This window comes from Cobetia sp. D5, from assembly GCF_035666195.1.
In the GTDB taxonomy this organism is placed as follows: Bacteria; Pseudomonadota; Gammaproteobacteria; order Pseudomonadales; family Halomonadaceae; genus Cobetia; species Cobetia amphilecti.
This window is the reverse complement of record NZ_CP142020.1, coordinates 114,335-172,005: the sequence shown is the minus strand read 5'-3', so window position 1 is coordinate 172,005 and position 57,671 is coordinate 114,335. Positions and strand designations below refer to the sequence as shown.

General features: G+C 63.7%; 49 protein-coding genes, 2 tRNA genes, 1 other RNA gene and 1 pseudogene (2 of these 53 running past the window's edge). 17 read left to right on the top strand and 36 right to left on the bottom strand.

What is annotated here, in order from left to right; translation table 11 throughout:
- Together panD and U0O11_RS00775 are read left to right on the top strand one after the other, a co-directional pair.
- Positions 1 to 215: the 3' portion of an aspartate 1-decarboxylase gene (gene panD / locus U0O11_RS00780; RefSeq protein WP_043333409.1), read on the top strand. The gene continues 166 nt to the left of window position 1, outside the view; only the last 215 of its 381 coding nucleotides appear in the window; the start codon falls outside the window, past its left edge; the stop codon is at positions 213 to 215.
- Positions 216 to 520: 305 nt separating this feature from the next.
- Entirely contained in the window at positions 521 to 1,702 is a 1,182-nt protein-coding gene (locus U0O11_RS00775; RefSeq protein ID WP_284893083.1) for an acetyl-CoA C-acetyltransferase, read from the top strand.
- A gap of 172 nt (positions 1,703 to 1,874) precedes the next feature.
- Here U0O11_RS00775 and pnp read toward each other — a convergent pair whose 3' ends face one another.
- The 15 genes from pnp to rlmE form a co-directional block, all read right to left on the bottom strand.
- On the bottom strand, positions 1,875 to 4,016 hold the full coding sequence (gene pnp / locus U0O11_RS00770) for a polyribonucleotide nucleotidyltransferase (RefSeq protein ID WP_317292496.1): 2,142 nt from the start codon (positions 4,014 to 4,016) through the stop codon (positions 1,875 to 1,877).
- A 248-nt stretch (positions 4,017 to 4,264) separates the two neighbouring features.
- Positions 4,265 to 4,534 (bottom strand): 30S ribosomal protein S15, encoded by a 270-nt coding sequence (rpsO, locus tag U0O11_RS00765; protein ID WP_024952154.1) that lies wholly within the window; start codon positions 4,532 to 4,534, stop codon positions 4,265 to 4,267.
- 98 nt (positions 4,535 to 4,632) lie between these two features.
- Positions 4,633 to 5,562 carry a tRNA pseudouridine(55) synthase TruB gene (truB, locus tag U0O11_RS00760; protein WP_054556446.1) on the bottom strand — a complete coding sequence of 310 codons (930 nt, stop codon included), beginning with the start codon at positions 5,560 to 5,562 and terminating at the stop codon, positions 4,633 to 4,635.
- A complete protein-coding gene (rbfA, locus tag U0O11_RS00755; protein WP_043333400.1) occupies positions 5,562 to 5,987 on the bottom strand; it encodes a 30S ribosome-binding factor RbfA in 426 nt (141 codons plus the stop codon). The genes truB and rbfA overlap by 1 nt, the downstream gene beginning before the upstream one ends.
- Positions 5,988 to 6,014: 27 nt before the next feature.
- Complete coding sequence (gene infB, locus U0O11_RS00750) at positions 6,015 to 8,459, bottom strand: translation initiation factor IF-2 (protein ID WP_043333398.1); 2,445 nt, start codon at positions 8,457 to 8,459, stop codon at positions 6,015 to 6,017.
- A gap of 28 nt (positions 8,460 to 8,487) precedes the next feature.
- Complete coding sequence (gene nusA / locus U0O11_RS00745; RefSeq protein ID WP_054556444.1) at positions 8,488 to 9,981, bottom strand: transcription termination factor NusA; 1,494 nt, start codon at positions 9,979 to 9,981, stop codon at positions 8,488 to 8,490.
- A gap of 76 nt (positions 9,982 to 10,057) precedes the next feature.
- Complete coding sequence (rimP, locus tag U0O11_RS00740; RefSeq protein ID WP_043333393.1) at positions 10,058 to 10,516, bottom strand: ribosome maturation factor RimP; 459 nt, start codon at positions 10,514 to 10,516, stop codon at positions 10,058 to 10,060.
- A gap of 123 nt (positions 10,517 to 10,639) precedes the next feature.
- Positions 10,640 to 10,716 (bottom strand) — tRNA-Met (locus tag U0O11_RS00735).
- 103 nt (positions 10,717 to 10,819) lie between these two features.
- Positions 10,820 to 10,906 (bottom strand) — tRNA-Leu (locus tag U0O11_RS00730).
- 62 nt (positions 10,907 to 10,968) lie between these two features.
- The gene (gene secG, locus U0O11_RS00725) at positions 10,969 to 11,355 is read right to left on the bottom strand and encodes a preprotein translocase subunit SecG (RefSeq protein WP_043333391.1); all 387 of its coding nucleotides are present in this window, start codon (positions 11,353 to 11,355) and stop codon (positions 10,969 to 10,971) included.
- A gap of 5 nt (positions 11,356 to 11,360) precedes the next feature.
- Positions 11,361 to 12,107 (bottom strand): triose-phosphate isomerase, encoded by a 747-nt coding sequence (gene tpiA, locus U0O11_RS00720; RefSeq protein ID WP_107335694.1) that lies wholly within the window; start codon positions 12,105 to 12,107, stop codon positions 11,361 to 11,363.
- A 215-nt stretch (positions 12,108 to 12,322) separates the two neighbouring features.
- On the bottom strand, positions 12,323 to 13,672 hold the full coding sequence (gene glmM, locus U0O11_RS00715) for a phosphoglucosamine mutase (RefSeq protein WP_043333386.1): 1,350 nt from the start codon (positions 13,670 to 13,672) through the stop codon (positions 12,323 to 12,325).
- Positions 13,669 to 14,511 carry a dihydropteroate synthase gene (gene folP, locus U0O11_RS00710; protein WP_240548772.1) on the bottom strand — a complete coding sequence of 281 codons (843 nt, stop codon included), beginning with the start codon at positions 14,509 to 14,511 and terminating at the stop codon, positions 13,669 to 13,671. Before folP ends, glmM begins: the two co-directional genes overlap by 4 nt.
- Positions 14,512 to 14,998: 487 nt before the next feature.
- Positions 14,999 to 16,999, bottom strand: a complete 2,001-nt coding sequence (gene ftsH / locus U0O11_RS00705) for an ATP-dependent zinc metalloprotease FtsH (protein ID WP_215823701.1) — start codon at positions 16,997 to 16,999, stop codon at positions 14,999 to 15,001.
- A gap of 481 nt (positions 17,000 to 17,480) precedes the next feature.
- Positions 17,481 to 18,104, bottom strand: coding sequence for a 23S rRNA (uridine(2552)-2'-O)-methyltransferase RlmE (gene rlmE, locus U0O11_RS00700; RefSeq protein WP_225347478.1), 624 nt, complete (start codon positions 18,102 to 18,104; stop codon positions 17,481 to 17,483).
- Positions 18,105 to 18,383: 279 nt separating this feature from the next.
- Between rlmE and yhbY the strand changes: the two genes are divergently transcribed.
- Entirely contained in the window at positions 18,384 to 18,698 is a 315-nt protein-coding gene (yhbY, locus tag U0O11_RS00695) for a ribosome assembly RNA-binding protein YhbY (protein WP_043333380.1), read from the top strand.
- Positions 18,699 to 18,803: 105 nt separating this feature from the next.
- Here the strand turns inward: yhbY and U0O11_RS00690 are convergent, their stop codons facing one another.
- The 5 genes from U0O11_RS00690 to dapB all read right to left on the bottom strand — a co-directional run bounded on the left by U0O11_RS00690 (position 18,804) and on the right by dapB (position 25,695).
- Entirely contained in the window at positions 18,804 to 19,256 is a 453-nt protein-coding gene (locus U0O11_RS00690; RefSeq protein ID WP_324691087.1) for a hypothetical protein, read from the bottom strand.
- Positions 19,257 to 19,382: 126 nt separating this feature from the next.
- Positions 19,383 to 19,859: a transcription elongation factor GreA gene (gene greA, locus U0O11_RS00685; protein ID WP_043333374.1), complete on the bottom strand. Its 477-nt coding sequence runs from the start codon at positions 19,857 to 19,859 to the stop codon at positions 19,383 to 19,385.
- A complete protein-coding gene (carB, locus tag U0O11_RS00680; RefSeq protein WP_107335696.1) occupies positions 19,856 to 23,086 on the bottom strand; it encodes a carbamoyl-phosphate synthase large subunit in 3,231 nt (1,076 codons plus the stop codon). Before carB ends, greA begins: the two co-directional genes overlap by 4 nt.
- Before the next feature lie 67 nt (positions 23,087 to 23,153).
- Positions 23,154 to 24,299: a glutamine-hydrolyzing carbamoyl-phosphate synthase small subunit gene (carA, locus tag U0O11_RS00675; RefSeq protein ID WP_324691084.1), complete on the bottom strand. Its 1,146-nt coding sequence runs from the start codon at positions 24,297 to 24,299 to the stop codon at positions 23,154 to 23,156.
- 589 nt (positions 24,300 to 24,888) lie between these two features.
- Positions 24,889 to 25,695, bottom strand: coding sequence for a 4-hydroxy-tetrahydrodipicolinate reductase (gene dapB, locus U0O11_RS00670; protein ID WP_043333367.1), 807 nt, complete (start codon positions 25,693 to 25,695; stop codon positions 24,889 to 24,891).
- A 211-nt stretch (positions 25,696 to 25,906) separates the two neighbouring features.
- On the opposite strand from dapB, the gene U0O11_RS00665 reads away from it, so the two are divergent.
- The gene (locus U0O11_RS00665; protein ID WP_324691082.1) at positions 25,907 to 26,935 is read left to right on the top strand and encodes an esterase-like activity of phytase family protein; all 1,029 of its coding nucleotides are present in this window, start codon (positions 25,907 to 25,909) and stop codon (positions 26,933 to 26,935) included.
- 162 nt (positions 26,936 to 27,097) lie between these two features.
- Here U0O11_RS00665 and dnaJ read toward each other — a convergent pair whose 3' ends face one another.
- From dnaJ to grpE, 3 genes are all read right to left on the bottom strand, one after another.
- Complete coding sequence (gene dnaJ / locus U0O11_RS00660; RefSeq protein WP_043333362.1) at positions 27,098 to 28,249, bottom strand: molecular chaperone DnaJ; 1,152 nt, start codon at positions 28,247 to 28,249, stop codon at positions 27,098 to 27,100.
- A 169-nt stretch (positions 28,250 to 28,418) separates the two neighbouring features.
- A complete protein-coding gene (gene dnaK / locus U0O11_RS00655) occupies positions 28,419 to 30,341 on the bottom strand; it encodes a molecular chaperone DnaK (RefSeq protein WP_043333360.1) in 1,923 nt (640 codons plus the stop codon).
- Between the two features lie 203 nt (positions 30,342 to 30,544).
- Positions 30,545 to 31,168 carry a nucleotide exchange factor GrpE gene (gene grpE, locus U0O11_RS00650; RefSeq protein ID WP_176675918.1) on the bottom strand — a complete coding sequence of 208 codons (624 nt, stop codon included), beginning with the start codon at positions 31,166 to 31,168 and terminating at the stop codon, positions 30,545 to 30,547.
- 376 nt (positions 31,169 to 31,544) lie between these two features.
- Here grpE and recN point away from each other — a divergent pair, with 376 nt between their 5' ends.
- Entirely contained in the window at positions 31,545 to 33,215 is a 1,671-nt protein-coding gene (recN, locus tag U0O11_RS00645; protein ID WP_215823700.1) for a DNA repair protein RecN, read from the top strand.
- Positions 33,216 to 33,411: 196 nt separating this feature from the next.
- Here recN and fur read toward each other — a convergent pair whose 3' ends face one another.
- Positions 33,412 to 33,834 (bottom strand): ferric iron uptake transcriptional regulator, encoded by a 423-nt coding sequence (fur, locus tag U0O11_RS00640; RefSeq protein ID WP_043333352.1) that lies wholly within the window; start codon positions 33,832 to 33,834, stop codon positions 33,412 to 33,414.
- 78 nt (positions 33,835 to 33,912) lie between these two features.
- Here fur and U0O11_RS00635 point away from each other — a divergent pair, with 78 nt between their 5' ends.
- Positions 33,913 to 34,341: an outer membrane protein assembly factor BamE gene (locus U0O11_RS00635; protein ID WP_052384519.1), complete on the top strand. Its 429-nt coding sequence runs from the start codon at positions 33,913 to 33,915 to the stop codon at positions 34,339 to 34,341.
- Between the two features lie 92 nt (positions 34,342 to 34,433).
- On the opposite strand, the gene U0O11_RS00630 is transcribed toward U0O11_RS00635, so the two are convergent.
- The gene (locus tag U0O11_RS00630) at positions 34,434 to 34,745 is read right to left on the bottom strand and encodes an RnfH family protein (protein WP_043333350.1); all 312 of its coding nucleotides are present in this window, start codon (positions 34,743 to 34,745) and stop codon (positions 34,434 to 34,436) included.
- Positions 34,746 to 34,832: 87 nt separating this feature from the next.
- A complete protein-coding gene (locus U0O11_RS00625) occupies positions 34,833 to 35,270 on the bottom strand; it encodes a type II toxin-antitoxin system RatA family toxin (RefSeq protein ID WP_043333347.1) in 438 nt (145 codons plus the stop codon).
- A gap of 162 nt (positions 35,271 to 35,432) precedes the next feature.
- On the opposite strand from U0O11_RS00625, the gene smpB reads away from it, so the two are divergent.
- Together smpB and ssrA are read left to right on the top strand one after the other, a co-directional pair.
- Positions 35,433 to 35,909: an SsrA-binding protein SmpB gene (gene smpB, locus U0O11_RS00620; RefSeq protein WP_043333345.1), complete on the top strand. Its 477-nt coding sequence runs from the start codon at positions 35,433 to 35,435 to the stop codon at positions 35,907 to 35,909.
- 135 nt (positions 35,910 to 36,044) lie between these two features.
- Positions 36,045 to 36,399: a transfer-messenger RNA gene (ssrA, locus tag U0O11_RS00615) on the top strand.
- Between the two features lie 226 nt (positions 36,400 to 36,625).
- On the opposite strand, the gene U0O11_RS00610 is transcribed toward ssrA, so the two are convergent.
- From U0O11_RS00610 to U0O11_RS00595, 4 genes are all read right to left on the bottom strand, one after another.
- A complete protein-coding gene (locus U0O11_RS00610; protein WP_052384524.1) occupies positions 36,626 to 37,483 on the bottom strand; it encodes an ABC transporter ATP-binding protein in 858 nt (285 codons plus the stop codon).
- Positions 37,484 to 37,636: 153 nt separating this feature from the next.
- The gene (locus U0O11_RS00605; protein ID WP_324691076.1) at positions 37,637 to 38,695 is read right to left on the bottom strand and encodes a FecCD family ABC transporter permease; all 1,059 of its coding nucleotides are present in this window, start codon (positions 38,693 to 38,695) and stop codon (positions 37,637 to 37,639) included.
- A 138-nt stretch (positions 38,696 to 38,833) separates the two neighbouring features.
- Complete coding sequence (locus U0O11_RS00600; protein ID WP_324692478.1) at positions 38,834 to 39,802, bottom strand: FecCD family ABC transporter permease; 969 nt, start codon at positions 39,800 to 39,802, stop codon at positions 38,834 to 38,836.
- 176 nt (positions 39,803 to 39,978) lie between these two features.
- Positions 39,979 to 40,875: an ABC transporter substrate-binding protein gene (locus tag U0O11_RS00595; protein ID WP_209443791.1), complete on the bottom strand. Its 897-nt coding sequence runs from the start codon at positions 40,873 to 40,875 to the stop codon at positions 39,979 to 39,981.
- Positions 40,876 to 41,458: 583 nt separating this feature from the next.
- On the opposite strand from U0O11_RS00595, the gene U0O11_RS00590 reads away from it, so the two are divergent.
- The gene (locus tag U0O11_RS00590; protein WP_324691075.1) at positions 41,459 to 43,924 is read left to right on the top strand and encodes a mechanosensitive ion channel domain-containing protein; all 2,466 of its coding nucleotides are present in this window, start codon (positions 41,459 to 41,461) and stop codon (positions 43,922 to 43,924) included.
- Positions 43,925 to 44,077: 153 nt separating this feature from the next.
- Here the strand turns inward: U0O11_RS00590 and U0O11_RS00585 are convergent, their stop codons facing one another.
- The 5 genes from U0O11_RS00585 to hemC form a co-directional block, all read right to left on the bottom strand.
- On the bottom strand, positions 44,078 to 44,662 hold the full coding sequence (locus U0O11_RS00585) for a DUF2780 domain-containing protein (RefSeq protein ID WP_159055812.1): 585 nt from the start codon (positions 44,660 to 44,662) through the stop codon (positions 44,078 to 44,080).
- A gap of 519 nt (positions 44,663 to 45,181) precedes the next feature.
- On the bottom strand, positions 45,182 to 46,405 hold the full coding sequence (locus tag U0O11_RS00580; protein ID WP_043333341.1) for a heme biosynthesis HemY N-terminal domain-containing protein: 1,224 nt from the start codon (positions 46,403 to 46,405) through the stop codon (positions 45,182 to 45,184).
- Positions 46,402 to 47,958 (bottom strand): uroporphyrinogen-III C-methyltransferase, encoded by a 1,557-nt coding sequence (locus U0O11_RS00575; RefSeq protein ID WP_324691074.1) that lies wholly within the window; start codon positions 47,956 to 47,958, stop codon positions 46,402 to 46,404. Before U0O11_RS00575 ends, U0O11_RS00580 begins: the two co-directional genes overlap by 4 nt.
- Complete coding sequence (locus tag U0O11_RS00570; RefSeq protein ID WP_324691073.1) at positions 47,959 to 48,843, bottom strand: uroporphyrinogen-III synthase; 885 nt, start codon at positions 48,841 to 48,843, stop codon at positions 47,959 to 47,961.
- Positions 48,844 to 48,853: 10 nt separating this feature from the next.
- Positions 48,854 to 49,801 carry a hydroxymethylbilane synthase gene (gene hemC / locus U0O11_RS00565; protein WP_043333340.1) on the bottom strand — a complete coding sequence of 316 codons (948 nt, stop codon included), beginning with the start codon at positions 49,799 to 49,801 and terminating at the stop codon, positions 48,854 to 48,856.
- Between the two features lie 275 nt (positions 49,802 to 50,076).
- Between hemC and argH the strand changes: the two genes are divergently transcribed.
- The 8 genes and pseudogenes from argH to U0O11_RS00525 all read left to right on the top strand — a co-directional run bounded on the left by argH (position 50,077) and on the right by U0O11_RS00525 (position 57,277).
- Positions 50,077 to 51,471 (top strand): argininosuccinate lyase, encoded by a 1,395-nt coding sequence (gene argH / locus U0O11_RS00560; protein WP_043333338.1) that lies wholly within the window; start codon positions 50,077 to 50,079, stop codon positions 51,469 to 51,471.
- Between the two features lie 92 nt (positions 51,472 to 51,563).
- Positions 51,564 to 51,698: pseudogene (gene lptM / locus U0O11_RS17605) on the top strand (LPS translocon maturation chaperone LptM); the annotation flags it as partial.
- A gap of 135 nt (positions 51,699 to 51,833) precedes the next feature.
- The gene (gene lysA, locus U0O11_RS00550) at positions 51,834 to 53,105 is read left to right on the top strand and encodes a diaminopimelate decarboxylase (RefSeq protein WP_324691072.1); all 1,272 of its coding nucleotides are present in this window, start codon (positions 51,834 to 51,836) and stop codon (positions 53,103 to 53,105) included.
- Positions 53,105 to 53,935, top strand: a complete 831-nt coding sequence (dapF, locus tag U0O11_RS00545) for a diaminopimelate epimerase (RefSeq protein WP_324691071.1) — start codon at positions 53,105 to 53,107, stop codon at positions 53,933 to 53,935. The genes lysA and dapF overlap by 1 nt, the downstream gene beginning before the upstream one ends.
- 80 nt (positions 53,936 to 54,015) lie before the next feature.
- Entirely contained in the window at positions 54,016 to 54,807 is a 792-nt protein-coding gene (locus U0O11_RS00540; RefSeq protein WP_324691070.1) for a DUF484 family protein, read from the top strand.
- Positions 54,804 to 55,898 (top strand): tyrosine recombinase XerC, encoded by a 1,095-nt coding sequence (locus U0O11_RS00535; protein WP_324691069.1) that lies wholly within the window; start codon positions 54,804 to 54,806, stop codon positions 55,896 to 55,898. Before U0O11_RS00540 ends, U0O11_RS00535 begins: the two co-directional genes overlap by 4 nt.
- Entirely contained in the window at positions 55,895 to 56,614 is a 720-nt protein-coding gene (locus U0O11_RS00530; RefSeq protein WP_324691068.1) for an HAD family hydrolase, read from the top strand. Before U0O11_RS00535 ends, U0O11_RS00530 begins: the two co-directional genes overlap by 4 nt.
- 252 nt (positions 56,615 to 56,866) lie before the next feature.
- A complete protein-coding gene (locus U0O11_RS00525; protein WP_324691067.1) occupies positions 56,867 to 57,277 on the top strand; it encodes a hypothetical protein in 411 nt (136 codons plus the stop codon).
- A gap of 143 nt (positions 57,278 to 57,420) precedes the next feature.
- Here U0O11_RS00525 and yihA read toward each other — a convergent pair whose 3' ends face one another.
- A protein-coding gene (gene yihA, locus U0O11_RS00520) for a ribosome biogenesis GTP-binding protein YihA/YsxC (RefSeq protein WP_054556430.1) crosses the window boundary here: on the bottom strand, positions 57,421 to 57,671 show its 3' portion. The gene runs 439 nt beyond the window's last position; 251 of the gene's 690 nt are visible here — the last part of the coding sequence; its start codon lies off the right edge, out of view; it ends in the stop codon at positions 57,421 to 57,423.

The window sequence follows — 57,671 nt, the reverse complement described above, 5'->3', positions numbered from 1 at the left end:
CCACCTATGCCATTCGCGGCGAAGAAGGCTCGAAGATCATCTCGGTGAACGGCGCCGCAGCCCACCAGGCCGATGTCGGCGACCGCGTGATCATCTGCGCCTTCGCCCACTACGCCGAGAGCGAACTGGACGCGCACAAGCCCTCCATGGTCTATCTGATGGAAGGCAACGAGGTAAGCCATACGGCCAACGCCATCCCGGTCCAGATGGCCTGAGAACCCCTTGCTGCCTGCCGCTCCACGCCCTGAGGGCTGATGCTTTCAGGCCTCGAGCCTGCCGCGAGCGCTCCAACACGACGCCAGCCCTGCCTGCCAGAGCGCTGGCGTCGTGCCGTCTGGAGAGGCGATACGTATGGCTAAAGGCTGACACTGGAGATGCCCTTTGGCGATTGCCGCACCGCACAAAACTGCCTTATGCTGGAATCTCACCTCAGCAGGACTGCGCCTCGCCCGCTTGATGGCATGGCCATAGTCGCAGCCAATTGACTCAGACAGTCTCGCAAGAGAACAGGAGCGTTCAGATGCAGGATGTGGTGATCGTAGCAGCCCGTCGTACCGCCGTAGGCGCCTTCGGTGGCAGCCTGGCTGGCATTTCCGCCGCGGATCTCGGCGCACATGTCATCAAGGATATCCTCGCCAGCACGGGTGTCAGTGGCGATCAGGTCGATGAAGTGCTTCTGGGCCAGGTACTGACAGCAGGATGCGGTCAGAACCCGGCACGTCAGGCGGTCATCAAGGCAGGCTTGCCGGAAGGCGTGCCCGCCATGACCATCAACAAGGTCTGCGGGTCTGGCCTCAAGGCGCTGCACCTGGCCACCCAGGCCATCCGTTGCGGCGATGCCGAGCTGATTCTGGCCGGCGGTCAGGAAAACATGTCCCTGTCTCCGCACGTGCTGCCCAACTCGCGTGACGGCAAGCGCATGGGCGACTGGAAGGCGATCGACTCCATGGTCCACGACGGTCTGTGGGATGCCTTCAATGACATCCACATGGGCATCACCGCCGAGAATCTGGCCGAGAAATACGAGATCACCCGTGAAGCCCAGGACGCCTTCGCGGCCGCCTCTCAGCAGAAGGCCTGCGCAGCCATCGAAGCTGGCCGCTTCAAGGGCCAGATCGTCCCGGTCGAGATCCCGCAGCGCAAGGGCGACCCGATCGTCTTCGATACCGACGAGAACCCGCGCGCCGGCACCACGGCCGAGAAACTCGCTGGCATGCGCCCGGCCTTCAAGAAGGACGGCACCGTCACCGCCGGCAACGCCTCGGCGCTCAACGACGGCGCTGCCGTGGTCATGCTGTGCTCCGCCGACAAGGCACGCGAGCTGGGCCTGACGCCGCTGGCGACCATCAAGGCCTACTCCAACGCGGGTGTTGATCCCAAGATCATGGGCATCGGCCCGGCGCCGGCGACTCGCCTGTGCCTCAAGAAGGCCGGCTGGAGCCTGGAAGACCTCGACCTGATCGAAGCCAACGAAGCCTTCGCCGCCCAGGCCCTGTCGGTCAACAAGGAGCTGGGCTGGGATGTCGACAAGGTCAACGTCAATGGCGGCGCCATTGCCCTCGGCCACCCGATCGGCGCCTCCGGCTGCCGTGTGCTGGTCTCGCTGGTGCACGAGATGATCGAGCGTGATGCCAAGAAGGGTCTGGCGACCCTGTGCATCGGTGGCGGCCAGGGTGTCGCGCTGGCCATCGAGCGCAGCTGATCGCTCACATATCTGCACCCCCGCCTGAACTCTCGCTGCTCGCGCAATATTGAGCAGGGAGATATGAAAAAAGCCCCCGCCAGTGACCTGGCGGGGGCTTTTTCTTGCCCGGAGGATGCGCCTCTCATGCAGAGCAGGCAAGACCGGGGCGGGGACGCTCCGCGACGATCGGTCAGTCCTGGGCGGCGGCCTCTTCAGCCTGAGCAGCGGCAAAGGCCGCCTTCTCTTCTTCGCTGATCTCTTTCAGCGACAGCTTGACGCGATTGCGGTTGTCGATGTCGAGCACCTTGACCACCACCTCATCGCCTTCGTTGAGGTAGTCACGTACGTCATTGACCCGCTCCTCGACGATCTGCGAGATGTGCAGCAGACCATCGGTGCCCGGCATGAAGGTGATGAAGGCACCGAAGTCGGCGATGCGCGCCACCTTGCCGGCATAGAGCTTGCCGATCTCGGCCTCGGCAATGATGCCCTCGACGTACTTGGCAGCCGCCTGTGCCTGCGCCTTGTGCTCGGCATAGATGCGCACGCTGCCATCGTCGTCGAGATCGACATTGGCCCCGGTCTCTTCACAGATCTTGCGGATGGTGGAGCCGCCCTTGCCGATCACGTCGCGCACCTTGTTGGGTGCGATCTTTAGGGACAGCATCGCCGGGGCATTGTCCGAGACTTCCTGGCGACTGGCGGCCAGCACCTCATTCATCTGCGCGAGGATGGTCAGACGTGCCTCGAGGGCCTGTTCCAGCGCCTGCTCAAGAATCTCCTCGTCGATCCCCTCGATCTTGATGTCCATCTGCAGCGCGGTAACGCCTTCCGCGGTCCCCGCGACCTTGAAATCCATGTCGCCGAGGTGATCCTCATCGCCGAGGATATCGGTCAGTATCGCGACGCCATTGGCGTCCTTGACCAGCCCCATGGCGATACCCGCGACCGGCGCCTTGAGCGGCACACCGGCGTCCATCAGCGCAAGCGAGGCGCCACACACGGATGCCATCGAGCTCGAGCCATTGGATTCGGTGATCTCGGAGACGACACGGATCGCGTAGGGGAAGGCCTGCAGCGACGGCAGCATGGATTCGATGCCCCGACGCGCCAGACGCCCATGACCGATCTCACGCCGCTTGGGCGCGCCGATGAAGCCTGTCTCGCCGACGCAGTAGGGCGGGAAGTTGTAGTGCAGCATGAAGCGGTCCTGCTTCTCGCCGGACAGCCCTTCGATCAGCTGTGAATCGCGCGTGGTCCCCAGGGTGGCAGTGGCGATCGCCTGGGTCTCGCCGCGGGTGAACAGCGCCGAGCCATGCGCCTTGGGCAACACGCCGACCGCCATGTCCAGCGGTCGCACGGTGCGGGTATCACGACCATCGATACGCGGCTCGCCGGCGATCACACGCTGACGCACGATACGCTTCTCAAGCGCCGTGAAGGCCGTGGCGACGGCCTCGACACTGAAGCGCGCATCATCCTCGGCACCCAGCAGGTCGATGGCCTGCGCCTTGAGCGCCGACAGACTGTCCTGACGCGCCATCTTGTCACTCAGGCGATAGGCATCACCGATCCGGGTGGCGAAGCTCTGCTCCAGCGCCTCGACCAGCACGCGGTCGAGCTTCTGCGGCACCCACGCCCACTTGGGACGATTGACCTTGGCGGCGAACGTCTCGATCCCCGTGATGGCCTTCTGCATCTCGTGATGGCCATAGAGCACGGCGCCGAGCATCTCGTCTTCCAGCAGCTCCTGGGCCTCGGACTCGACCATCAACACAGCCTTCTCGGTCCCCGCCACCACCATGTCCAGCTCTGAATGCGCCAGTTCGCTGTAGCCGGGATTCAGGAAGTAGCCGCGCTGCTCGCTGAAGCCGACGCGCGCCGCGCCCACGGGGCCAGCGAAGGGCACACCGGAGATGCAAAGCGCTGCAGAGGTGCCGAGCAGTGCCGCGATGTCCGGGTCGACATTGCGCTCCGCCGACATCACCGTACAGACCACCTGCACCTCATTCATGAAGCCTTCGGGAAACAGCGGGCGCATCGGACGGTCGATCAAGCGTGAGGTCAGGGTTTCCTTCTCGGTGGGACGCCCTTCACGCTTGAGGAAGCCGCCGGGGATGCGCCCCGCCGCGTAGGCCTTCTCCTGATAGTGGACCGACAACGGGAAGAAGGACTGGCCGGGTTTCGGCGACGCCTTGGCCACCACGGTGCACAACACCGAGGTATTGCCCATGGTCACCATCACGCTACCGGTCGCCTGACGCGCGATGCGGCCGGTCTCGAGGGTGATGGTGTCATTACCGTACTGGAAGCTGTGCGTTACCGGGTTCACGGCGCATGTCCTTTAATCTGATAGTCATCGATGCCAGGCGCTCATGGTAAAGCGCGCCACAGGCAATGAAAAGCGGGTTGATCCCACGCGACAAGCGGGCTGCAGCGCGGGTCGAGCCTCTGATCTGAAGCCCGGATCACCTCGGTATCAGGCACAAAAAAACCGACACCGCCCGCAGGCAGTGTCGGTTTTCCTGTGCCCACCGGGGGCCCGCCATGCACCGAAGTGCATGGCGGCAACATCGCTGATTAGCGACGCAGACCCAGACGCTGGATCAGAGCGGTGTAACGCTCGAAGTCCTTGCGCTTGAGGTAGTCAAGCAGCTTGCGGCGCTGGTTGACCATGCGGATCAGACCACGACGGGAGTGGTGATCCTGCTTGTTGGCCTTGAAGTGACCCTGCAGGCCATCAATGTTGGCGCTCAGCAGAGCAACCTGAACTTCCGGGGAACCGGTGTCGTTCTCGCCACGGCCGAATTCGGTAACGATCTCAGCCTTCTTCTCAGCGGTAAGTGCCATCTGTCTCTCCAGTAAGCAATATGCTTGATAGATTAGAAATGTCGAAGACCACGCATATTTGCAGTCTTCATGCGGCTTGCGGCGAGGCCGCAATCAGCTCACCCAGCCGCCGCCTCGACGGCAGAACTGAGCAGTCGGCGAGGAGCGATGACGCCCTCCGCCGCAATCCGGACCAGCCCGAGCAACTGCTGGTCCTGATACACACGAGCCAGGGAGTCCACTTCCAGCGACCCTGTCGTCGTTTCAGCCTGTTGACCACGCAATATCATCCGCGCCATCTCGGCAGTGATGTCGAGACGCGGGAGATGATCGAGCAGGATGTCGACAGGTAACAGAACGCCTTCACGTGCCTGCTGGTCAGCCAGCGCCTCGAGGCGCTCGAAATCCAGCATGGCATCACCCGTGAACGGGCCCGTCTTGAGACGACGCAGTGCCGTGAGGTGGGCTCCACAGCCCAGCGCCTCGCCGATATCCTCGGCCAGACTGCGTATGTAGGTACCCTTGCTGACCGCCACTTCGATCTCGATGCCATCGGAGTGCCGCGCAAGAAGCGCCATATTGTAGATGGTAACGCGACGGACTGCACGCTCGATTTCAATCCCCTGGCGCGCCAGCTCGTAGAGCGGACGTCCCTGGTGCTTGAGCGCGGAGTACATCGGCGGTACCTGATCTATCTCGCCACGGAACCTGTCCAGCACCGCGTCCAGCTCGGCCTGCGCAATCTCGGGAATCTCCCGCTCGCGAATCACCGTGCCTTCCGCATCACCGGTATCGGTGACCTGGCCAAACTTGATCCGTGCCCGATAGACCTTGTCTGCCTCGAGAAGATGCGAGGAGAACTTGGTCGCTTCCCCGAAGCAGACCGGCAACAAGCCGGTCGCCATCGGGTCGAGCGTGCCGGTATGACCGGCCTTCTGCGCCTGGTAGAGGCGACGAGCCTTCTGAAGCGCATAGTTGCTGGACATGCCCTTGGGCTTGTCCAGCAACAGAACGCCATCGATCGGCAAGCCGCGACGACGACGCGCCATCAGGCGTCCGGCGTGGTGCCCGGGGCACCATCTTCGCTGTCGTCATCACCGCGTTCAGCACTGCGCTTGCGATCGTCGGCGACCGCATCGTTGATCAGTGAGGACAGGTGATGGCCACGAACGACGCTTTCATCGTAATGAAAACGCAGTTCCGGCACGTGGCGCAGCTGAATGGTGCGCGCCAGCTGGGAGCGCAGGAAACCTGCCGCGCGCTTGAGCACGGCGAGGTTTTCCTTGATGCGTTCCGGGCTGTCGTCACCCAGCAGGGTCACGTAGACATCGGAGTAGGACAGGTCGCGGCTGACCTTGGCGGCGCTGACCGTCAGCATGCCAAGGCGCGGGTCCTTGACCTCGCGCTGAATCAACAGCGCGAGCTCTTGCTGGATCTGGTCCGCCACGCGGTCAGTACGGCTGTATTCACGCATCCGTGATCTCTCCTTGCAGGGGCGCTATCAGAGCGTGCGCTCGACCTGGATCTGGTCGAACACCTCGATCTTGTCGCCAACCTGCACGTCGTTGTAGTTCTTGACGCCGATACCACATTCCATGCCGTTGCGGACTTCGTTGACGTCATCCTTGAAGCGACGCAGGGATTCCAGCTCGCCTTCATAGATGACCACGTTGTCACGCAGCACGCGGATGCGCTTGGAGCGGTACATGTTGCCTTCGACGACCATACAACCGGCGATCGCGCCGATCTTCGGTGCCTTGAAGACATCGCGCACTTCGGCAACACCGACGATCTGCTCGCGGAATTCCGGTGCCAGCATGCCAGTCATGGCCAGCTTGACCTCGTCGATCAGCTGGTAGATGACGCTGTAGTAGCGCAGATCCAGACCTTCACGTTCGACGATCTCACGCGCGGAGGCGTCAGCACGGACGTTGAAGCCGACCAGGATCGCTTCGGAAGCGAGCGCCAGGTTGGCATCGGTACCGGTGATACCACCGACACCGGAAGAGACCACGGCCACCTTGACTTCTTCGGTGGAGAGTTCTTCCAGCGCGCCACGGATGGCTTCCAGAGAACCCTGTACGTCGGCCTTGAGGACGACGTTGACCTTGGCGACTTCGTCCTGCCCCATCTGGGAGAACATGTTCTCCAGCTTGGCCTTCTGCTGACGTGCCAGGCGCACTTCGCGGTACTTGCCCTGACGGAAGTTGGCGACTTCACGTGCCTTCTTCTCGTCCGGGACCACGGTGAACTCTTCACCGGCGTCCGGCGTGCCACCCAGGCCCTGGATCTCGACCGGCATGGCCGGACCCACGGAATCGACCTGCTTGCCGAGTTCGTTGATCAGCGCACGCACACGGCCGTAATGCAGGCCGGCGAGGACGATATCGCCCTTCTTCAGCGTACCGTTCTGGACCAGCACGGTCGCGACCGGACCACGGCCCTTGTCGAGACGGGACTCGACCACGACGCCTTTACCCGGCGCGGACGGCACGGCCTGAAGTTCGAGAACTTCGGAGACCAGCAGGACACCTTCGAGCAGCGCGTCGATGTTTTCGCCGGTCTTGGCGGAAACGTGGACGAACTGGGTATCACCCCCCCATTCCTCGGAGATGACACCGTGCTGGGACAGCTCATTCTTGACGCGGTCCGGATCAGCACCCGGCTTGTCGATCTTGTTCACCGCCACGACCATCGGGACACCCGCGGCCTTGGAGTGCTCGACAGCCTCGATGGTCTGCGGCATCACGCCATCATCGGCAGCCACCACCAGGATGACGACGTCGGTCGCCTTGGCACCACGAGCACGCATGGCGGTGAACGCCGCGTGGCCCGGGGTATCCAGGAAGGTGATGTCACCGTTGTCGTGTTCGACGTGGTAGGCACCGATGTGCTGGGTGATACCACCCGCTTCACCTGTGGCGACCTTGGTGCGGCGGATGTAATCCAGCAGCGAGGTCTTGCCGTGGTCGACGTGACCCATGACGGTAACGACCGGCGCGCGGGTGATCTGCTCACCTTCGTAGGAGATGCCTTCGAGAACGGCTGTCTCGAGTGCGTCATCCTTGATCAGCTTGGGCGTGTGGCCCATTTCCTCGACCACGATGGTCGCGGTTTCCTGATCGATCGTCTGGTTGATGGTGACCGCAGCGCCCATGTTGAACATGGTCTTGATCACTTCAGACGCCTTGACGGCCATCTTGTCGGCGAGGTCTGCCACTGAGATGGACTCAGGGATGGAGACTTCACGGACGAAGGTCTGGACCGGCTTCGGCGGCTGACGGTTCGCATCACGGCCACCACGACGACCACCGCGACGCTCGGCGCGCTTGACCTTCTTGGCCCCGCCACGCTTGCGTTCGCTACGGTCTTCACGGGCTTCGCGACGATCACGTGATTCATCACGCGGCGCAGCCTTGGCGCGACGCGGTGCATCACCACGCGGCTCCTTCGGCGGCGCATTGACTTCCGGCGCAGCGTCGGCGGCCGGTGCAGCGGCAGCAGCCGGTGCACTCTGACGCGGACGCTCTTCGCGACGGTTGTCATTGCCACGACGCTCTTCGCGCTGCGGTGCCGCAGCCGGCTTGTCCGCAACGGCAGCTGCCGGTGCAGCAGCAGCCGGCGCTTCTGCAGCCTGCTCTTCGCCCTCTTTGACGTAGGTACGCTTCTTGCGCACCTGCACCTCGATGGACTTGCCGCGACCGCTACCCGTGTTGATGCGAGACTTGGTCTTGCGGGTCAGGGTAATGCGGTTCTTGGGCGCTGCCGGAGCGGCGCCACCACCGTGGCTCTTGGTGAGGTGATCAAGCAGCTTCTGCTTGTCGACCTCAGAGACGGCGTCGTTCTCTGACTTGTGCTTCAGACCCGCTTCATGCATCTGTTCCAGTAGGCGGGCTGACTCGCGGCCCACCTTCTTGGCGAATTCTTTGACTGTCATTTCTGACATGTACGACCCTCCTGAGCCCGTGACCTAGTTACTGTTCGCTTGCGAACCAGGGCGCGCGGGCGGTCATGATCAACGCCGCTGCTCGCTCTTCGTCGACGCCTTCGATGTCTTTCAGATCATCGATGGCCTGCTCAGCAAGGTCTTCCATGGTGACGATACCCTTGCTGGCCAGGATGTATGCCAGATGACTCTCCATGCCTTCCATGTTGAGCAGGTCTTCGGCCGGCTGTGCGCCGTCCAGTTGCTCTTCAGTGGCGATGGCGAGATTCAGCAGTTCATCCTTGGCCCGAGCGCGCAGCTCCTCGACCAGATCCTGGTCAAAGCCCTCGACCTCGAGCATTTCCTCGAGCGGGACATAGGCGATTTCCTCGAGTGAGGTGAAGCCCTCGTCCACCAGGACACGGGCTAGATCCTCTTCAATCTCGAGATGAGTGATGAAATATTCGACGAAACTGTCGATTTCCTGCTCGCGCTTGCCCTCGGCTTCCGCCTCGGTCATGACGTTGAGCTGCCAACCGGTCAGCTCACTGGCCAGACGAACGTTCTGACCGCTGCGGCCGATGGCCTGAGCCAGGTTGTCCGCAGCGACAGCGACATCCATGGAATGGGTGTCTTCGTCGACCAGAATGGAACCGACATCTGCCGGCGCCATGGCGTTGATGACGAGCTGGGCAGGATTGTCATCCCACAGGATGATATCCACGCGTTCGTTACGCAGTTCATTGGACACGGCCTGCACGCGTGAACCACGCATGCCGACACAGGCACCGATCGGATCGATGCGCTTGTCGTTGCTCTTGACCGCGATCTTGGCGCGCGAGCCCGGATCACGGGCAGCACCCTTGATCTCGATCAGCTGCTCGGCGATTTCCGGGACTTCGATCTTGAACAGCTCGATGATCAGCTCAGGACGCGTACGCGACAGGATCAGCTGAGAACCACGAGCATCCGCGTCGACTTTCCACAGCAGGGCACGAACCCGCTCGTTCAAGCGGTAGCGCTCGCCGTGAATCATCTCACCGCGCGGCAGGAAGCCTTCGGCGTTGTCGCCCAGATCGATGATGAGGCCATCACGTGTCGTCTTCTTGACGATACCCGCGACCAGCTCACCTTCACGCTCGGCGTAAAGGCGCACCACTTCCGCACGCTCGGCCTCGCGCACCTTCTGCACGATGACCTGCTTGGCGGTCTGTGCAGCGATGCGACCGAACGCTTCGGATTCGATCTGCTTCTCGACCACGGCACCCAGCGCCAGCGGCTCTTCGCGCTGTTCGGCGATGCTGGCCTTGATCTCGTAGTCCGGCGTCTCGAACTCGTCGTCTTCGACGACGGTCCAGCGACGGTAGGTCGCGTAATCACCGGTGACACGATCGATCTTGACGCGGATATCCGCCTCTTCCTGATCGAAACGCTTGCGTGACGCCGAAGCCAATGCCGCTTCGACGGCTTCGAAAATCACATCCCGCGGCACGCCTTTCTCGTTGGAGATGGCGTCAACGACCAGCAGAATCTCTTTGCTCATGACTTTGCCTCGCCAGAAACCTGTCCTTGCGCATCGACCCGGGCTCGCAACGCGAGCGGTGTGCCGACAACGTCAGTTATTTGAACTGCGGCACAATGCGTGCCTGGTCGATGCTTTCAATGGGAAAGCAGTATTCTTCTTCATCGACCCGGATCACGACATCACCGTCTTCGGTGCCAGTCACCAGCCCCTGGAACTTGCGCTGGCCATCGAAGGCCTGGCGAAGTCGCAGTGCCACCACGTGACCGATGTAGCGCTCGTACTGGTCAAGCGTGAACAACGGACGATCCATGCCTGGAGACGAGACTTCAAGCTGGAACTGACCGGTAATGGGGTCTTCGACATCCAGTACGGCACCCACCTGACGACTGACGTTTGCGCAGTTGTCCACGGTAATGCCATCGGGATGGTCGATATAGATCACCAGACGGGACTGCTTGCCTTGGGAGAGATAGTCGATACCCCAGAGCTCGAAGCCCAGAGCAGAGACGACTGGATCGATAAGCGCGTTAAGCGCAGCGTCCTTGGTTGACACAGACGAGGCTCCTACAGCAGTTGCATCAGGCACCTGACCGGGAGTAGAGAAGAGAGCTAGGTGGCTGATTGGCACTGGTGCTAACAAAAAGCCCCTTCATAGGAAGGGGCCTTTCAAGAAACTTGGTAGCGGGGACCGGATTTGAACCGATGACCTTCGGGTTATGAGCCCGACGAGCTACCAGACTGCTCCACCCCGCAACAATAGTCGGACGATGGTAATGTCACCGAAAAAGGAGGTCAAGGAATGACGTCTTTCCAAGGTGGCAGAGTTGCGTCCAGACTGCCAATCGATCTAACAAGATGGTGCCGAAGGGGGGACTTGAACCCCCACGACCATAAGGTCACTACCCCCTCAAGATAGCGTGTCTACCAATTCCACCACTTCGGCACGGGGGCGGGTATCGCCTGAGACGTTACCCGGAAGAATTCAAAGTTAACGCCTTGAATTCCTTAGAGTGCTGGTTGGTCTGCGTTGCCGCTTTCCTCAAGCACTGGCGACGTATTCTCCACACTTTCCTCGGAGTCGTCAAGTGATGGCAGTGAATTTTTCTGCTGCTCGATCACGCTGGCATTCGGAATGCCCGCTTCGACTGACGGCTGGTTGGCGTTGGACGCGAACCAGGCCAGTGTCAGAGAGGTCGCGAAGAAGCCCGCGGCCAGAACACCCGTGAAGCGCGCGAGGAAGTTGCCGCTACCGCTGGACCCGAAAACGGTCTGGGAAGCACCACCGCCACCAAAGGCAGCGCCAGCTTCGGCACCCTTGCCCTGCTGGAGAAGGACGAGCACGATCAGCGCGACCGCGAGTACCACATGGACCATCAGAACGGCTACTTGCATGAGATTCAACCTGCAGACTGGCAAATGGCTAGGAATTCGTCGATCTGGAGCGAGGCACCGCCCACGAGACCGCCGTCGATATCCGGCTGCGCAAGCAGCTCGGCGGCATTGGCAGCTTTCATGCTGCCGCCGTACAACAATTGCATTGCCTCGGCAAGCGAGGCAGACCACTCGGCCAGGCGCGCGCGAATGGCCGCATGGACCTCCTGCGCCTGCTGGGGCGAGGCGGTGCGCCCGGTACCGATGGCCCAGACGGGCTCATAGGCGACGACCAGACGCGTGCGCGCATCGGCGGAGAGTGCGGAGAACACCGCCTCCAGCTGACCCAGCACGACACGCTCCGTGTCACCGGCTTCACGCTCCTCGAGCGTCTCACCGACGCACAGCACCGGTGTGAGGCCAGCGGCAAGCGCCGCCTCGACACGCGCCAGTACCGCCGCATCGTCTTCAGCATACAGGCTTCGACGCTCCGAGTGACCGACCAGCACCATCGTGGCACCGACATCCTTGAGCATCTGACCCGCCACTTCGCCGGTAAAGGCACCCTCGCTCGCCGGGTTCAGCGTCTGCCCCGCCAGCGCCACGCTCACAGGCATGCTCGCGCGAGCGGCGCTCAGATAAGGGAAAGGCACTGCCAGCGCCACCTGAATGCCTTGCGGCAGCTCAGCCGCCTGCAGACCCCGGGCAAACTCATCGACCAGGGCAAGATCACCATTCATCTTCCAGTTTCCGGCAATCAGCGGTGTACGCATGTGCTTCTCCCTTGTGAGCAGTGCGAGGATGGTAATGGAGCCGCCCTTGACTGACAACCTTCGCGACCCCTGTCAAGCCCCGTGATCCGGCACGATCAGGCTCGGGGCAACTGCCAGAAACGACAACAGGCGCACTCGGCGCCTGTTGTCGTGCTGTGCAACCCGACCGCTCAGCGACGTGAACCGTCGCCCCGGCGAGCTGCCTTGTCAGCGCATCACGCCGACATGCTGGATTCGACCGTCGCGGCGATCTGACCCGCCAGCGCATCGACATCGAAGTGCGGACGCCCTTCGACCATGACGCGAATCAGCGGTTCCGTGCCGCTGGGACGCAGCAGCACGCGCCCTTCGTTGCCCAGCGTCTGCTCCACTTCGACCACCGCGGCCTGCACGGCGTCCGCCGCCATCAGTGCCTTGTTGTCACAACCCGGCGCCAGACGCACATTGATCAGCGCCTGCGGGGCCTTTTCGAAGCCGACCAGCAATTCACTGAGCGAGCACTCTTCACGCGCCATGATCGCCAGCACCTGCAGCGCCGAGACGATGCCATCACCGGTGCTCTGGATATGGCTGCAGACGATGTGACCGGAGGATTCGCCGCCCAGCTGCCAGCCATTGGCTTCCAGACGCTCGATGACATAGCGGTCACCGACCTTGGCACGCTCGAAGGGAATTCCCAGGCCTTCCAACGCAGCCGCCAGACCGAAGTTGGACATTAGGGTGCCGACGACACCACCGCCCAGCACGCCGCGCTCGTGACGGTCACGCGCGATCATGTAGAGGATGTCGTCGCCATCGATGACACGGCCATCGGCATCCACCAGGATCAGGCGGTCGCCATCCCCATCGAAGGCCACGCCCAGATCGGCGCCCTGCTCGATGACGGCCGCGCGCAGCGCCTGCGGGTGCGTGGAGCCGACGCCCTGATTGATGTTGAGGCCATCCGGCTCACCGCCGATGACGCTGACCTTGGCACCCAGCTCACGGAAGACGTTCGGCGCGATGTGATAGGTCGCGCCATGCGCGCAATCCAGCACCACCTTCATGCCGTGCAGGCCCAGGCGACCCGGCAGCGTGGACTTGCAGAATTCGATATAGCGACCGGCCGCATCCTGGATGCGTGACGCCTTGCCCAGGCTGTCCGGGCCGACGATCACGATGTCACGGTCCAGCTCGGCTTCGATCTCGGCTTCCAGCGCATCATCCAGCTTGGTGCCGGCAGCGGAGAAGAACTTGATGCCGTTGTCCGGATAGGCGTTGTGGGAGGCCGAGATGACGATGCCGGCATCGGCGCGGAAGGTGCGCGTCAGATAGGCGATCCCCGGCGTCGGCATCGGGCCGAGCAGGGACACATCGACGCCCGCTGCCGAAAGGCCGGACTCGAGCGCGGATTCGAACATGTAGCCCGAGATGCGCGTGTCCTTGCCGATCAATACCTTGCCGCGGCCGTGACGGGCGAATACGCGGCCTGCCGCCCAGCCCAGCTTGAGCATGAAGTCTGGCGTGATGGGGAATTCCCCGACCGTGCCGCGAATACCATCCGTACCAAAATAACGTCGACTCATCGTATCGTGCCTTCCTGTAGCACGGCCCATGCCATGTCGACAGCGTCGACAGTCGGGGCCACGTCGTGAACGCGAAACAGTCTGGCCCCGTCACGAACGGCCAATGCCGTCAGTGCCAGGTTACCAGCCAAGCGATCCTCTACCGCGCGCCCGAGGGCATTGCCGATCATACTCTTGCGTGACGTGCCGATCAGCAGCGGGAGGTTGAATTCATGCAACTGCGCCATGCGGTGATACAGGCGCAGATTGTCTTGCAGTGACTTGCCGAAGCCAAAGCCGGGGTCCAGCAGCAGTCGCTCACGCGCGATGCCCGCCGCCTCACAGGCCGCGATACGCGCCGCCAGGAACGTCCGGACTTCCTGCTCGATGGACTGAGCATAATGCGTATCCTGCTGCATGGTGTCCGGCTCGCCGCGCATGTGCATCAGACAGACGGGCAGGCCGCTGTCAGCGGCGGCCTCGAGCGCGCCGTCTCGATTCAGCGCACGCACGTCATTGATCATGCCGGCCCCCAGCCGTGCGGTTTCGCGCATGACTTGCGGGTTGCTGGTATCGATGCTCACCAAGGCGCCCAGCTCGCTCACCAGCCGCTCCACCACCGGGCAGACCCGCTCAAGCTCTTCTTCGGTGCTGACCGGCGTCGCCCCGGGTCGTGTCGACTCACCGCCGACATCGATCATCGCGGCACCATCGCCCAGCATCTGCTCGGCATTGCGCAGCGCGGCGTCCAGGGTCGCGCTGCGGCCGCCATCCGAGAAGGAGTCCGGCGTCACGTTGAGAATCCCCATCACCCGCGGACGCGAAAGATCGAGAAGGCGTCCAGCGCACTCCAATGACATCAGATGGCCCACTCGAGGCTCGAGAGGCGCACTCAAGGCAGAATTCGTCATGGCATTCCATGCAGGCGAGAGGGACACGAAGGTGGCTTCGCAGCCCGGTCAGAAATGATTGCGCACCACTTTAAAGAGCCAGCCCATGGTGCGCAAGGCGTGGAATGGCCACCACACGGGGCGTCAGCAGATGGCAACGCCATTGGCTCAGACCTTTCACCCCACGCTCATCATGGCGCTGACAATGCCCGTGCAGAGACATGAGTCAACACCGTCACGCCGCGGCGTAGGCCACTCATCAGCAGCACCTTAACTTCACCAGCATCATTGCTGCAGCGGTACAGGCCAGCATTGCTGCAGACAAGAAAACGCCCGACTGGCAAGCCAGTCGGGCGTTTTCCTTTCAGAGGCTCAGGCATCGCATGCGATATCAGGCGCCCCTTATGCCTACATCGGGCCTACATCAGGCCTGCATCAGGCCTGCATCAGGCGTACATCAGTGACCGCTCGGGCCACCCAGCGGGTCAGACGGGCGACGGCGATTGCTGTCGTCATCTTCACTGCCATCAGCGTCATCATCCGCCTTGGGAGCTTCCGGCGCTTCCGCCTTCGGAGTGTCGGCAACCGGGGCCACCAGGCCACCATCACCGCCGCTCGCCGGGCCACCCCAGTCCTTCGGCGGACGCGGAGCACGACCTGCCATGATGTCCGCCAGCTGCTCGGCATCGATGGTCTCGTAGGTCATCAGCGCTTCGGTCATCGCATCCAGCTTGTCGCGATTCTCTTCCAGGATCTGCTGCGCCTTGGCGTAGCACTCGTCGATGATACGACGCACTTCCTTGTCGAGACGCGAGGTGGTGTCGCCAGACTTCAGCTTGCCGCCACTCTGACCCGGGCCACCGAGGAACTGATGGGACTCGTCCTCGTCGTACATGATCGGGCCCATCTCGCTGGAGAGACCCCACTTGGCGACCATGTTGTGGGCAAGCTCGGTAGCACGCTTGATGTCGTTGGACGCGCCGGTGGTGACACCGTTCGGGCCCAGCGTCATCTCTTCGGCGATACGACCGCCGAACAGCGAGCAGATCTGACTGATGATCTGCTGACGCGAGTAGCTGTAGCGATCCTCTTCCGGCAGGAACATCGTCACACCCAGCGCACGACCGCGCGGAATGATCGACACCTTGTAGACCGGGTCATGCTCGGGCATCACCAGGCCGATGATGGCGTGGCCAGACTCGTGATAGGCCGTGTTGCGCTTCTCTTTCTCGGACATGACCATCGATTTGCGCTCGGCGCCCATCATGATCTTGTCCTTGGCCAGCTCCAGTTCTTCCATGCCGACCAGACGCTTGTTGCGACGCGCGGCGAACAGGGCGGCTTCATTGACCAGGTTGGCCAGGTCCGCACCGGAGAAGCCCGGCGTACCACGTGCAATGTTGACCGGCACGACGTCATCGCCCATAGGCACCTTGCGCAGGTGGACGCCGAGGATGTGCTCGCGGCCACGGATGTCCGGCAGCGCGACGGTCACCTGACGGTCGAAGCGGCCCGGGCGCAGCAGCGCGGGGTCAAGCACGTCAGGACGGTTGGTCGCGGCGATGACGATGATGCCGTCGTTCGCCTCGAAACCATCCATCTCGACCAGCAGCTGGTTCAGGGTCTGCTCACGCTCATCGTGACCACCGCCCATGCCGGAACCACGGTGACGGCCGACGGCGTCGATCTCATCGATGAAGATGATGCACGGCGCCTGCTTCTTGGCCTGCTCGAACATGTCACGCACACGGGAGGCACCGACACCGACGAACATCTCGACGAAGTCAGAACCGGAGATGCTGAAGAACGGCACCTTGGCTTCACCGGCGATCGCCTTGGCGAGCAGGGTCTTACCGGTACCCGGCGGGCCTACCATCAGGACGCCACGCGGAATCTGACCGCCAAGACGCTGGAACTTGCTGGGGTCCTTGAGGAAGTCGACCAGTTCCTCGACCTCTTCCTTCGCTTCGTCACAGCCTGCGACGTCGCTGAAGGTGGTCTTGATCTGGTCTTGGCTCAGCAGCTTGGCCTTGGACTTGCCGAAGCTCATCGGGCCACCCTTGCCGGCGCCGCCACCCTGCATCTGGCGCATGAAGAACATGAAGATGGCCAGAATGATCAGAATCGGGAAGCTGGCAATCAACAGGCGTGTCCACAGCGACTGCTGCTCAGGCTTCTTGCCGATGACCTCCACCTTGTTGGCAAGCAGGTCATCCATCAGCTTGGGATCGGACGCCGCCGGCCGGATGGTGGTGAAGCTGGAGCCATCGGCCCGCTCACCCTCAATGGTGTAACCATCGATGGTCACACTCTTGATCCGGTCGTTCTGCACCTGCTGGACGAACTGTGAATAGTTCATCGCCTGCGGCGAGGTATCGACGCTGAAGTTGTTGAACACCGTCAGCAGCACTGCTGCGATGATCAACCAGAGAATCAGGTTCTTCGCCATGTCGTTCAAGGGGACACCCTCATTGCATGAATCTGTCTTGGCATGCCGTGAATACTCCGACTGCCGTCTTGTGGTGGCCTGCCATGCTATCTGATCGTGCCTGCGGGGTATCAAGTCAGCGCAACGCGCCACTTCGCCTACCGAGTCACTCAAAGCTTGCCGTGCATTGTGCTACTTGCCTGCCAGCATCGGTAAGGCATTGAAACCCACCGAACTGTCACTGGCCCATCGTACTCAAGACCCAATGATATCGACACTACACCAGATGGGGGCTGGCAACCATTGCTTAAAGCCCGACGATGGACTATTGCGCCGATAGACAGCCTGCATCAGCCAGCGCTGCGACTCGCCCGGACACATTGGCGCCAGTCTGGACGAGCATCGCATGGCTCGCCTTAACCCGCGATGAAGCATGCGACCAGCAACGTGGAAATCTCGCCACCGCGAGCTGATGCCTGCCGCGTGCAGCGGCATGCAAGGACACTGACCATCAGCCCTTGAAGCCCTGCCCCAGCAGATAGACTTCGCGTGAGCGTGCACGCGACGCTTCCGGCTTGCGGGTCACGACCTTCTTGAAGCTGCCACGCATGTCCTTCAGATAGGCATCGAAGCCCTCGCCCTGGAAGACCTTGACCAGGAAATTGCCGCCCGGCTTGAGGGTCTGGCGCGCCAGATCCAGCGCCAGCTCGACCAGATACATGCCGGCAGGCTGATCGATCGCGCTCATGCCGCTCATGTTGGGCGCCATGTCGGAGATCACGAGATCCACCGGGCGGTCACCCAGGGTAGCCAGAATCTGGTTCAGCACGGCCTCTTCGGTGAAGTCGCCCTGAATGAAGTCGACACCGGCCAGGGCGTCCATCTCGAGAATGTCGGAGGCGATGACCACGCCTTCCATGCCGACGCGGTCCGCGGCGATCTGGCTCCAGCCACCGGGGGCTGCGCCGAGGTCGATGACGGTGGCGCCCGGCTTGAGCAGGCGGTCCTTGTCATCGATTTCAATCAGTTTGTAGCTGGCACGGGAACGATAACCGTCGGCCCAGCTGCGCTGGACATAGGCGTCATCAAAGTGTTCCTTCATCCAGCCAGCACTGCTCTTGCTGGGGTGAGCCACGTTGTCACCTGGAATGTCGGGGAAAATCGAATACTGGCGGGAGATAGCGCGGGGGATAACGACGACACGAAAGGCGTGGCAAGCATGCGCACGGGTCGTGTCATGAGCGTCGTCATGGAGTAGAATGGCGGGTCCTGCGCGCGGTTCCGCCCGTGGGCACAGACATTGCCTGCGCAACAGACGGGTTCACACCCCTGGATTTCAAGCCCTGGAGTCGACCCTGTCTTTCGCTACGCTCCCCGCTCCCATCGGACGCCAACAGGGAAACTTTACGATACCATGAGCTTGTCACAGTCACAAAAGAAAGCATTTCGCAGCATCGGGCACCATCTTGACCCGATCGTCACCGTCTCGGAAAACGGCCTTTCCGAAGGCGTCGTGACCGAACTGGAGCGCGCACTGCACGATCACGAACTGATCAAGCTGAAGCTGGCGATCAACGATCGCGAAGCGCGCGGCGAGGTGGCTCGCCACCTGTGCAGCGAAACCGGCGCGACCCTGATCCAGAGCATCGGCAAGATCGCTCTGCTGTATCGCCGCAACCCGCAGGCCAAGCCGAAGCTGTCGAACGTACAGCGCTTCAGCGAGAAGTAAGCCGCCGGCCCAGGCCTGACGAGGCTCACCTCGCACGCCACGCCTGCCGCAGACAGAAACGCCGCCCTCATCGAGGGCGGCGTTTCTGTTTTCTGTTGCTAACAATCACGACCTGACGCGCTGATTCAGCTCGAAGGTGATGTCGTCCAGCGCCCGCTGGGTGACCTGATGACGCTTGAGTGTCGTCTTTCTGGACTCCCCATCACCGTTGCCGGCATCGCGATACTTGATGACCAGCGTCTTCTTGTCGAAGGTGAAATCCTCGATCAGCTCATAATCGATCTTGCGACACCCCATGAGTGGTGACGGCCGCAGATAAAGCGCCTGATCACCGAAGTGCGCCAGCGGCATCACCAGGTGGAAAACTCCCCTCGCCAACAGGGCACTCCCGAGGACCAATGATGGCGTCAACAGCGCTGAGTCCCCAGTGTACCGATAGGCAAACGACTGGGAGACCACATATGCCACCCCGAACAGCATGAACCCGAGCACCATGAAGATGGCCGCCATGGAGGTTGCCATGATGCGCTTTTCCGGCTGACTTCCCTGTACTTCCATTACTCCCTCCCTGAAGGATTTCGTGCCCGCAGGCCAAAAAAACAGCCCTGCCGGGGTTACCGGCAGGGCTGTCACGACATCAGGATCTGACGAATCAGAGGCGATGCACTTCAGATGTGACGTGCTTCAGATGTGATGCACTTCGGAGATTTCATACTCCACATCGCCACCCGGGGTACGCACGACCACGACATCCCCTTCTTCCTTGCCGATCAGCGCACGCGCGATCGGAGAGGTGACGGAGATCTTGCCGTCCTTGATGCTGGCTTCATCTTCGCCAACGATGCGATAGCGCACTTCGCTATCGTCATCGAGGTTCATCAGGTCGACCGTGGTGCCGAAGATCACCTTGCCGGTCTTCGGCAACTTGGTGACGTCGATCACCTGGGACATGGAGAGCTTGGACTCGATCTCCTGGATACGACCCTCGATGAAACCCTGCTGTTCACGCGCGGCGTGGTACTCGGCATTCTCCTTGAGATCGCCGTGCTCACGGGCTTCCGCGATGTCAGCGATGACCCGGGGACGCTCAGTGCCCTTTAGGTGCTCGAGCTCCTTGCGAAGGCGGTCTTCGCCTTCGACGGTCATCGGACTTCTACTCATATCATGACTCCTGCATGCATATCCTGGAGACGACGGACCTTGACGTCGTTGCCGTAGGCAAGCGCCATGCACACGGCATTGGCACCCGCCAGCGTCGTGGCGTAGGGCACCTTGTGCGCCAGCGCCGTGCGACGGATCACGGACGAGTCATTGATGGCCTGACGTCCCTCTGTGGTGTTGACGATATAGGCGATCTCGCCGTTCTTGATCATGTCGACGATATGCGGCCGCCCTTCGAACACCTTGTTGACGGGTTCAACCTCGAGGCCGGCAGCGGCGATCACCTCTGCCGTGCCACGGGTAGCACAAAGCGTAAAGCCTAATGTTACCAGAGAGCGGGCCACCTCGATAACGCCCGCCTTGTCGAACTCACGCACGGACAGGAAGGCCTTGCGATCGCCAGTCAGGGTCGGGATGGCTTCACCGGCACCCAGCTGCGCCTTGTAGAAGGCTTCCGCGAAGGTATCGCCGGAGCCCATCACTTCGCCGGTGGACTTCATTTCCGGCGACAGGATCGGGTCGACCCCCGGGAACTTGGCGAACGGCAGTACCGCTTCCTTCACACTGTAGAAGGTCGGCACGATTTCCTGGGTGAAACCGATCTCTTCCAGGGTCTGGCCGGCCATGCAGCGTGCGGCGATCTGCGCCAGCGACTGGCCGATGCACTTGGAGACGAACGGCACGGTACGTGAAGCGCGCGGGTTGACCTCGATGACGTAGATCACGCCATCCTGCCAGGCCAGCTGCACGTTCATCAGGCCGACGACGTTGAGTTCCAGCGCCATGCGCTTGACCTGCTCGCGCATCTCTTCCTGGACGTCTGCCGGCAGCGAGTACGGGGGCAGTGCGCACGCGGAGTCACCGGAGTGGATACCGGCCTGCTCGATGTGCTGCATGATGGCGCCGATTACGACCTGCTTGCCATCGGACACCGCGTCGATGTCGACCTCGATGGCCGCGTTCAGGAAGTGGTCCAGCAGCACCGGCGAGTCATTGGAGACCTTGACCGCGTGGGTCATGTAGTTCTCGAGCTCGGCGGCGGAGTAGACGATTTCCATCGCGCGGCCGCCCAGCACGTAGCTCGGGCGCACCACCAGCGGATAACCGATGACCTCGGCCTTGACGAAGGCTTCCTCGAAGCTGCGCGCGGTGGCGTTTTCCGGCTGGATCAGACCGAGCTTCTCGATCATCTGCTGGAAACGCTCGCGGTCTTCGGCGCGGTCGATGGCGTCCGGCGTGGTACCGATGATCGGCACACCGGCGGCTTCGAGCTCACGCGCCAGCTTCAGCGGCGTCTGGCCACCGAACTGGACGATGACACCGACCGGCTGCTCCTTGTCGGCGATCTCCAGCACGTCTTCCAGGGTGACCGGCTCGAAGTAGAGGCGATCGGAAGTGTCGTAGTCGGTCGAGACCGTTTCCGGGTTGCAGTTGACCATGATGGTCTCGTAGCCGTCCGCGCGCATGGCGAGGGAGGCGTGGACACAGCAGTAGTCGAACTCGATGCCCTGACCGATACGGTTCGGCCCGCCACCCAGCACCATGATCTTCTTCTTGTCGCTGACTTCCGCCTCGCACTCTTCCTCATAGGTGGAGTACATGTAGGCGGTGTCGGACGCGAATTCGGCGGCACAGGTGTCGACGCGCTTGTAGACCGGACGGATGCCCTGCTTCTGACGGTGCTTGCGGAAGGCCTTCTCGGACACGCCCATCAGACGCGCCAGGCGCGCATCGCTGAAGCCCTTGCGCTTGAGACGGAACAGACGATCAGCGTCCATCTCGCCCAGCGAGCTTGCGGCCACTGCGCCTTCCTGAGCGATCAGGTCGGCCAGCTGCACCAGGTACCAGCGGTCGATGTTGGTGAGGCGGAAGATCTCTTCGATATCGAGACCGGCACGCATGGCATCGGCGATGTAGAAGATACGCTCGGCACCGGCGGCCTGCAGCTCGCCCTTGATACGCGCCATGTTCTCGTCGCTGAAGTTCTCGACGATCGGGTCGAGACCGTCAACGCCGGTCTCCATGCCACGCAGCGCCTTCTGCAGGGATTCCTGGAAGGTACGGCCGATGGCCATGACTTCGCCGACCGACTTCATCTGCGTGGTCAGGCGGTCATTGGCCTGCGGGAACTTCTCGAAGGTGAAGCGCGGAATCTTGGTGACGACGTAATCGATGGACGGCTCGAAGGACGCCGGCGTCTTGCCACCGGTGATGTCGTTCTGCAGCTCGTCCAGGGTGTAGCCGACGGCCAGCTTGGCGGCGATCTTGGCGATCGGGAAACCGGTCGCCTTGGAAGCCAGTGCCGAGGAACGCGACACGCGCGGGTTCATCTCGATCACGACCATGCGGCCAGTGTCCGGGCAGATACCGAACTGGACGTTGGAGCCGCCGGTCTCGACGCCGATCTCGCGCAGAACGGCCAGCGATGCATCACGCATCAGCTGGTATTCCTTGTCGGTCAGGGTCTGGGCCGGGGCGACGGTGATGGAGTCGCCGGTGTGCACGCCCATCGGGTCGAAGTTCTCGATGGCGCAGACGATGATGCAGTTGTCGTTCTTGTCACGAACGACCTCCATCTCGTATTCCTTCCAGCCCAGCAGCGATTCGTCGATCAACAGCTCGCGGGTCGGCGACAGTTCGAAGCCGCGATGGCAGATCTCTTCGAATTCTTCACGGTTGTACGCCACGCCGCCGCCGGAACCGCCCATGGTGAAGCTGGGACGGATGATGGACGGGAAGCCCAGCTCGGCCTGGATTTCCCAGGCTTCTTCCATGGAGTGCGCGACCTTGGCCTTCGGGCACGCCAGACCGATCTTCTTCATCGCCTTGTCGAAGCGATCACGGTCTTCGGCCTTGTCGATGGTGTCGGCGTTGGCACCGATCATCTCGACACCGTACTGCTCGAGCACGCCTTCGCGCTCCAGCGCCAGCGCACAGTTCAGTGCGGTCTGGCCGCCCATGGTCGGCAGGATGGCGTCCGGGCGTTCCTTCTCGATGATGCGCGCCACGGTTTCCCAGGTGATCGGCTCGATGTAGGTCGCATCGGCCATCACCGGGTCGGTCATGATGGTTGCCGGGTTGGAGTTGACCAGGATGACCCGGTAACCCTCTTCACGCAGGGCCTTGCAGGCCTGTGCGCCGGAATAGTCGAACTCGCACGCCTGGCCGATGACGATGGGGCCGGCGCCGATGATCAGGATGCTGTTTAGGTCTGTACGTTTCGGCATGTCTCTTCCCGCAATGATCTGGTGACTGAACTCAACGATGGATCAGGCCCTCGGGCCTGCGCTCGGCTCAGCGTCGCGCGCGCATCATCTCGATGAAACGATCGAACAGCGGGGCGACGTCCTGCGGGCCGGGACTGGCTTCCGGGTGTCCCTGGAAGCTGAAGGCCGGGCGGTCGGTACGCTCGATGCCCTGCAGACTACCGTCAAACAGCGACTTGTGGGTCGCGCGCAGGCTGCTCGGCATGCCCGCTTCATCCACTGCGAAGCCGTGGTTCTGGCTGGTGATCATCACCACACCGCTGTCGAGGTCCTGCACCGGGTGGTTGGCACCATGGTGACCGTGGCCCATCTTGACCGTGCTCGCACCGGAGGCCAGTGCCAGCAGCTGGTGACCCAGGCAGATGCCGAAGACCGGCGTGTCGGTCTCGAGCACTTCACGAATCGCGGTGATGGCGTAGTCGCAGGGCTCGGGGTCGCCCGGGCCGTTGGACAGGAAGACGCCATCCGGGTTGAGCGCCAGCACCTCGGCGGCAGGCGTCTGCGCCGGCACGACGGTCAGGCGGCAGCCGCGGGAGGCCAGCATGCGCAGGATGTTGTGCTTGACGCCGTAGTCGTAGGCGACCACGTGGAAGGGACGCTCGGACTCACGGGTATCGGCGTAGCCTTCGCCCAGTGTCCATTCGCCTTCGTGCCACTCGAACTGCTCGCTGCAGGAGGCTTCCTTGGCCAGGTCCATGCCCTTCAGACCCGGGAAGGCGCGTGCCGCTTCCAGCGCGCGCTCGACGGCATCATCACCCTGGGCATCTTCACCGGCGAGGATGGCACCGTTCAGGGAGCCCTTCTCGCGCAGGATGCGCGTCAGGCGACGCGTGTCGATATCAGCGATGCCGACGACATTCTCGTCGCGCAGATACTGATCGAGGGAGCGAGTGGAGCGGAAGTTGCTGGCCAGCAGCGGGAGGTCGCGGATGACCAGGCCGGCGGCTGCGACGCTGTCGGACTCGGTGTCCTCGTCGTTGATGCCGGTATTGCCGATGTGCGGATACGTCAGAGTGACAATCTGTCGGGTGTAGGAGGGATCGGTCAGGATTTCCTGGTAGCCGGTCATGGCAGTGTTGAACACTACCTCGCCGCTGGTCTGCCCATCAGCACCGATGGCGCTGCCGTGAAATACACTGCCGTCTTCCAAGGCCAGTATCGCGGGTTTGATCAACGCAACGTCCTCCCCATAGTGTCCACTTTCCTGCCCGGAATCCGCGGTCGAACACCGGACATGCTGCTTGATTATCGTGCTCGGCATTCGCCGAGCCTGTGTCCCGCTGCCGACTTCTGCCAGATGCCTGTCACTGGACAGGCGCGCGCCAGAAGCGGCAAATTCAGGTTGCAAAAAAGCGGGACGAAACCGAAAAATCAGGTTTCATCCCGCTTGTTATCATTCTTCGGAATGCTGCTGGCCCGAGCGCTGCCAAAACGGCAACCAATAGGGCGGCCAAGAACGTGGCCAAATTGGGTAGAGATTACCGGAATCCTTGAGTGCTGACCACCCCGCGCATGCCCCGCCAGCAGGCGACAAGGCCCACGATACGGTCGTTTCGTCGCCGCGGTCAGCTTGACGAAACCCTTGGCCGAGCCGGGACACTGCACAGCGCTTGTAAAGCGACGCAGTCCAGCGGCGCAAGGCGGCCAGAATGGCTCACGCGTGCGCCGCATCCTGCCCACCGAGACAGCTTTCAAGAAATTCTCCTGAATGTCGCCAGACTGTCATCTCAGCGCTTGGCTCCCCATTTTGCTCTCCACTTCGCTCACTTGAGCCCCAGCACATCCTGCATGTCATAGCGGCCGACTTCGCGCCCTGACAGCCATTCGGCCGCGCGCGCCGCGCCCTTGGCGAAGGTCATGCGGCTCGACGCCTTGTGGGTGATCTCGATGCGCTCGCCTTCGGTGGCGAACATCACGGTGTGCTCACCGACGATGTCACCGGCACGCACGGTGGCGAAGCCGATTTCCTTGTCGGTACGCGGGCCGCACTGACCTTCACGCGCGAAGACACCGTGGGTGGCGAGATCACGCCCGATGGAATGCGCCACGGCTTCACCCATCGCCAGCGCCGTGCCGGAGGGGGCATCGACCTTGTGACGGTGGTGCGCCTCGATGATCTCGATGTCGTAGCCGGCATCGCCCAGGGCACGCGCGGCGGTTTCCAGCAGCTTGAGAGTCAGGTTGACGCCGGAGCTCATGTTGGCCGCGAACACGAAGGGCACACTGTCACGGTAGCCATCCAGCTGCTCGAGCTGCTCCGGCGTGAAACCGGTCGTGCCGATCACCATGCGCTTGCCGTGCTCGGCGCACAGCGCCAGGTTGGCCAGCGTCACCTGCGGTGCGGTGAAGTCGATCACCACATCGAAGTCATCCACCACGGCAGCCAGACTGTCGCTGGCGACCACGCCCAGACGGCCCTGACCGGCCAGCTCACCGATGTCGACGCCCGCCAGGGAGCTGCCGGATTCGACGATGCCCGCCGCCAGCGTCAGACCTTCCACTGCACCGACGGCCTCGACCAACGTGCGTCCCATGCGTCCGGCGACGCCCATGATTGCGATACGGGTCATGCTGACTCCTGCCTGTTGTGGGTCTTGAGGGTGACAGCCCGCGAGCATGCCCCGAGCGTGCCACCTATGCTGTGGCCACGAGTATATCAGCCGCCTGCAGCGTTGGCTGACGTCATGTATTTGTGTCGGTTACGCGCTAGAGTAGCCTCGTACCAGGTTGTCTCCTGTTGATCGTCATTTTTCTCATCACCGCTCAGTCTCCGGAGTCAGCATGCCTGCACGCCAATCCCCCGCCTCGCGCCGCTGGCGCATGCTCCAGACCCTCGCTGTCACCACGGTGCTCGCCGGCCTGTTGAGCGCCTGCGGCGTTCACCCGCGCCCCTACACGCTGGCATCGCCGGAACAGAAGAGCGAGTTCCCGGAAATCCAGTGGTGCGGCACGCTCAGGCTGCCGGGCAAATGGCTGGATGACACCCCCGTCGGGGGCCTGTCGGACATCGGCTGGGACCAGGACGAGTCACTGCTGTATGCCGTGTCGGACCGCGGCTGGCTACATCGCCTGCGGCTCGCCTTCCGTCACGGTGAACTGGTCGGGGCCAAGGCGCTCAATACCTACACCCTGCGCGACGAGACCGATGTCTCGCTGCGCGGCGCCCTCAGTGATGCCGAGGGCCTGCAGCTGCTGCGCGCGAACAATGACCGCCGCGGCGATTCCCGCCTGGTGATCAGCTTCGAGCAGCAGCCACGCGTCGAGCACTTCCTGCCCAGCGGCCTGGCCGTCAGCGAGCCCTTCACCCCGATGGGCGCACGCGGTGCGGCGCCCAACAACGGCATGGAAGCCCTGACCCTGCACCCGGAATACGGCATGCTCGCCGGACTGGAAGCCACGCCGGAAGGCATGAGCGAGGGCATGACGCGCATCTTCAGCCTCGACGACAAGCACGAGTGGAGCTACCCGCTGGCCAGCGACACCGGCTCGAGCCTGACCGCGATGGAGATGCTGCCCGACGGTGACATGCTGATGCTGGAGCGCGCCTTCTCGCCACCCTTCCCGCTGGTGATCAGTCTGCGCCGCGCGCATCTCGGTGAGCCCGGCACCCAGGCCGAGGTGCGCACCCTGGCACGCCTGTCGAGCGGCGATGGCTGGTCGCTGGACAACTTCGAAGGGCTGACGCATCTGGAAGGCAATCGCTTCCTGATGATCTCGGATGACAACTTCAGCAGCTTCCAGACCACGCTGCTGAGCTGCTTTGCCGTCATCGAGCCAGAGGCCTTCACGGCTGAATCGGTGCCGGAATAGCCATGCCCCGGGCTGCGTTACTGGACTGAATTGCTTGGCTGAATTGCCTGGCTGAGCCACCGAGCCTGAAACGCGAGAGCCCCGCACTCGACAAGTCGAGTGCGGGGCTCTCTGGCATGAAGGCCATCCACGGGGCTGGCCCGCAGACGGCAAGGCGAATGCCTAGGGCTTCATGTCTTCGAAGAACTTCTTCACGCCATCGAAGAAGCTGTTCTCCTTCGGTGAATGGCTCTTGCCGGTATCACCAAGGCTCTGCTGGAACTGACGCAGCAGCTCCTTCTGCTCTTCATTCAGGCTGACCGGGGTCTCGATGACCACCTTGCACAGCAGGTCCCCGGCGGGGCCGCCACGCACCGGCTTGACGCCCTTGCCGCGCAGACGGAACAGCTTGCCGGTCTGGGTCTCGGCCGGAATCTTCAGCACGACACGCCCGTCGAGGGTCGGCACGTTGAGCTCACCGCCCAGCGCCGCATCGACGAAGCTGATCGGCACTTCACACTGCAGGTGACGACCATCGCGCTTGAAGATCTCGTGCTCGCGCAGGTTGACCTGCACATACAGATCACCTGACGGCCCGCCGTTGACACCACCCTCGCCTTCGCCGTTCAGACGGATGCGGTCGCCGGTGTCGACGCCCGGCGGAATCTTGACCGAGAGGGTCTTGGATTCCTGGACGCGGCCTTCGCCGTGACACTTGCGACACGGCACGCTGATCTTCTCGCCACGACCGTGGCAGGTCGGACACGCCTGCTCGACCGCGAAGAAGCCCTGCTGCATGCGCACCTTGCCCATGCCATTGCAGGTCGGGCAGGTTTCCTTGCTGGAACCCGGCTCGGCACCATCGCCATCGCAGTGGCCACAGGCGGCCAGGCGCGGCACGCGGATATCGACCGTGGTACCGGCAACCGCCGATTCCAGATCGAGATCCAGGTTGTAACGCAGGTCGCTGCCGCGCTGCGGAGCGTTCGGGTTGCGACGACCACCGCCGCCACCGAAGATGTCACCGAAGACATCGCCGAACACATCGCCGAAGCCGCCGGCACCACCACCGCCAAAGCCGCCGCCACCGAAGCCACCGCCGCCCTGACCATCGACACCGGCATGACCGAACTGGTCATAGGCGGCGCGCTTGTCAGCATCGGACAGCACTTCGTAGGCCTCAGAGACTTCACGGAACTTCTCGGCCGAAGTTTCATCATCCGGGTTGCGGTCCGGGTGATGCTTCTGGGCCAGGCGTCGGTACGCCTTCTTGATGTCCTTGGTGTCGGCGCCACGCTCGACACCAAGCACTTCGTAATAATCACGCTTGGACATGGATCAGGTCCGCCTGGATTGCTGGCAGCCTGAGGCTGCCGGTCTGTTCTGGAATGCCGGTTGTCACCGGTGGCTCGCGGCTAGCGCAAGGCGCCACCGATGCAAACGACAACGCGGGACACCTTCACAAGGCTCCCGCGCTGTCATCAGACGTCGTTCAAGAAATCCCTCAGGACTTCTTGTCGTCGTTGACTTCCTCGTACTCGGCGTCAACCACGTCGTCGTCCTGCTTCTTGCCAGCCTGACCTTCGGCAGCCTGCTCACCCTGGGCGCCCTGCTCGGCGTAGAGCTTCTGCGCCAGGTTGCCGGACGCTTCGGTCAGTGCATCCAGCTTGGCCTGGATCGCATCCTTGTCGTCGCCTTTCAGGGCTTCTTCCAGCTCGGAGATCGCCGTCTCGATGGCTTCCTTCTCGCTGGCTTCGGCCTTGTCACCGGCTTCGGTCAGGGTCTTCTTGGTCGCGTGAATCATGCCGTCGGCCTGATTGCGCAGCTGGACCATTTCCTCGAACTTCTTGTCTTCGTCGGCGTTGGCTTCCGCGTCACGCACCATCTGTTCGATCTCGTCGTCGGACAGGCCGCCGGAAGACTTGATGACGATGGACTGTTCCTTGCCGGTCGCCTTGTCCTTGGCGGACACGTTCAGGATACCGTTGGCATCCAGGTCGAAGGCGACTTCGATCTGCGGCACACCGCGCGGTGCCGGCGGAATGTCGGCCAGGTCGAAGCGACCCAGAGACTTGTTCTGCGCAGCCTGCTTGCGCTCACCCTGCAGGACGTGGATGGTCACCGCGCCCTGATTGTCGTCAGCGGTGGAGAACACCTGGGACTTCTTGGTCGGGATGGTGGTGTTCTTCTCGATCAGCGGCGTCAGCACGCCACCCATGGTCTCGATACCGAGGGTCAGCGGGGTCACGTCCAGCAGCAGCACGTCCTTGACGTCGCCGCCCAGCACGCCGCCCTGGATACCGGCGCCGACGGCGACCGCTTCATCCGGGTTGACGTCCTTGCGGGCTTCCTTGCCGAAGAACTCGGCCACCTTGGACTGCACCAGCGGCATGCGAGTCTGACCACCGACCAGGATGACGTCGTCGATCTCGGAGGCGGACAGGCCGGCGTCGGACAGCGCGGTCTGGCACGGCTTCAGGGAGCGTGCGACCAGGTCGTCGACCAGAGACTCGAGCTTGGAGCGGGTCACCTTGACGTTCAGGTGCTTCGGACCGGTGTTGTCAGCCGTGATGTACGGCAGGTTCACGTCGGTCTGCTGAGCGCTGGACAGCTCGATCTTGGCCTTCTCGGCGGCTTCCTTCAGACGCTGCATGGCGAGGTTGTCGCCGGACAGATCGATACCGCTGTCTGCCTTGAACTGGTCAACCAGGTAGTTGATCAGGTGCATGTCGAAATCTTCACCACCCAGGAAGGTGTCGCCGTTGGTGGCGAGCACTTCGAACTGGGTCTCACCGTCGACGTCGGCGACTTCGATGATGGAGATATCGAAGGTACCGCCGCCCAGGTCGTAGACCGCGATGGTCTTGTCACCACGAGACTTGTCCATGCCGTAGGCGAGGGCTGCGGCAGTCGGCTCGTTGATGATGCGCTTGACGTCGAGACCCGCGATGCGGCCGGCGTCCTTGGTCGCCTGACGCTGGGAATCGTTGAAGTAGGCCGGTACGGTGATGACGGCTTCGGTGACTTCTTCACCGAGGTAGTCTTCCGCGGTCTTCTTCATCTTCTTGAGGATTTCCGCACTGATCTGCGGCGGTGCCATCTTCTTGTCTTTCACCTGCACCCAGGCGTCGCCGTTGTCGGCTTCGACAATCTTGTACGGCACCATCTTGATGTCTTTCTGAACCACATCATCCTTGAACTTGCGACCGATCAGGCGCTTGACCGCGAAGAGAGTGTTCTCCGGGTTGGTCACTGCCTGACGCTTGGCCGACTGGCCGACCAGAATCTCGTTGTCGTCGGTGTAAGCGATGATGGACGGTGTGGTGCGACCGCCTTCAGCGTTTTCGATGACCTTGGTTTTCTCGCCGTCGAGTACTGCCACACAGGAGTTGGTAGTACCCAAGTCAATACCGATGATGCGTCCCATAATCGTATACCTCGAATCTGTTGCTAGCCTGAAAGATAAGTCTGGATGTCGGCACCTTGTGTCGGTGCCTGAACTTGTTTCTCTAGATGGGGTCGCGTGTCAGGGTTTCAAGACCCGGCCGGGCAAATTTTCTCGGGCCGGATCGCCCTGAGCCCCCACAGGGCGCGATCCAACGCCTATCGGGCGTCGGGAGCGCGCAGGCCTCAGGAGGCCTTGCTGACTGCCACCATCGCCGGACGCACCAGGCGGCCATTGAGGGTGTAACCCTTCTGCATCACGTCGATGACGCTGTTCGGCTCCGCGTCCGGGGACGGCACCATGGCGACAGCCTGATGGTATTCCGGATCGAAGGGCTCGCCGTGCGGATCCAGCTGCTCGACGCCTGACTTGTTCAGGGCATCCAGCTGCATTTTCAAGGTCATCTCGATGCCTTCGACGTGGGTCTTGGCCGCTTCGTCACCCGACATGGATTCCAGTGCCTTCTCGAGGGAATCCACCACCGGCAGCATTTCCTTGACGAACTTCTCCAGCGCGAACTTGCGCGCCTTCTCGGCGTCCTGCTCGGCACGACGGCGCGCGTTCTGCGCATCGGCAGCCGCACGCAGCGCCTGGTCCTTGGCTTCCTTGACGGCCTGCTCAAGCTCTTCGACCTGGGCGGCCAGCATCTCGGCTTCCGGGTTGTCCACCAGAGTACCTTCGGCGCCGGTATCGTCGGCATCCAGTACGTTGTCGATCACTTCACCCTCCGGCGTTTCCGGCTGCGGCTCGGCATCGCGAGCGGCACGCTGAAGCTCTTCATCCATCGGGGTCTGCGGGTCCTGAGCCATGCTGATCTCCTGCGGGCCGGCGTCTATGCGCCATTGCCCTGATTCGTGGCCTGCTGAGCTTGTCGCGAAGCATTACGCGCACTGGCTGACAGACAGGCCATGAGTTGCCTTGAGAGGCAGCAAGGCCAGGCCATTGCTGCCGACTGAAAGTGTCAGTGCCTCTATATGGGGACAGCACATCGCTTCTCAAGCCTTGCCGCAGGCTTTTCTCCCCACTGAGTCCGGCATGGATTGAAGGCCACCCGAACGTGCTGTATAAAAAGCCATGTTCACTGTATAAACATACTGTATGGCGACACCGTAGCCCGCCCATCGAGTCCGGGTCCGCTGATGTTCTCCCAGCACGGCGTACGTCAAAGCCCCCTCGGAGGTAGTCATGCTGCTGCAACTCGCCATCCAAGATTTTGCCATCGTCGAAACGCTGGAACTCGATTTCCGCCGCGGCATGACCGCCATCACCGGCGAGACTGGTGCCGGCAAGTCCATCCTGCTCGGCGCCCTCGGCCTGTGCCTGGGCGAGCGTGCCGATGCCGGCAGCGTGCGGCATGGCGCCGACCGCGCCGACCTCATCGCGCGTTTCGATATCAGTGAGCTTGGCGACGCCCGTCAGTGGCTGGATGAGCGCGAACTGGGCAGCGACGACTGCCTGCTGCGTCGCGTCATCACCGCCAGCGGCCGCTCCAAGGCCTGGATCAACGGCACGCCCTGCACCATCGCCGACCTGCGCGAGCTGGGCGAGCACCTGATCGACATCCACTCCCAGCACGCCCATCACTCCCTGCTCAAGGAAGAGACGCATCTGCGTCAGCTCGACGAATATGCGGGCCTGGAGACCCAGGCTGCCCAGTTGCGCGAGGACTTCCGCCACTGGCAGGAGGCGCATCGTCGCCTCAAGCGCATGAGCAATGATGGCGATGAGGTGCGTGCACGTCGCCAGCTGCTGCGCTATCAGGTCGAGGAGCTCGATGAACTGGCGCTGTGCGAAGGGGAGCTGGAAGCCCTGGAACAGGAGCAGGAAACGCTGGCCAATGCCGAGCAGATTCTGGCCGAGGCGCAGTCCGCCGCCGAGTGCTGTGATCACGACGAAGAAGGTGCGCTGTCACGCCTCAACCAGGCCCTGGCACGTCTGGCGCATCTGCCGGGCAACGAGCATGGCTCACTGGCCAGTGCGCTGGGCATGCTCGAGGAAGCGCGCATCCAGATAGAAGAAGCGGCGCGTGAACTGCATCGCTTCGTGGAAGTCACCGAACTCGATCCCGAGCGTCTGGCCTTCGTCGATGAGCGCCTGAGCCGCATTCACCAGATCGCACGCAAGCATCATGTGATGCCGGACGAGCTGCATGGCCTTCATCAGCGCCTGAGCGAAGAACTCGACGGCCTGGGTGGCGATGAAGAGGCCATCGAAGCCTTGCGCGAAGAAGTGGCTCAGCGTCGCGAGGCCTGGAAGGGGCTGGCGAGCGAGGTGAGCGCCAAACGCGCCACCGCCGCCCCGCAACTGGCCAGCGACATCCAGGACCAGCTGGCCTTCCTCGGCATGGGCAAGGCCACCTTCGAGGTCGCCATCGAGGCGCGGGAGCGCCCGCAGCCCGAAGGCATGGAGCGTATCCACTTCCGCATCAGCGCCAACCCGGGCCAGCCGCCACGTGCGCTGGCCAAGGTCGCCTCCGGCGGCGAGCTCTCGCGTGTGTCACTGGCGATCCAGGTCGTGGCCGCCAGTCGCTCGACCATCCCCAGCCTGGTCTTCGATGAAGTCGATGTCGGTATCTCCGGCGCCACCGCCGAGATCGTCGGTCAGCTGCTGCGTCGCCTGGGCGACAAGGGCCAGGTGCTGACCGTCACGCACCTGCCGCAGGTCGCCGCACAGGCACATCAGCACCTGCATATAGAGAAGCAGGCCGAGAAGGACACGACCCGCACGCACATGGCGCTGCTGGATGAAAGTGGCCGCGTGCGCGAGCTGGCACGCATGCTGGGCGGCATTCACCTTTCCGAGCAGACCCTCGCCCATGCCCGCGAGATGCTCGGCGCTGCCGACAGCCGCCACTGAGCGCTGTCGGCGCCGTTCATGCACTGCCAGCGACGTCCATTCGTCCAATGACGCTCCTCAACAAGACGAACGCCAGAGTCATGGATTGAGAGGAAACATGAACGCCAGATACACGAACGGCCGCCCCTGAGGGCGGCCGTTCGTGTATCTGGCCGGAGAAGGCTCTCCGGCCACGTCATCCCTGACGCAACCCGCGTCAGCTGTCGCTCTTGTCGCCCTTGGGGCGCACGTAGAGCACTAGCGCATGCTCGACCAGCTCATAGCCGTGCTCCTCGACGATCTCGCGCTGACGGCGCTCGATCTCGGGATCACAGAACTCTATGATCTCGCCGCTGTCCAGACATACCATGTGGTCATGGTGTTCTTCCTGAGACAGTTCGAAGACGGCGTGACCGCCATCGAAGTTGTGACGCATCACCAGTCCCGCTGTTTCAAACTGGGTGAGCACACGATAAACCGTCGCCAGACCGACATCTTCGCCAGCCTCAAGCAACGCCTTGTACACGTCCTCGGCACTCAGGTGTCGATCCGTCGATTTCTCGAGGATCTGCAGGATCTTGACTCGCGGTAGGGTTACCTTGAGTCCCGCCTTGCGCAGTTCATGGTTCTGATCGGCCATGCTGGGGTACTCTTCGCAGTCGCTTGATGTATCAGGTATGATCGGCCAAGGCAAAACGATAGGGAATCTTCAGGGCAAATGCAAAACTTGATCAAAACAGTCGCCTTTTGCAGCGCCCTGTCGCTGCTCACCGGGTGCAGCTACTTCAGCGTCTACAAGCGCGACCTTCCTCAGGGCAACCTGATCAAGCCGGAAATGGTCGAGCAATTGAAGCCGGGCATGAGCCGCGAACAGGTCATCTACGTGATGGGCTCACCGCTGCTGACCGCCCCCTTCAGTGAGGATAGCTGGGACTACGTCTATCGCCTCAAGAAAGCGGATGGCGAAATCATCAACAAGCGCGTGACGTTGACCTTCGCAGGCGATTCACTCTCCAACATCGACAAGAGTGGCGACATCGACCAGGAAACCGTCATCGTGCCGGACCTGGACATCGACCCTCGCGCGGCACAGCCTAACCGTGCTGAACCCAAGGCAGGCGCAGCCGACCTGCCTGAAGAGCGCTGATCACTGTCCTCTTCACTCAGTGACAAGCCAGAACAACAGCGGGGCACCTTTCAAGGTGCCCCGCTGTTTTTGATTCTCGCCTGTATCTCGTCTTACTGAGCGGCACGAGCAGCCTTGTCGGCGCGCCGCTTGCGTGCAAGCTTGGGGTCGGTGATCAAGGCGCGATAGACCTCGACCCGGTCCCCGGCGTCCAGCACATGCTCATCGGGCTTGCGCAGTGCCTTGCCGAAGATGCCCAGGTCCGCCTCGAGAAACACCTCGGCGGCAATCGTCGGAAAGTGCTGCTCCAGACGTGCCATGCGCACGGCCTCGCGCGCCGTGGTGCCGGGGGCGACCGCCAGCGAGACGATTTTCTGCTTGTCGGGCAGCGCATAGGCCACCTCGACCGTGATTCTGTCTGTCATGTCTGCTCCTTTGCTCTCGCCACCTTTATATACCACCTGTGCGATATATCACCTGCGCGGCGTTTCACCCTGGCCAACGGCCAGGTGTCAGCGCTGGGTGTAGATCTGGTCAGCGCGGCGCGTGAAGGCCTCGACCATCTGAGCGGCGACCTGACTGAACAGCTTGCCGAACGCCATGCCCAGCAGGCGGTTGCTGAACTCGAAGTCCATCTCGAGCGAGACCTTGCAGGCATCTTCGCCCAGCGGCGTGAACAGCCAGGTCCCCTGCAGACGCTTGAAGGGGCCATCGACCAGGTTCAGCTCTATCCGCTCGGGGGCATACAGGTCATTGCGCGTGACGAAGCTCTGCTGCATGCCTGCCTTGGACAGGGTGAGCCTGCCCTTGAGATGGTCCTCATCACGTTCCAGCAATTCCGCGTTGCTGCAGCCGGACAGGAATTCGGGATAACGCTCGAAATCATTGACCAGATCGAACATTGCCCGGGCCGAATGCCGCACCAGGGCAGACCGGTTGACCGTAGGCATCTAGCTCTCCGCTGACTTGGATACGCAGCATGCGTATCATGAACAATGGGCCGGCGCATGAAGTGCCGTCTGGCCTTGAATGGTAACACGCCTCCCCCCATCCAGAAGGATGTGCCATATCCACACTGGATGACGGCAGGCGCACACGACAAATGAGGCAACATGGGCAAGAAAAAGAAACCCGAACAGGGCGGCAATCTGATCGCCCAGAACAAGAAGGCACGCCACGAGTACCACATCGAGGAAACCTTCGAAGCGGGTCTGGTACTGGCAGGCTGGGAAGTGAAGGCGCTGCGCGCAGGCAAGGGCCAGCTGACCGATACCTATATCGTGATCAAGAATGCCGAAGCCTGGCTGCTGGGCTGCCACATCCACCCGCTGGAAACCGCCAACACCCACGCGGTGGCGGACCCGCAGCGCACGCGCAAGCTGCTGTTGCACAAGAAGCAGATCGCACGCATCTTCTCGCGCACCCAGGACAAGGGCCACACCTGTGTGCCGGTCAAGCTGTATTGGAAGAATGCGATCGTGAAGTGCGAGATCGCGCTGGTGGAAGGCAAGAAGCTGCACGACAAGCGCGCTACCGAGAAAGACCGTGACTGGAACCGTCAGAAAGCCCGTATCCTGCGCGACCGCTGAGGGCAGCGTGAGGGAGCTCACGCCAGCAAGCTACTGTCAGGTCAGAAATTTTCCTGAACGCTTGAACTGGCGTAGCACAGTCCCCACCTGTTATGATGAAGACGTAGCAACGCAGTAAAGTGGTAACACTGTTATGGGGGCGTTCTGGCATTCGACGCTGGTGGCAAACCCTGAGGTGCATGCCGAGATCGTAACGTATCTCGTAAATAAAACGTTGCAAATATATAGTCGCAAACGACGACAACTACGCTCTAGCTGCATAAGCTGCTCATGATACCGTTGCGCCTGTTCAAGGTGGATTGAGAACGAGCCCGTATAAACAGGATCGTCTTGGCCGACGTCTCTAAGGTCGAGATTAAAACTCAGAGAATCGCATTGCTGTAGCCTGTTCATTGGCGGCAGTAGTGTTAAATCAAATAATGAAACTAAGCATGTAGAGCCGAAGGCGGAGTGCCGGCGGACACGGGTTCGACTCCCGTCGCCTCCACCATATCCGTGACAGAAAGGCCTCCCTTCGGGGAGGCCTTTCTGTTTGTGGGCGATCAGTTCTGGCTGGGGCTTTCCTGTCAGAGGCAGAGCGCTCTCTCAAGTCGCCCTATCAAGCTGCCCTCTCAAGTCACCCTCTCAGGCCTCTAAAGCCCCTCTCTCAGGCCTGCGCAAGGCCCGGCAGCGGCCACGCAGGCGCCACAGCGCCCGTCATGGCCATTGCCCCGGCCTCAGGTCGCGCTGCCGCTCAGGCGCTCGCTGGTGCGGCGCACGCCGATCAGCAGCGGCGTGCCGGTGTCGGGGTCGGGGATCAGGCGACACTCGACTCCATAGAGCTTGCGCACCAGCTCCGGCGTCACCACCTCGGCGGGCGCACCCTCGGCGATCACGTGGCCGGCGTGCATGGCCACGATGTGGTCGGCATAGCGGCAGGCGCTGGCCAGGTCATGCACCACCATCACGATGGTCTTGCCCTCTTCATGGGCCAGACGCTGGATCAGCTCGAAGACCTCTATCTGGTGACCGAGATCCAGCGCCGAGGTCGGCTCATCCAGCAGCAGCAAGGGCGTCTGCTGTGCCAGCGCCATGGCGATCCAGGCACGCTGGCGCTGCCCACCGGACATCGAGGCCAGCTCACGGTCCGCCAGGCTCTCGATGTCGGCGGCGGCCATCGCCTCGGCTACCAGGCGTTGATCCTCCTCTGACCACTGACTCAGCGCGCCCTGATAGGGCTGGCGACCGAAACGCACCAGCTCATGCACCGTCACCCCCTCGGGCGAGTGAGTCTCCTGGGGCAGCAGCGCGATGCGCTGGGCCACTTCGCGCCGCTTGTAGGCGTGAATGTCCTTGCCTTCCAGCAGCACCGCGCCTGACTCAGGCAATTGCAGGCGAGCCAGCCCTGCCAGCAGTGTCGACTTGCCACAGCCGTTGGGCCCGACGATCGCCGTCACCTTGCCGTCGGGCAGCCCCAGGGTCAGCGAATCGATCACGGTGACATGGCGCTGGCGCGCGCCATAGCCCAGCGACAGCTCGTTCGCTCGCAGGGTGTCGGTGGTAGCCGCGGCGTGGCGATCGGCCGGGGAATTCATCGCTCGCGGATCAAGCATCGTCTCAGCGCTCATGGCGCACTCTCCTGAAACATCATCGGCCGCTGGAACATCATCAGCCGCTGAAACATGTCGTGCGACGCTGAGCGGCAAGGGCTGGCCCCGGGCCGCTCAGCAGGAAAATAGGGGCAACGGCTAGCGCGGGCTGCGCAGCAGTATCCACAGCAGATAAGGGCTGCCGACCACGGCCATCACGATACCTACCGGGATTTCCAGTGGCGACAGCAGGGTGCGACCGGCGAGGTCTGCCAGCACCATCACCAGCGCGCCGGCCAGCGCCGAGGCCAGCAGCGGCACGCCCTTGTGACGCGACAGGTAGCGTGCGATCTCGGGGCCCACCAGCGCCACCATGCCTACCGGCCCGGCCACCGCGACGGCCGCCGCCGTCAGCACGACCGACAGCCACAGCGTGATCAGACGTACACGCGACACCGGCTGTCCCAGCCCCGTCGCGACGCGGTCGGTGAAGCGCAGCGTATTCAGCCCGCGCCCCAGCCAGAGCGCGATCGGCACGCCGATCAGCAAGGCCAGTCCCAGCCAGGTGAGCGAATCGGCGTCACGCGCATTGAGGCTGCCGACCGTCCACGGGTAGGCGCTGTTGGCGGCATCGATGGAGACTCTTGCCAGCATCAGCTGCGTCCCGGCACCGAACAGCGCGCCGACCCCGATACCGGCGACCAGGAAGCGATAGCCGCGTGTGCCGATGCCGCCGGAGAGCCCGAAGGCCAGCGCAGTGGCGATCACGGCACCGCTCAGCGCCATCACCGGCGGCGCCAGCGAGATGCCCATCCCGACCACGGAGGCCACCGCGAAGGCGGTCGCGCCATTGTCGATGCCGATGATGCCGGGTGTCGCCAGGCGATTGCCGGCCAGGGTCTGCATCAGACAGCCCGCCAGCGAGAAGGCAGCGCCCGTGGCGATACCGGCCAGCAGGCGTGGCAGACGCAGCTCCTGCACCACGAAAACGGTGGCGAACTCGCCGTGCCCGAAGGCCGCCTTGAAGGCATCCCACGGCCCGAGGCCGGCACTGCCCAGCATCAGCGAGGCGACACTGGCCATCAGCAGCGCCAGCAGCAGTATGCCGGCCGCCAGCAATGGCGCACGCAACAGCAGCAGGGACAGCTTGCCATATCGCCACCAGAGCGTGCCGGTAGGGGCCGAGCGAAGGAGATCAAGCGGTGAAGGTCTAGACATCATCGATTCCAAACAAGGCCCTGTCAGGACAACGCCTGACAGGGCCGGTCGATTCAAGCAATGAGGCGATGGCGCCGGCATGCGCGCCAGCCTGGCCTCCATCATCGTTCACGCCGCAAGCGCCAGAGGCACCAACTACTACAGGGTGGGCAGACGGCGAGCACGCACCACGGCAATCAGCACAGGCGCGCCCATCAGGGTCGTCAGCACCCCCAACGGCAGCTCCGAGGGCGGCACGACCAGCCGCGACACCACATCGGCGCTCAGCAGCATGGTCACGCCCAGCGGCAGGCACAGCCACAGCGTACGCCGCACATCGGCGCCGCACAGCGCACGCGCCACATAGGGCACGGCGAGGCCGACGAAGGCCACCGGCCCGGCCAGGGCCGTCGCGGCACCGACCAGCAGCGCCACCACCAGAATCGCGACCTTGCGCACGCGCTTGGGATGATGGCCCAGGCCACTGGCGACCTGCTCACCCAGCACCATCGCGGAGAGCGGCCGCGCCAGCCACAGCGTCAGCAGCACCGCGAGCAGGATAGTGGGCAGGCTGCTGTAAAGCGCCTCCAGCGAGCGCCCGGCCAGACTGCCGATCACCCAGAAGCGGATCTCGTCGGCCGCGCGCTGGTCGATCAGCAAGGCCAGAGACGTCAGCGCCACCAGCAGGCTCGACAGCGCCGCACCGGCCAGCACCAGGCGCACCGGGTCCTGACGTGCGCCGCTCATCCGCACGGTACTCATCACGAACAGGCAGCCCAGCAGCGCACCACTCTGCGCCACCATCACGTGCATGCCGGTCGCTTCCATCCCCAGCAACAAGGCCACGGCCACGGCAAAGGAGGCCCCGGCACTCACGCCCAGCAAGCCCGGCTCCGCCAGCGGGTTGCGTGCCACCACCTGCATCAGGGCGCCGCCACAGGCGAGCATCATGCCGACCACCATGCCGATCAGGGTACGCGGCGCGCGCAGCTCGAGCACCACGAAGCGCGCCTGATCACTGCCCTGTCCGGCCAGCACCTGCAGCGCCTGCCAGGGGCCGACATCGCCAGCCCCCCACAGCAGGCTGGCCAGACAGGTCAGCAGGGCGCTCAGGCAGGCCAGCGGCATCACCTGACGCAACGCAAGACGCCCGGAGACCTTGTGGGTCATCCGGGCGGCATGTGCGCGTGGCCTGCGGACCTGTGGAGAGGTCTCTTCAGCCTGCATACCACCTCCCGCGTCGCGGTTGCGGGAGGTCCCCTGCCTGCGCAGGGGTCAAACGTGGTGCACCGACATGACTGCGACTAGCCATCATCGCGCGCCCGGTCGATATCCTTCAGCAGGGCTTCCGCGGCCAACGGGCCACTGGCGCTGGTCCACAGCTGGCCATTCACGCCGACCAGGCTGTCGCGATCCGCTGTCTCGAGACGCTGGAAGGCCGGTTCTGCCGCCAGGGCATCGACCGCGGCATCAGAGGAATCGTCCATGGTGGCGAGGAAGATGGTCTGCGCATCGATGCGTGCCATGTTCTCGTCGCTGAGCGGATCGGAATGCGGGCGACCCGGCTTGACCAGATCACCGCCGACCAGCTCATAGCCGCTGGCCGCCATCAGGCCGGTCGCGAACAGCTGGTCGGACATCGCCATCAGGCCGCCCGGCATGCGACGCACCAGGCTGGCGGTTTCCGGGGTGGTCATCTCGGCCTTCAGACGCGCGGCGTGCGCGTCGATGGCGGCCAGACGTGTCTCGAGTTCCGCTTCGGCCGTCTCGCCCAGCGCCTCGGCATAGACACGACTCTGCTCCTTCCAGCCCTGCTGGCTCAGCGCCGAAGCGCTCGGCACGACGGTCGGCGCCAGACGCGACATCAGCTGGTACTGGGTCTTGTCGAGGCCCGGCGGTGCCAGGATCAGGTCCGGCTTGAGCGCGACGATCGCCTCGAGATTGAATTCACGCGGCGTGCCGATGATCTTGATGTCCGGCACCTGCGACTGGATATAGCTCGCCACGCCATCACCGCCGCGCGTGGTCACGGTACCCAGCGGCGTCACCTGACTGGCGACGGCCACATCCAGCGCGCCTTCGTACAGGGTGACGACACGCTGCGGCGTGCCCTCGATGTCCAGCTCACCGTAGGCCGTCTCGACACTGCGTGCCTCGGCAGACAGGGAAGCCCCCATCAGCGCTACCGCCAAGGTCGCCATCAGGCCCTGTTTGAACCATGCAGGCCGGGTCATGCCACGAGCAGTAAAAGCAGTCGACGAGACGGTCATGCAGTACTCCGAAATGAAGGAAATGATCTCGCACTCAAGCGAAGGCAGGCGTGATCCTGCGCAGGACGATACCGCAAGGCGGCCCCTGTGCGCATGACTATCACACCTGAACAACGAATAATAATCAATCGCAACAATACCGACTCATCCTGTGACTCACCACACCAGTTCATGCAACGCGACATTGCAACATTCTGCGTGGCAGCAGGTCACGCCTCTCCCCCGAGCAGCGTCTGAAGACCTTGAAGGTTGGCGGCGCCTGCCGCAGGCTGTGCGCAAGAATGTCTCTGGCGGAGTCCCCACAGGGGTTGGGATAGCACCAAGTGCCCCGATAACTGAGGGATGGACTCTCGCTCGGCGTACGCGCAGGACGCGCGTGACGCCCCTTCAACATCTACCTGACAGATCCTCGCGTTATTGATGGGACGCTTGCGAGCCTCTGATGCACCTGCGGAGCCTGCTCTCACTCTCTACCCCGACGCCTCACACACTCACCGACATGGAGAAGCCACCTGTGGCGATTCCGACACCCCCGCACTCCCCTCCCGCCCTTGCTGCCTCGCGCCAACCGGACTCATGGCGACCTGCCTGGCTGATGTCCGGCCTGATGATGCTGTTGATGGTGTTGAGCCTCGGGTTCAGCAGCCTGTCCCATGCCGCCCCGGCCGAGGGCGGCAGCGGCGATGGCGCGACATCCTCCTATGACAGCCTGGCCACACTGCTGGAAGACCCCAGTCAGCGCGAGGCCCTGATCGAAGGCCTGCGACAGCTGGACAGCAAGGCGAGTGAACAAGCCGTCGAGGTGGCGGGAGAAGACGTCACCCTGAGCGAGGACTCGCCGTCATTGTCGCGCCAGCTGGCGGCCATCAGCCAGGACCTGGTCGCGGATCTTTCCGCCACGCTGGACCGCATGCTGGGCACCCTCGATGGTCTGGCCAACGAGGACGCCGACGAGATCGACTGGAGTCGCTTCACCAGCGAGGCCGTAAGCCTCGGGCTGGTCGTCATCTCGACCATCGCACTGTTCCTCGTGCTGCGCAGACTCGCCAAGCCGCTGTTCTCGCGCGTCAGCCAGTGGTCACTGGATGGCCAGCACCGCAGCCCGCTGCTGCGCACCCTGCTGGCAGTGCTGGTCGCGGCGGTGGTGGACATCGCGGTCATCGGTCTCGCTTTCCTCGGCGGCTATCTGCTCGCCATCTTCGCCTATGGCGAACAGGGCGTGATCGGTCAGCGCGAGTCGATGTTCCTGAACGCCTATCTGGTGATCGAGCTGTTCAAGGCCTTGATGCGCATGCTGTTCTCCTCCGGTTACAAGGGGCTGCGTCTGCTGCCGATGCCGGACGAGGTGGCGCGTTACTGGAACCGCTCCCTGGCCATGCTGGCCGGCTTCATCGGCTACGGCATCCTGGTCGTGGTGCCGATGATCAACAACAATCTGGCACCGGCCGTCGGCAGCTTCGTCAATCTGCTGATCATGGCCATCACCCTCGTCTGGGCCATCGTGGTGATCTCGCGCAATCGCATCATTCTGCGTGACCGCCTGCTCACTCAAGCCCGCGAGGCGAACAACGCGATCATCGCCGTGTGTCTGCGCATGCTGGCGCGCACCTGGCATCTGATCGCGCTGGCCTACTTCGCCACCCTGTTCATCATCTCGCAGACGACGCCTGAAGAGGCGCTGCCGTTCATGATGGGGGCGACGCTCAAGACGCTGCTCGCCATCGGTGGCGGTGCTCTGCTGTCACGCGTGGTGACGCAGCTGATCGGCAAGCGCATCCAGATCTCCGACAAGCTGCGTGGTCAGCTGCCGCTGCTCGAGAAGCGCCTCAACTCCTACATCCCCACCGCGCTGCGCATCATGCGCGCCATCATCCTGATCGTGGTGGTCGGCATGGTGCTGAATGCCTGGCACATCGTGGCGCTCGGCGAGTGGCTGGCAACCGATGCCGGTGCCCTGCTGCTGTCGCGCATCTTCCATGTGCTGTTCATTCTCGCCTTCGCCATCGCGGTCTGGGTCGGTATCGCCAGCCTGATCGAGCACAAGCTCAATCCGGACACCGGCAAGGGCAAGCCGTCCTCGCGGGTGGAGACCCTGCTGGCGCTGTTCCGCAATGCCATCGCCATCGCGATGATCGTCTTCACCGCGATGATCGTGCTGTCCGAGATCGGCATCGACATCGCGCCGCTGCTGGCCGGTGCCGGGGTACTGGGTCTGGCGATCGGCTTCGGCGCCCAGAAGATGGTGCAGGACATCATCACCGGGGTGTTCATCCAGCTGGAGAACGCCATCAACACCGGCGATGTGGTCTCTGCCGGTGGCGTGACCGGTACCGCGGAACGCCTGACCATCCGCTCGGTGGGCATCCGTGACCTGTCCGGCACCTTCCATATCGTGCCGTTCTCGTCGGTGGATACCGTCTCCAACTATATGCGTGACTTCGCCTACCATGTCGGCGAATACGGCATCTCCTATCGCGAGAATGTCGACCACGCCATCGTGCACCTGCGTGCGGCCTTCGATGAGCTCGAGGCAGGCAGCTATGGTCCGGAGATTCTCGAGCCGGTCACCATCGCCGGCGTCTCGGCCCTGGCCGACAGCTCGGTCAACATCCGCGTGATGATCAAGACCAGCCCGGGCAACCAGTGGGCCATCGGCCGCGAGTACAACAAACTCGTGAAGCAGCACTTCGACGCCGCTGGCATCGAGATCCCGTTCCCGCACATGACCATGTACTTCGGTCAGGACAAGGACGGTGGCGCTCCGCCGGCCAACGTGCGCACCATGCAGGCGCCGTTCGTGATCGATGGCTCGGCCGCCGGTCAGCCGAAGACTCCCGAGCAGCGCGAGGCAGCCGCCAAGGTCGCCAAGCGTCGTGAGGAGAATCCGCTGACGCGTCATGCCACCGAAGACGGGGAGGTCGTGGATGCCGAGGAACAACGCATCCGTCAGACCACCCAACCGGATGCCGACGGCGACTGATCAAGCGCCTGCACTATCCCGACACGGCTATCCCGACACGGCTGCCTGCGCAGGCAGCCATACTGAAACGAAAACGCCCCCGAGCCACTGGCTCGGGGGCGTTTTCATGTGCGGGCTTAAAATGCTGCCTCACACCTCATGCAAGGGGCTGGCTCAGGAGCCGGTGCCCCACATGCTGGACAGCGAGCTCAGCAGCGTCGAGCTGACGCCTTCGCCGCCCATGTAGCTGAGCAGCACCGGCGCGAACTGGGAGACCATGCTGCTGTCCATGCCCAGCGCGGAGAAGGCGCTGTCCAGAGACGCGCTGTCATCGACATTGCCGACGGTGCTGGCCAATGCCGTGGCATTGTCGTTGCCGCTCAGGCTCGCCAGGCTGGAGAGCGTGGACAGCGAGCTGCTGCTGGTCAGACTGGACAGCTGCGGCACGTCGGTGGACAGCTCGGAGGTCGCGCTGGTGCCAAGCTGGGACTGGGCCAGTGCCAGCATGGCAGCGGAGCCACCCAGCGCCTGAGTGGAGGACACACCCAGCTGGGAAGTCAGGCTGGACATCAGGTCGGCCGCCGGCAGGGACTGGCCTGTCTGGCTGCTCAGCATGCTGCTGGCGAGGCTCATCATGGAGCTGGACGAGCTGGAGGAGCTGGCGGCGTTGCTGGAAGAGCTGTTACCGGTAGCGGCACAACCGGCCAGTGACACGGCCAGTACAGAGGCGCCCATCAGGGCCAGGGACTTATGCAACATGCAGACTCCATCATCGCTTGGGGAAACGGACCGGACTCGGCCCGAAGATGCGCCACGTGCATGGGCGCATCCGACACGCAGAATCATCGCACGGAGGAATCGCTTCCAGCCAGCGCCACACGATCACGCTCTGGCCGTGCAGGCCCGGACGCATCGTTGCCGGATCAGCAACGAGAAATCCGGCACCGGCCATGCCCACGCCAGCATGCACCCGCCGACATCTCACGGCGGCGTGCTGACAGGGCGAAAGTCTGGGCGAGAATGCCCACAGCGCCCGTCATGCGGGCAAAAAGAAGGGCATCCCGTCACACAGCGTGTGAACGTGGATACCCCGGAGAGAAACCTGCATCACCGGCCGACAGCGCGACCGGTGCAATTGGGCAATACCTTTCATCAAACAAGGAAACATCGTGCAAGCCGCCGAGTGTCTTGTCCGCCAGCCCTCATGACGCCTGGCATGCCCTGGTTGGCACTAGACGGCTGTAGCTCGACGGTTGACTGACACTCGGCGGCCGCCCCTCAGGCGTTGTCCTTGCTCGGCTGCGGCAGGGCCGGCAGTGAGCGATCCAGCAGCTCGACGCTCTGACGGTAGTAGAGCTGGCTCTTGTTGTGCTCGCCCAGATTGGCGAACAGACGCGCGAGTTCAGCACACACCGTACCGCTCGGACGCTGGCGCTGGCTAGCCTCGAAGTACTCCTGAGCCTTGCCCCAGCTGGCGTTGCGCAGTGCCAGACGCCCCAGCGACAGCAGCAGGTCCGGATCATTCGGACGCTCCTGCAGCCACTTCTCGGCATACACCAGCTGACGCGGTGCATCCACGTCCAGTAGCCCGTAACGCAGCACCAGACGCGAATCCCAGCACTCCTTGAGGGAGTGACGCAGCAGACGCTCGGCCAGACCTTCCTGACCACCGGCGATCAGCGCCTCGGCATAGAGCGCGACCAGATTCACGTCGGTGCGCAGGTGGTCCGGCATGTCGGCCCACAGGTTGCGCACGCGCTCGATGTCTTCCGGATTGCGCGCGGCCTGCTGGATCAGCGCCACATAGGCCCGCTGTTCCAGCTCCTTCTTCTCCTCGGGGGAGATGAGGTCCTGCTTGTCGAGACGCGGCATCAGACGACGCAGACCATCCCAGTCATTGACCGCCAGATAGGCCTGCTTGAGCAGCTTGAGCACCTGCGGGTGCTCGCCCAGCTGCTTGTCGAGACGCGTCAGGGTCGCCAGTGCCTGTTCGTGCTGCTGGCGGTCCAGCATCAGCTGCGCCTGCACCAGACCCACGGCACTCTCGGAGCCCTGGGTGGACTCGTGCGCCCGCTTGAGCAGCGTATCCGCCTGCTCGAAACGTCCCTGATAGTGCGCGGCCAGGGCGGCGGACAGGTAGTTGACCAGCGGCGTGCTGGAATCTTCCGCCGAGTGGGTCAGCGACTTCTCGGCACGCTTCCAGCGGCCTTCGGCCAGCGCCACCAGACCCCGTACGGTCTTGCGCGTGGCATTGCGGTGACGGGTACGGCTGTTCCACACCTTGAGGCGGGAGAACGGATGCGCGAAGCGCGACAGCAGGCGCAGACCGAAGTGCAGCACCACGAAGCCCGCGAACAGCAGGATCAAGCCGAACCAGAAGGAGGTCTGGACCGAGGTATCGCCGACGCGAATCAGCCAGTATCCCGGGAAGGCCTGCATCAGTTGCCCGAACAGGGCACCGATGGCCAGCCCGATGATGATCAGCAGTATCAGGACTCTCATGCGTTGCCACCCCCTTGCTGGGCGCGACGCTCGATCAGCTCACGCAGCTTGCTCAGAGAGGCGGAGATGTCAGGCAGCTCCGGACGGATGGTCTTGCTCTTGAGCTCTTCCAGCTTGGCGACGGCATTCTGCACGCCATCGGTCTTGGTGTCGTAGTAGCCATTGACCAGCGTGATGGCCTTGTCGATGGCGGCCTGGTAAAGCTTCGGCTCTTCCTTGAGCAGCGCCAGCTGCGCCTGCTCCAGCACCAGACGCACGTTCTGACGGAGGTAGGATTCCTGCTCCGGTGTGATCAGGGCTTCCAGTGCCTCGTCATGACGACGCACGGTGACCAGGTCCTTCAGCTCGTTGCCGAAACGGGCCAACTGCTGCTGCCAACCGCCTGTCGGCGCTGCATCGTTCTCGACCTTGGCGGCGATCTCGGCCACGTCCTGCTTGAGCGGCAGGCGTGCCAGCTGTTCCTGCTCGGCGAGCAGCGCCAGATAGATACCGCTGCGATCGACGCGCGGCACGCTGTCCAGGCTGGCCAGTTCGGACTGGATGGCCTTGCGCACCGGCAGCAGCGCCGGGTTGTTGGCCGCCGCGATGCGCGCATCGGCGTTCTCGAGCAGCGCATCGGCACCGTTCACGTCACGCTCCAGCTGCAGGCGCTGGTTGGCGAGGCGCAGCAGGTACTCGGCTTCTGCATAGTGCCAGTCACGCGCGTCGGTCTGCTGGGACTTGCTGAGCTCCTCGAGCACCTTGTTGAGGGCCTGCTCGGTGTCCTGGCTCTCGCTGGACAGACGCTTGTCGAGCTCGCTGACGCGGGATTCGTTCTTCTCCAGCGTGCTCGACAGGCCATCGACCTTGCTGGAGACCTGGCCGACCTGCTGGGTCACGCTCTCGCTGACCTGCTTGTCGAGGCCCTGCGCATCCGGCAGCGCATTCAGACGCTGCCAGCCGAACCACGCCAGCACCGCGACCACGATGGCCAGCACGATGACGAGAATCAGCGCGATGCTGCCGGCCTTGCTCTTCTTGCCCTGCGGCTCGCCGGGCGGCGGCGTGCCACCCAGGCCTGCACCACCAGCGCTGGCCGTCTTGCCAGCCGGCGTGGAGGGCTTGCCGGGAGTCGCCTTGCTGGAAGAGGCCTTGCCAGCACTCGGCTTGGCGGCAGACGCCTCCTTGGCGGGTTCGCTACGCTCCGGAAGCGGCGATTTTGCGCCGGAAGGCGTCGATGCGTTGTCGTCTGAAGTCTGGCTCACGGGCGTGGACTCACTGGCAGTGGAGGATGAGGTTGAAGAGGAGGAGCTGCCCTGCCCCTTGCCACGCCCACGACGATTGCGCCCACCTCGCGAGCGGCGCTCGCGCGGGGCATCAGCCGTGTCGGATGACGAGGAAGAGGACGAACGGGAGGCCTCGGCGCCAGGGCGGCCAGAGGCAGTGTCATCGGCGGAAACGCCGGAAGCGGAAGAAGCATCTGATGCGCGAGCGGCAGCATCCTTGTCGCCCGACTTGCCGGGCGTCATGCCGGCAGAGCCGTTATCTTCCTGATCGTGTTCTCGGTTGCTCATCTACGCTTGCCCTTTTCCGGATTCTTGGGAATCGATGGCCTCACGCGGACCAGGCGCAGCGGCGCCGGTCACTGCATGGCGAGTCTTGCTGATGGGGGCGCAGGTGCGAAGTACTGCCTGCGTCAGGGCCCCGGGTGAAGCGTCCTCGGCGACCGTCACGCGCTCGAAACCATGAGCGTGTGCCAGTGTAGCCAAACGGTGGCTCGACACGATTAGCGGTTGGTGCAAGGCCTGCGGCGTCACCGATGCCATCACCGTCTCGAGCAGTTCATTGCTGGTCACCACCATTGCATCATACGCGCCCGCCGCCAGACGGCCAGCCTGTTGCGGCGACAAAGCCAACGGAAGGCGTCGATAAAGTGCCAGACGCGTGACCTGAGCGCCCCGTGCCACCAGCGTCTCTTCCAGCAGCGGACGCCCGCCTTCACCGGCCACCAGCAACCAGCGCTGACCCGCAAGCGCCCTGAGCGACGGCAGCGACAGCAAGGCTTCGCTGGTGGTGCCGACCGGCGCATCGCGCTCGGCATGCTCACCGCGCGTGGCGCGCGGCGGGACACGCACCGGCACCCCCAGCCGCGAATGCAGCACTTCGGCCGTGGCCGCGCCGACGGCATAGAAGCTGACGCCTTCGGGCAGCTGTGGCCACCACTCCTCCAGCCAATCGGCCAGATAGCCGGCGGCCTGGGGCGAGATCACGATCACGCCGCGATACAGATCGACATCGATGATCGCCTGACGCGCAGCGGGTTCCAGCGGCAAGGCCTCGAGCGCCATCAGCTTGAGGCACTCCACCTCGCAGCCGGCCTCACTCAGCATCGCATCGAGAACCGCTCCGCGCGAGCCCGGCCGCGTCGTCAACACCTCAAGACGCGACGCCTTCGCCATCGCTGACACCTCAGCCACGAGCGTCGCCGTAGACCGCCGCCAGAATCTCGCCGGCACCCTGGGAGAGCAGGTCTTCGGCGACGGCGACGCCCAGCGCTTCCGGCGCATCGGACGGACCACGCGCTTCGGCGCGCAGGATGACCGTCCCGTCGGGGTTGCCGACCAGCGCACGCAGCCACAGCTGGCTGCCGCCTTCCTCGAGCACGGCATAGCCGCCGATCGGCACCTGACAGCCACCTTCCAGGTGCGTGTTCATGGCGCGCTCGGCCAGCACGCAACGGCTGGAGTCTTCATGGGCCAGCGGCTCGAGCAGCGCAAGAATCTCCTCGTCCTGCAGGTTGCACTCGATGCCGAGCGCGCCCTGACCACAGGCTGGCAGGCAGGTCTCGGCGTCCATCTCGGCGGTGATGCGCGCATCCAGCTCGAGGCGCTGCAGACCGGAGGTGGCCAGGATGATGGCGTCGAACTCGCCGGCATCCAGCTTGCCGAGACGCGTCTGGACATTGCCGCGCAGGCTCAGCACTTCCAGGTCCGGGCGTGCCGCCTTGGCCTGCAGGCCACGACGCAGGCTGGAGGTGCCCAGGCGCGCGCCCTGCGGCAGGGCATCGAAGTTGGCACAGGTGTTGGACACGAAGGCGTCGGTCGGGGCGTGACGCTCGAGAATCACCGCCAGACCCAGCGACTCCGGGAAGTGCATCGGCACATCCTTCATGGAGTGCACGGCGATATCGGCGCGACCATCAAGCATCGCCTCTTCCAGCTCCTTCACGAACAGCCCCTTGCCGCCGATCTTGGCCAGCGGGGTATCGAGAATCTTGTCACCACGCGTCGACATCGGCACCAGCTCGACGCTCAAGCCAGGATGCAGGGCCTCGAGTCGCGCCTTGACGTGTTCGGCCTGCCACAGGGCGAGCAGGCTCTTGCGGGTCGCGATACGCAGAATCTCACGGCGGGGCACGGCATTCTCCTTGCTGGCGCGCAATGCACGCCATCTGATTCGAAGTTGTTGAGCAAACCTGACTGACGAACAGCGCTGCCCTCTGATGACACTTATCATAAAGCCAGTCACCTCAGGGGGAAAATCCGTGGCACGCTTTCCTGCGATCCGCCGGACTGGCCGCGGCCCCTCGCCCACGCGCAGGAGTCTGGTACACTCCAAGGTCAACGATACCGGCTGCGCGACCGTGCACCGGACGCCGAACTCTGGACACGTCACCACAATTCGAGATCCCGATGAGCGAATCTACCAATCAGTCCTGGGGCGGCCGCTTCAGCGAGCCGACCGATGCCTTCGTGGCACGTTTCACCGCCTCCGTCGATTTTGATCAGCGCATGGCGCAGCACGACATCCAGGGCTCCATCGCCCACGCCACCATGCTGGCCGGTGTCGGCGTGCTGAGCGAAGAAGAACGCGACGTCATCATCGCGGGACTGAAGGAAATCAGTGAAGAGATCGCGCGGGGCGAATTCGAGTGGTCCGTGGCACTGGAAGACGTGCACATGAACATCGAGGCACGTCTGACCGCCAAGATCGGCATCACCGGCAAGAAGCTGCATACCGGCCGTTCACGCAACGACCAGGTCGCCACCGACATCCGCCTCTATCTGCGTGACGAGATCGACGCCATCGACGCTGAACTGACGCGTCTGCGCGAAGGCATGCTGGGGCTGGCCGAGCAGGAAGCCGACACCATCATGCCGGGCTTCACTCACCTGCAGAGCGCTCAGCCGGTCACCTTCGGCCACCACCTGCTGGCCTGGCAGGAAATGGTCGCCCGCGACCAGGACCGCCTGCGTGACTGCCGCGTGCGCATGAACGTGCTGCCGCTGGGCGCCGCGGCGCTGGCCGGCACCACCTTCCCCATCGACCGTCACGTCACCAGCGAGCTGCTCGGCTTCGACCGTCCGACCGAGAACAGCCTCGATTCGGTCAGCGATCGTGACTTCGCCATCGAATTCACCAGCTTCGCCAGCCTGCTGATGATGCACCTGTCACGCATGAGCGAAGAGCTGGTGCTGTGGACCAGCGCCCAGTTCGACTTCATCGACCTGCCGGACCGCTTCTGCACCGGCTCCTCCATCATGCCGCAGAAGAAGAACCCGGACGTACCGGAGCTGGTACGCGGCAAGACCGGCCGTGTCTATGGCCACCTGATGAGCCTGCTGACCCTGATGAAGTCCCAGCCGCTGGCGTACAACAAGGACAATCAGGAAGACAAGGAACCGCTGTTCGATACCATCGATACCGTGCGCGGCAGCCTGCGTGCCTTCGCCGACATGATTCCGGCGATCCGCGCCAAGTCCGACAACATGTACGCCTCGGCCAGCAAGGGCTTCGCCACCGCGACCGACCTGGCGGATTACCTGGTGCGCAAGGGTGTCGCCTTCCGTGATGCCCACGAGATCGTCGGCAAGTCCGTCGCCTTCGGCATCGAGCAGCAGCGCGACCTGTCCGAGATGACCCTGGCAGAGCTCCAGCAGTTCTCCGACACCATCGAGCAGGACGTCTTCGACGTGCTGACGCTGGAAGGCTCCGTCGCGGCGCGCAATCACATCGGTGGCACCGCGCCGAACCAGGTCCGCGCTGCCGTGCAGCGTGCGCGTGACGCCCTGGCCTCGCGCGCCTGATCATCCTCTTTCGGGCCTGGTCGCCACCCATGGCAACCGGGCCCGCATCGCTCTATCGCTTGCTGCCAGGAGGCCGCCCGATGCGTCATCTGATGAGCCAGTCCGCCCGTCATACCCTTCGCACCCTCGCGGCGCTGCTGCTGGGTGCTGGCCTGCTGGCCGGCTGCGGCCAGAAAGGCCCGCTCTATCTGCCGGCGGACGCCGATGCCGGTGGTCAGCGTGCCGAAGCCCCCGCGCCGGCAGCTGACGCCTCCGAGACAGAGAGCACCGCCGCTGCCGAGACTTCCGGCAGCGACGCCTGAGCCCCCTTATTCATCTCCGGCGGGTGATGCCCGCCGGCGCGACATCTTGCAGGCCGGATCATGGATCACTTCGTTTATCAGGATGGCGTGCTGCACGCCGAAGACGTCTCGCTCGCCACGCTGGCCGAGCAGTTCGGCACGCCGTGCTACGTCTACAGCCGTGCCACGCTCGAGCGCCACTTCAAGGCCTATCAGGATGCGCTGGGCGACCACCCGCATCTCATCTGCTATGCCGTGAAGGCCAATTCCAACCTGGCGGTGCTCAATGTGCTGGCACGCCTGGGCGCCGGCTTCGACATCGTCTCCGCCGGTGAGCTGGAGCGCGTCATCAAGGCCGGCGGCGACCCCGCCAAGGTGGTCTTCTCCGGCGTCGCCAAGCAGGCAGGCGAGATGGAACGTGCGCTGGAGCTGGGCATCAAGTGCTTCAACGTCGAGTCGCTGCCGGAGCTTGAGCGCCTCAACGCCGTCGCCGGCCGTCTCGGACGCGTCGCGCCGGTGTCACTGCGCATCAATCCCGACGTCGATGCCGGCACTCACCCGTACATCTCCACTGGCCTCAAGGCCAACAAGTTCGGCATTCCGGTCGAACAGGCGCTGGAGGTCTACGAGATCGCCCACGCCATGGAGCACGTGCAGGTGGTCGGCGCCGACTGCCATATCGGCTCCCAGCTGACCGAGCTGGCACCCTTCCTCGATTCCCTCGAACGCCTGCTGGTGCTGCTGGATCGCCTGCGTGAACGCGGCATCGTCATCGAGCACCTCGATCTCGGCGGCGGCCTCGGCGTGCCCTACCAGAACGAGACCCCACCGGAGCCCTTCGCCTACGCCAGCGCCCTGCTGGAGCGTCTGGCCCGCTATGAGCACGGCAGCGAGATGACGCTGCTGTTCGAACCGGGCCGCTCCATCGCCGCCAACGCCGGCGTGCTGCTGACCCGTGTCGAGTACCTCAAGCCCGGTGAAGAGAAGAACTTCGCCATCATCGATGCCGGCATGAATGACCTGATCCGTCCGTCGCTGTACCAGGCGTGGCAGAACATCGTCACCGTCGACACGCGCGAGACACGCAAGTCCGCCAGCTACGATGTGGTCGGCCCGGTCTGCGAGACCGGTGACTTCCTCGGCAAGGACCGCGAACTGGCCATCGCGCCGGGCGACCTGCTTGCCGTGCGCTCCTCCGGTGCCTACGGCTTCGTCATGGCCTCGAGCTACAACAGCCGCTGCCGTCCTGCCGAGGTGATGGTCGATGGCCCCGAGATGCACCTGGTGCGTCGTCGCGAGCGCCTCGAAGAACTGTGGACCGGTGAGCAACTGCTGCCGGAAGGTGATGCCTGATGCTGGTGAACTTCACCAAGATGCACGGACTGGGCAATGACTTCATGGTCATTGACCTGATCTCGCAGCGCAGTCGCCTGCGCGATGCCGATATCCGCCGTCTGGCGGACCGCAACTTCGGCATCGGCTTCGACCAGCTGCTGGTGGTCGAGCCGCCCCGCGACCCGGACATGGACTTCCGCTATCGCATCTACAATGCCGATGGCAGTGAAGTCGAGAACTGCGGCAACGGGGCGCGCTGCTTCGCGCGCTTCGTGCGTGAACAGCGCCTGACCACCAAGCGCGAGATTCGCGTCGAGACGGCCGGCGGCCCGCTGACCCTGGTCGTGGCCGAGGATGGCCGTGTGCGCGTCGACATGGGCGCGCCGCGCTTCGCCCCCGCCGCGCTGCCCTTCGAGGCCGAGGCCGACCTGCCGGTGCACACCCTGGATGTCGACGGTGAGACGCTGGAAATCGGCGTCGTCTCGATGGGCAACCCCCACGCAGTGCTGCTGGTCGACAGTGTCGCACAGGCCCCGGTGCTGACGCTGGGCCCGCTGATCGAGGCGCATCCGCGCTTCGCCAAGCGCGTCAATGCCGGCTTCCTCGAGGTCGTCTCGCCGCATGAAGCGCGCCTGCGTGTCTTCGAGCGCGGTGTCGGCGAGACGCTGGCCTGTGGCACCGGCGCCTGTGCGGCGGTCGCGTCCGGCATTCGCCGTGGCCTGCTGGCAAGCCCGGTCAATGTCACGCTGCCCGGCGGCACCCTGAGCATCGAATGGAGTGGCGACGGCCAGCCGGTATTCATGACCGGCCCCGCCGAGACCGTCTTCGAAGGCCGCATCATCCTGTAGATCGCCAGCCCCAGCCGAGGGACGCTGCCGGAAACATGGCCGACGGCGTCCCGCTGCCAACCGTCCGCAAGGAGTCCCACATGGCCGAGTCACCCGTGTCACGTCGCCCGCGCACGCTGGACCCGGATCGGGTCGCCGAATGGCTGGCCACGCATCCCGATTTCTTCGAGGGGCGTGAAGGGTTGCTGCAACGCATGCGGGTGCCACACCCGGAAGCGCGCGGCGGCAGCATCTCGTTGCTGGAGCGGCTGGTACATGACCTGCGCGGGCGGACCAATCAGGCAGAAGAGCGCCTCGAGGAGTTGTTGACCGCCGCGCGCGACAACGAGAGTCGCTATCAGCGTCTGCGTCAGCTGGTGCTGGACCTGCTCGATGCCGAGTCCGATGATGCGCTGGCCGAAACGCTGGCCACGCGTCTCAGCGAGCTGTTCGACATCGCGGCCGTCTGTCTGTGGCAGCGCGATGCCGGCGCCTCGGCACAGCCACCGCGCCAGGCGCTCGACGATGCGCGCGGCGAGCAGTTCGAGCGTCTGCTCGAGGGTCGCGCCAGCCGCTGCCTGGCCATGCCGCGCACGCGCTGGGAGGCCCTGCTGCCCGACCATCAGTGGCCACTCGGCGCCGACTGCGCAGACCTCGTCGATGCAAGCCAGGCCGATGCCACGCGCGGCTCCGCCGTCATCGTGCGCCTGACCCGTGGCGAGTGCCTGGGCTATCTGGTGGTGGCGAGTGCCGATGCCGAGCAGTTCCGGGCCGGTCTCGACACCCTGTTTCCCGAATACCTCGGTGACGTGCTGGCCCGCTGCCTGGGCCGCGATGCCCAGGGCCAACCGCCACTGCGCTCCTCGAGCCGTGACGACCAGGCCAGTCGATGAGTCGCCTCGAGCCGGTCCACGGTGCCTCGGTCGTCGACACATCCACCGACGACGCCTCAGCGAACAGCGCCGAGCGTGTTGCCGCCGAGCAGGCGCTGTCCGCGACCTGTCGGGAATTTCTGGCCGAGCTTGCCCTCGACAGCAGCCACGCAACCGTCAGCGCCTACGCGCGTGATCTGCAGGCGTTGACCACCTTCATGCTGCGTCCAGCGGCGGACAGCAGCGCCGCTAGTGCAAAGGATGCGCCGCCCCTGCCGCAGGATTGGCAGGCGCTGGACGTGCCGACGCTCAGGCGTTTTCTGGGTGCCGAGCGCAGTCGTGGCCTCGCGCCACGCTCATTGGCGCGGCGGCGCGCGGCGATCAGCCGTTTCTGTGGCTGGCTGGTCGAGCAGGATGTGCTGCCACACAACCCGGCGGGGCTGGTGCAGACACCACGCCTGCCGGACCATCTGCCACGCCCGGTGGATATCGACAGCCTGGCGCGCTTTCTCGACTGCCCGCATGACGGCACGCCGCTGGCGATCCGCGATCAGGCAATGCTGGAACTGCTCTACGGCGCGGGCTTGCGCCTCTCGGAGCTGGTCAGCCTCGACCTCGACATGCTGGAAACCCGCCGCCTGCGCGTACGCGGCAAGGGCGACAAGCCCCGCCAGCTGCCGATCGGCTCACGCGCCCGCCAGGCGCTGGATGCCTGGCTGGTGGTGCGTGGTCAGCTCGCCGCCCGGAACGAGCCGGCATTGTTCGTCGGCCAGCAGGGGCGTCGCCTCGGTCAGCGTGGGGTTCAGCTCAGGCTGGTGACGCAGGCGAAAGAACGTGGCCTGCCCGAGCACCTGCACCCGCACCGCCTGCGCCACTCCTTCGCCAGTCATCTGCTCGAATCCAGCGGCGACCTGCGCGCCGTGCAGGAACTGCTGGGGCACGCTCACCTCTCGACCACCCAGGTCTACACGCGCCTCGACTGGCAGCAACTGGCCAGCGCCTATGATCAGGCGCACCCTCGCGCCCGCCGCCAGCGCGGATCAGCGACGGCAACGTCAGACACCGACGCCACCTCCCCTATTGATGCCCCACTCAAGGATGACACCCCGTGACGCCTGCCAATGCGCCTCGCCTGACGGCCTTGACCTTCGATCTCGATGACACCCTGTGGGCCAATCGCGCGGTGATGGAGCGCGCCGAGGCCGAGCATTACGCCTGGCTGGATGGCGAGATCGGGCATGCCAACGATTTCCCCCTCGAGGAATACACTCGTCGCCGCATGGCGCTGGGGCTGGAGCATCCGCTGCGCCGCGGTGATTTCACCTGGCTGCGCCGCGAGGCCATGCACGCCATGCTGCGCGATGCCGGCCATGATGATGAGCAGGCGGGCCACTGGTCGCGCGCCGCCATCGAGCGCTTCCTGGCGCTGCGCCACGAATTGACGCCCTTCCCGGAAGCCAGCGAGCTGCTCGACTCCCTCGCCCGCGATTACCGCCTTGGTGCCATCACCAATGGCAATGTCGACCTGGCTCGCCTCGCGCTGGATCATCATTTCGAGTTCAGCATCGCTGCCGGTGAATGGCTGGCGCCCAAGCCGGATGCGCGCCCCTTCCTCGCCGCCATGGCTCGCCTGGGCAGCCAACCCTCCACCACCCTGCATGTCGGTGACTCATGGAAGGAAGATGCCTTGCCTGCCGCGCGCCTGGGCATGCAGGCCGCCTGGATCGACGTCAAGGGCCAGGGCGCCCCGGGGCCCGTCCCGTCAGGTGTACATGTCATCTCGCATGTCCGCGAACTGCCGGCGCTGATTGCACGCCTGAATGACTGAGTGACGGAATGACTGAGTGACGGTGCAAGTGGCGGAATGACTGAGCGACCGACGGCTGAGGCTCAAGGTGTGGCGCGCCTGATGCGCCAGGGGTGCCCAATGGCTGAGTGAATTAAAACTTGTACAAAAATGACGCATCAACCATATTTCATGTACAAGTTTCTCAGCGTCGTCGATATTGAACCCTGTCTGGGGTTCCTGAGTCTGCGCTGGGAGATGCCTGCCACCTCGACCTCAAAAGGAGAGGCCAGCATGAGCACCCACTCACTCCCGCGCTACCGTGTGTCATCTTCCTCTCCCCAGAGGCCGCCCCTGCATGGTGAAGGCGAGCAGCGCGCGCCGATCATGACGCCCTCGCGTCAGACCAGCCGCGCCCTGCTGAAAGGCGTCGCCATCGTGCTGGCATCCGCGTTGCTGGTCATCGTGGCGGTCTACAGTGGGCGTGCCAGCCTCGCGACGTCGCAATCCGGCGTGCAGGAGGCGCCGGCAGTCTCACCACAGGAGGCCATGCGCAGCCTGCTCGTCCCCAGCGAGGCCGTGACGATGCCGGAAGTCGTCGAGCCCGCGGTACAGGTGCCGCATATTCTCTCGGCGCCCAGGGAGACGAGCTCCCTGACCCGCCTTGACCCCATCAGCAGCGCGCCGCGCAGCCTGTTCATGTGATTGGCCCTTGGGGAAGGGCAACAATGCAGATGTGAGTGACAACGCGCCTGTCGTAACGCAAACGGCCACCCCGAGGGGTGGCCGTTTCGTCATGCAAGGTCGCGTGGTTCGAGGCTTCGCCCCAAATCGCCTTACACTTTCTGTCAGTCGTCGAAGGGGTCCTGCGGTGCCTCATCGCCTGCCATCTCTTCCACACCGTCCATCACCGACGGGTCCGCCAGCCACTCGTCGAGCTTGGCATGCACCTGCTCGACACCGGAGTACTTCAGCGACGAGAACAGCTGCACGGTGACCAGGTCTTCCCACTCCTTGAGCGCGTGACGCACTTTCTGCAGGCTTGCCGCAGCAGGGCCGCGCTTCAGCTTGTCCGCCTTGGTCAGCAGGATATGCACCG

Bases quoted from the DNA above. Each gene is read 5' to 3' on its own strand.
- U0O11_RS00605 (WP_324691076.1), bottom strand. From the start codon at position 38,695: ATGTCTAGACCTTCACCGCTTGATCTCCTTCGCTCGGCCCCTACCGGC.
- folP (WP_240548772.1), bottom strand. From the start codon at position 14,511: ATGTCATTGGAGTGCGCTGGACGCCTTCTCGATCTTTCGCGTCCGCGG.
- greA (WP_043333374.1), bottom strand. From the start codon at position 19,859: ATGAGTAGAAGTCCGATGACCGTCGAAGGCGAAGACCGCCTTCGCAAG.
- U0O11_RS00585 (WP_159055812.1), bottom strand. From the start codon at position 44,662: ATGTTGCATAAGTCCCTGGCCCTGATGGGCGCCTCTGTACTGGCCGTG.
- U0O11_RS00535 (WP_324691069.1), top strand. From the start codon at position 54,804: ATGAGTCGCCTCGAGCCGGTCCACGGTGCCTCGGTCGTCGACACATCC.
- U0O11_RS00635 (WP_052384519.1), top strand. From the start codon at position 33,913: ATGCAAAACTTGATCAAAACAGTCGCCTTTTGCAGCGCCCTGTCGCTG.
- lysA (WP_324691072.1), top strand. From the start codon at position 51,834: ATGGATCACTTCGTTTATCAGGATGGCGTGCTGCACGCCGAAGACGTC.
- U0O11_RS00610 (WP_052384524.1), bottom strand. From the start codon at position 37,483: ATGAATTCCCCGGCCGATCGCCACGCCGCGGCTACCACCGACACCCTG.
- recN (WP_215823700.1), top strand. From the start codon at position 31,545: ATGCTGCTGCAACTCGCCATCCAAGATTTTGCCATCGTCGAAACGCTG.
- secG (WP_043333391.1), bottom strand. From the start codon at position 11,355: ATGCAAGTAGCCGTTCTGATGGTCCATGTGGTACTCGCGGTCGCGCTG.
- U0O11_RS00665 (WP_324691082.1), top strand. From the start codon at position 25,907: ATGCCTGCACGCCAATCCCCCGCCTCGCGCCGCTGGCGCATGCTCCAG.
- dapF (WP_324691071.1), top strand. From the start codon at position 53,105: ATGCTGGTGAACTTCACCAAGATGCACGGACTGGGCAATGACTTCATG.
- truB (WP_054556446.1), bottom strand. From the start codon at position 5,562: ATGGCGCGTCGTCGTCGCGGCTTGCCGATCGATGGCGTTCTGTTGCTG.
- yhbY (WP_043333380.1), top strand. From the start codon at position 18,384: ATGAGCTTGTCACAGTCACAAAAGAAAGCATTTCGCAGCATCGGGCAC.
- tpiA (WP_107335694.1), bottom strand. From the start codon at position 12,107: ATGCGTACACCGCTGATTGCCGGAAACTGGAAGATGAATGGTGATCTT.
- dnaK (WP_043333360.1), bottom strand. From the start codon at position 30,341: ATGGGACGCATCATCGGTATTGACTTGGGTACTACCAACTCCTGTGTG.
- U0O11_RS00570 (WP_324691073.1), bottom strand. From the start codon at position 48,843: ATGGCGAAGGCGTCGCGTCTTGAGGTGTTGACGACGCGGCCGGGCTCG.
- dapB (WP_043333367.1), bottom strand. From the start codon at position 25,695: ATGACCCGTATCGCAATCATGGGCGTCGCCGGACGCATGGGACGCACG.
- smpB (WP_043333345.1), top strand. From the start codon at position 35,433: ATGGGCAAGAAAAAGAAACCCGAACAGGGCGGCAATCTGATCGCCCAG.
- U0O11_RS00595 (WP_209443791.1), bottom strand. From the start codon at position 40,875: ATGGCGACCTTGGCGGTAGCGCTGATGGGGGCTTCCCTGTCTGCCGAG.
- U0O11_RS00575 (WP_324691074.1), bottom strand. From the start codon at position 47,958: ATGAGCAACCGAGAACACGATCAGGAAGATAACGGCTCTGCCGGCATG.
- U0O11_RS00775 (WP_284893083.1), top strand. From the start codon at position 521: ATGCAGGATGTGGTGATCGTAGCAGCCCGTCGTACCGCCGTAGGCGCC.
- fur (WP_043333352.1), bottom strand. From the start codon at position 33,834: ATGGCCGATCAGAACCATGAACTGCGCAAGGCGGGACTCAAGGTAACC.
- rpsO (WP_024952154.1), bottom strand. From the start codon at position 4,534: ATGGCACTTACCGCTGAGAAGAAGGCTGAGATCGTTACCGAATTCGGC.
- nusA (WP_054556444.1), bottom strand. From the start codon at position 9,981: ATGAGCAAAGAGATTCTGCTGGTCGTTGACGCCATCTCCAACGAGAAA.
- grpE (WP_176675918.1), bottom strand. From the start codon at position 31,168: ATGGCTCAGGACCCGCAGACCCCGATGGATGAAGAGCTTCAGCGTGCC.
- argH (WP_043333338.1), top strand. From the start codon at position 50,077: ATGAGCGAATCTACCAATCAGTCCTGGGGCGGCCGCTTCAGCGAGCCG.
- dnaJ (WP_043333362.1), bottom strand. From the start codon at position 28,249: ATGTCCAAGCGTGATTATTACGAAGTGCTTGGTGTCGAGCGTGGCGCC.
- U0O11_RS00580 (WP_043333341.1), bottom strand. From the start codon at position 46,405: ATGAGAGTCCTGATACTGCTGATCATCATCGGGCTGGCCATCGGTGCC.
- U0O11_RS00525 (WP_324691067.1), top strand. From the start codon at position 56,867: ATGAGCACCCACTCACTCCCGCGCTACCGTGTGTCATCTTCCTCTCCC.
- glmM (WP_043333386.1), bottom strand. From the start codon at position 13,672: ATGAGTCGACGTTATTTTGGTACGGATGGTATTCGCGGCACGGTCGGG.
- U0O11_RS00630 (WP_043333350.1), bottom strand. From the start codon at position 34,745: ATGACAGACAGAATCACGGTCGAGGTGGCCTATGCGCTGCCCGACAAG.
- U0O11_RS00600 (WP_324692478.1), bottom strand. From the start codon at position 39,802: ATGCCGCTGGCCTGCCTGAGCGCCCTGCTGACCTGTCTGGCCAGCCTG.
- infB (WP_043333398.1), bottom strand. From the start codon at position 8,459: ATGTCAGAAATGACAGTCAAAGAATTCGCCAAGAAGGTGGGCCGCGAG.
- U0O11_RS00625 (WP_043333347.1), bottom strand. From the start codon at position 35,270: ATGCCTACGGTCAACCGGTCTGCCCTGGTGCGGCATTCGGCCCGGGCA.
- rbfA (WP_043333400.1), bottom strand. From the start codon at position 5,987: ATGCGTGAATACAGCCGTACTGACCGCGTGGCGGACCAGATCCAGCAA.
- U0O11_RS00690 (WP_324691087.1), bottom strand. From the start codon at position 19,256: ATGGAAGTACAGGGAAGTCAGCCGGAAAAGCGCATCATGGCAACCTCC.
- carB (WP_107335696.1), bottom strand. From the start codon at position 23,086: ATGCCGAAACGTACAGACCTAAACAGCATCCTGATCATCGGCGCCGGC.
- U0O11_RS00540 (WP_324691070.1), top strand. From the start codon at position 54,016: ATGGCCGAGTCACCCGTGTCACGTCGCCCGCGCACGCTGGACCCGGAT.